The organism is Streptomyces marokkonensis (genome assembly GCF_008312835.1).
Taxonomy (GTDB): domain Bacteria; phylum Actinomycetota; class Actinomycetes; order Streptomycetales; family Streptomycetaceae; genus Streptomyces; species Streptomyces marokkonensis_A.
Genome location: NZ_VSKS01000023.1, coordinates 54,261 through 109,598, shown reverse-complemented (window position 1 = coordinate 109,598; position 55,338 = coordinate 54,261). Strand labels below are relative to the sequence as shown.

The 55,338-nt window shown below is 71.7% G+C and carries 57 protein-coding genes and 2 pseudogenes (1 of these 59 cut by a window edge); 36 read left to right on the top strand and 23 right to left on the bottom strand.

Annotated elements, in window-relative coordinates; all coding sequences use genetic code 11:
* The 4 genes from F1615_RS30460 to F1615_RS30445 all read left to right on the top strand — a co-directional run.
* Window positions 1-702, top strand: the 3' portion of a protein-coding gene (locus F1615_RS30460) for an NlpC/P60 family protein (RefSeq protein ID WP_388237537.1). The gene continues 246 nt to the left of window position 1, outside the view; the window shows 702 of its 948 coding nt (coding positions 247-948); its start codon lies off the left edge, out of view; the stop codon is at window positions 700-702.
* 211 nt (window positions 703-913) lie between these two features.
* Complete coding sequence (locus tag F1615_RS30455; protein WP_149552283.1) at window positions 914-1,627, top strand: phosphatase PAP2 family protein; 714 nt, start codon at window positions 914-916, stop codon at window positions 1,625-1,627.
* A 366-nt stretch (window positions 1,628-1,993) separates the two neighbouring features.
* Window positions 1,994-2,833, top strand: coding sequence for a hypothetical protein (locus tag F1615_RS30450; protein ID WP_149552282.1), 840 nt, complete (start codon window positions 1,994-1,996; stop codon window positions 2,831-2,833).
* Between the two features lie 93 nt (window positions 2,834-2,926).
* On the top strand, window positions 2,927-3,106 hold the full coding sequence (locus F1615_RS30445; protein ID WP_149552281.1) for a hypothetical protein: 180 nt from the start codon (window positions 2,927-2,929) through the stop codon (window positions 3,104-3,106).
* A 71-nt stretch (window positions 3,107-3,177) separates the two neighbouring features.
* Here F1615_RS30445 and F1615_RS30440 read toward each other — a convergent pair whose 3' ends face one another.
* On the bottom strand, window positions 3,178-3,528 hold the full coding sequence (locus F1615_RS30440; protein WP_149552280.1) for a metal-sensitive transcriptional regulator: 351 nt from the start codon (window positions 3,526-3,528) through the stop codon (window positions 3,178-3,180).
* A 236-nt stretch (window positions 3,529-3,764) separates the two neighbouring features.
* Between F1615_RS30440 and F1615_RS30435 the strand changes: the two genes are divergently transcribed.
* Both F1615_RS30435 and F1615_RS30430 read left to right on the top strand, forming a co-directional pair.
* A complete protein-coding gene (locus F1615_RS30435) occupies window positions 3,765-4,385 on the top strand; it encodes a DUF47 domain-containing protein (RefSeq protein ID WP_037930976.1) in 621 nt (206 codons plus the stop codon).
* Window positions 4,386-4,392: 7 nt separating this feature from the next.
* The gene (locus F1615_RS30430) at window positions 4,393-5,391 is read left to right on the top strand and encodes an inorganic phosphate transporter (protein ID WP_149552279.1); all 999 of its coding nucleotides are present in this window, start codon (window positions 4,393-4,395) and stop codon (window positions 5,389-5,391) included.
* A 256-nt stretch (window positions 5,392-5,647) separates the two neighbouring features.
* Here F1615_RS30430 and pstB read toward each other — a convergent pair whose 3' ends face one another.
* From pstB to F1615_RS35780, 10 genes and pseudogenes are all read right to left on the bottom strand, one after another.
* Window positions 5,648-6,424: a phosphate ABC transporter ATP-binding protein PstB gene (pstB, locus tag F1615_RS30425; protein WP_149552278.1), complete on the bottom strand. Its 777-nt coding sequence runs from the start codon at window positions 6,422-6,424 to the stop codon at window positions 5,648-5,650.
* A gap of 35 nt (window positions 6,425-6,459) precedes the next feature.
* On the bottom strand, window positions 6,460-7,521 hold the full coding sequence (gene pstA / locus F1615_RS30420; RefSeq protein ID WP_149552277.1) for a phosphate ABC transporter permease PstA: 1,062 nt from the start codon (window positions 7,519-7,521) through the stop codon (window positions 6,460-6,462).
* Window positions 7,518-8,522 (bottom strand): phosphate ABC transporter permease subunit PstC, encoded by a 1,005-nt coding sequence (pstC, locus tag F1615_RS30415; RefSeq protein ID WP_149552276.1) that lies wholly within the window; start codon window positions 8,520-8,522, stop codon window positions 7,518-7,520. The genes pstA and pstC overlap by 4 nt, the downstream gene beginning before the upstream one ends.
* A gap of 132 nt (window positions 8,523-8,654) precedes the next feature.
* Window positions 8,655-9,785, bottom strand: coding sequence for a phosphate ABC transporter substrate-binding protein PstS (pstS, locus tag F1615_RS30410; RefSeq protein WP_149552275.1), 1,131 nt, complete (start codon window positions 9,783-9,785; stop codon window positions 8,655-8,657).
* A gap of 245 nt (window positions 9,786-10,030) precedes the next feature.
* Window positions 10,031-10,471 carry an NUDIX hydrolase gene (locus F1615_RS30405; RefSeq protein ID WP_149552274.1) on the bottom strand — a complete coding sequence of 147 codons (441 nt, stop codon included), beginning with the start codon at window positions 10,469-10,471 and terminating at the stop codon, window positions 10,031-10,033.
* A gap of 11 nt (window positions 10,472-10,482) precedes the next feature.
* Window positions 10,483-11,289, bottom strand: a pseudogene (locus tag F1615_RS36000) (CHAD domain-containing protein); the annotation flags it as partial.
* A 414-nt stretch (window positions 11,290-11,703) separates the two neighbouring features.
* Window positions 11,704-12,189 (bottom strand): annotated as a pseudogene (locus F1615_RS35995) (CHAD domain-containing protein); the annotation flags it as partial.
* Window positions 12,170-14,536, bottom strand: a complete 2,367-nt coding sequence (locus F1615_RS30390; protein ID WP_149552273.1) for an RNA degradosome polyphosphate kinase — start codon at window positions 14,534-14,536, stop codon at window positions 12,170-12,172. The gene F1615_RS30390 and the pseudogene F1615_RS35995, both read right to left, overlap by 20 nt.
* 418 nt (window positions 14,537-14,954) lie before the next feature.
* On the bottom strand, window positions 14,955-15,113 hold the full coding sequence (locus F1615_RS35785) for a hypothetical protein (protein WP_167533903.1): 159 nt from the start codon (window positions 15,111-15,113) through the stop codon (window positions 14,955-14,957).
* Window positions 15,110-15,388, bottom strand: a complete 279-nt coding sequence (locus F1615_RS35780) for a hypothetical protein (protein WP_167533902.1) — start codon at window positions 15,386-15,388, stop codon at window positions 15,110-15,112. The genes F1615_RS35785 and F1615_RS35780 overlap by 4 nt, the downstream gene beginning before the upstream one ends.
* 85 nt (window positions 15,389-15,473) lie before the next feature.
* On the opposite strand from F1615_RS35780, the gene F1615_RS30385 reads away from it, so the two are divergent.
* Window positions 15,474-15,785, top strand: coding sequence for a hypothetical protein (locus F1615_RS30385; RefSeq protein WP_208818443.1), 312 nt, complete (start codon window positions 15,474-15,476; stop codon window positions 15,783-15,785).
* On the opposite strand, the gene mshD is transcribed toward F1615_RS30385, so the two are convergent.
* Complete coding sequence (gene mshD, locus F1615_RS30380) at window positions 15,725-16,651, bottom strand: mycothiol synthase (protein ID WP_149552271.1); 927 nt, start codon at window positions 16,649-16,651, stop codon at window positions 15,725-15,727. The genes F1615_RS30385 and mshD overlap by 61 nt on opposite strands.
* Window positions 16,652-16,819: 168 nt before the next feature.
* Here mshD and F1615_RS30375 point away from each other — a divergent pair, with 168 nt between their 5' ends.
* On the top strand, window positions 16,820-18,646 hold the full coding sequence (locus F1615_RS30375; RefSeq protein ID WP_149552270.1) for a bifunctional metallophosphatase/5'-nucleotidase: 1,827 nt from the start codon (window positions 16,820-16,822) through the stop codon (window positions 18,644-18,646).
* Window positions 18,647-18,713: 67 nt separating this feature from the next.
* Here the strand turns inward: F1615_RS30375 and F1615_RS30370 are convergent, their stop codons facing one another.
* Window positions 18,714-18,893 carry a DUF1737 domain-containing protein gene (locus F1615_RS30370; RefSeq protein ID WP_037930945.1) on the bottom strand — a complete coding sequence of 60 codons (180 nt, stop codon included), beginning with the start codon at window positions 18,891-18,893 and terminating at the stop codon, window positions 18,714-18,716.
* 48 nt (window positions 18,894-18,941) lie between these two features.
* Window positions 18,942-19,580 carry an NAD(P)H-binding protein gene (locus F1615_RS30365; RefSeq protein ID WP_244328910.1) on the bottom strand — a complete coding sequence of 213 codons (639 nt, stop codon included), beginning with the start codon at window positions 19,578-19,580 and terminating at the stop codon, window positions 18,942-18,944.
* A 140-nt stretch (window positions 19,581-19,720) separates the two neighbouring features.
* Here F1615_RS30365 and F1615_RS30360 point away from each other — a divergent pair, with 140 nt between their 5' ends.
* The 11 genes from F1615_RS30360 (at window position 19,721) to F1615_RS30310 (ending at window position 32,816) form a co-directional block, all read left to right on the top strand.
* Entirely contained in the window at window positions 19,721-20,455 is a 735-nt protein-coding gene (locus F1615_RS30360) for a TetR/AcrR family transcriptional regulator (RefSeq protein WP_149552268.1), read from the top strand.
* A gap of 129 nt (window positions 20,456-20,584) precedes the next feature.
* Window positions 20,585-20,917 carry a hypothetical protein gene (locus tag F1615_RS30355; protein WP_149552267.1) on the top strand — a complete coding sequence of 111 codons (333 nt, stop codon included), beginning with the start codon at window positions 20,585-20,587 and terminating at the stop codon, window positions 20,915-20,917.
* Window positions 20,918-20,975: 58 nt separating this feature from the next.
* Complete coding sequence (locus tag F1615_RS30350; protein ID WP_149552266.1) at window positions 20,976-21,287, top strand: pore-forming ESAT-6 family protein; 312 nt, start codon at window positions 20,976-20,978, stop codon at window positions 21,285-21,287.
* Window positions 21,288-21,300: 13 nt separating this feature from the next.
* On the top strand, window positions 21,301-21,687 hold the full coding sequence (locus F1615_RS30345) for a DUF6507 family protein (protein ID WP_149552265.1): 387 nt from the start codon (window positions 21,301-21,303) through the stop codon (window positions 21,685-21,687).
* A gap of 107 nt (window positions 21,688-21,794) precedes the next feature.
* Entirely contained in the window at window positions 21,795-24,041 is a 2,247-nt protein-coding gene (locus F1615_RS30340) for a hypothetical protein (protein WP_149552264.1), read from the top strand.
* A 24-nt stretch (window positions 24,042-24,065) separates the two neighbouring features.
* Window positions 24,066-24,521, top strand: a complete 456-nt coding sequence (locus F1615_RS30335; protein WP_149552263.1) for a hypothetical protein — start codon at window positions 24,066-24,068, stop codon at window positions 24,519-24,521.
* A gap of 139 nt (window positions 24,522-24,660) precedes the next feature.
* Window positions 24,661-24,933, top strand: a complete 273-nt coding sequence (locus F1615_RS30330) for a hypothetical protein (RefSeq protein WP_149552262.1) — start codon at window positions 24,661-24,663, stop codon at window positions 24,931-24,933.
* Between the two features lie 16 nt (window positions 24,934-24,949).
* A complete protein-coding gene (gene eccD / locus F1615_RS30325; RefSeq protein WP_149552261.1) occupies window positions 24,950-26,332 on the top strand; it encodes a type VII secretion integral membrane protein EccD in 1,383 nt (460 codons plus the stop codon).
* A gap of 21 nt (window positions 26,333-26,353) precedes the next feature.
* Window positions 26,354-27,469: a hypothetical protein gene (locus F1615_RS30320; RefSeq protein WP_149552260.1), complete on the top strand. Its 1,116-nt coding sequence runs from the start codon at window positions 26,354-26,356 to the stop codon at window positions 27,467-27,469.
* Window positions 27,466-31,449, top strand: a complete 3,984-nt coding sequence (gene eccCa / locus F1615_RS30315) for a type VII secretion protein EccCa (protein WP_149552259.1) — start codon at window positions 27,466-27,468, stop codon at window positions 31,447-31,449. Before F1615_RS30320 ends, eccCa begins: the two co-directional genes overlap by 4 nt.
* Window positions 31,446-32,816: a DUF6177 family protein gene (locus tag F1615_RS30310; RefSeq protein ID WP_149552258.1), complete on the top strand. Its 1,371-nt coding sequence runs from the start codon at window positions 31,446-31,448 to the stop codon at window positions 32,814-32,816. Before eccCa ends, F1615_RS30310 begins: the two co-directional genes overlap by 4 nt.
* A 36-nt stretch (window positions 32,817-32,852) precedes the next feature.
* Here the strand turns inward: F1615_RS30310 and F1615_RS30305 are convergent, their stop codons facing one another.
* From F1615_RS30305 to F1615_RS30280, 6 genes are all read right to left on the bottom strand, one after another.
* On the bottom strand, window positions 32,853-34,919 hold the full coding sequence (locus F1615_RS30305) for a pectinesterase family protein (RefSeq protein WP_149552257.1): 2,067 nt from the start codon (window positions 34,917-34,919) through the stop codon (window positions 32,853-32,855).
* A 75-nt stretch (window positions 34,920-34,994) separates the two neighbouring features.
* The gene (locus F1615_RS30300) at window positions 34,995-36,452 is read right to left on the bottom strand and encodes a sensor histidine kinase (protein WP_149552256.1); all 1,458 of its coding nucleotides are present in this window, start codon (window positions 36,450-36,452) and stop codon (window positions 34,995-34,997) included.
* The gene (locus F1615_RS30295) at window positions 36,449-37,183 is read right to left on the bottom strand and encodes a response regulator transcription factor (RefSeq protein ID WP_149552255.1); all 735 of its coding nucleotides are present in this window, start codon (window positions 37,181-37,183) and stop codon (window positions 36,449-36,451) included. The genes F1615_RS30300 and F1615_RS30295 overlap by 4 nt, the downstream gene beginning before the upstream one ends.
* A gap of 117 nt (window positions 37,184-37,300) precedes the next feature.
* On the bottom strand, window positions 37,301-38,317 hold the full coding sequence (locus F1615_RS30290; RefSeq protein ID WP_149552254.1) for a S1C family serine protease: 1,017 nt from the start codon (window positions 38,315-38,317) through the stop codon (window positions 37,301-37,303).
* Window positions 38,318-38,434: 117 nt separating this feature from the next.
* Window positions 38,435-39,457: a LacI family DNA-binding transcriptional regulator gene (locus F1615_RS30285; protein ID WP_149552253.1), complete on the bottom strand. Its 1,023-nt coding sequence runs from the start codon at window positions 39,455-39,457 to the stop codon at window positions 38,435-38,437.
* Between the two features lie 107 nt (window positions 39,458-39,564).
* A complete protein-coding gene (locus F1615_RS30280) occupies window positions 39,565-40,344 on the bottom strand; it encodes a response regulator transcription factor (protein ID WP_149552252.1) in 780 nt (259 codons plus the stop codon).
* 264 nt (window positions 40,345-40,608) lie between these two features.
* Between F1615_RS30280 and F1615_RS30275 the strand changes: the two genes are divergently transcribed.
* The 8 genes from F1615_RS30275 (at window position 40,609) to F1615_RS30245 (ending at window position 46,161) form a co-directional block, all read left to right on the top strand.
* Complete coding sequence (locus F1615_RS30275; protein ID WP_167533905.1) at window positions 40,609-41,466, top strand: alpha/beta hydrolase; 858 nt, start codon at window positions 40,609-40,611, stop codon at window positions 41,464-41,466.
* 47 nt (window positions 41,467-41,513) lie between these two features.
* Complete coding sequence (locus F1615_RS30270) at window positions 41,514-41,768, top strand: MoaD/ThiS family protein (RefSeq protein ID WP_149552251.1); 255 nt, start codon at window positions 41,514-41,516, stop codon at window positions 41,766-41,768.
* A 3-nt stretch (window positions 41,769-41,771) separates the two neighbouring features.
* A complete protein-coding gene (locus F1615_RS30265) occupies window positions 41,772-42,911 on the top strand; it encodes a hypothetical protein (RefSeq protein ID WP_149552250.1) in 1,140 nt (379 codons plus the stop codon).
* Between the two features lie 538 nt (window positions 42,912-43,449).
* Window positions 43,450-44,190 carry an LmeA family phospholipid-binding protein gene (locus tag F1615_RS30260; RefSeq protein ID WP_149552249.1) on the top strand — a complete coding sequence of 247 codons (741 nt, stop codon included), beginning with the start codon at window positions 43,450-43,452 and terminating at the stop codon, window positions 44,188-44,190.
* Window positions 44,191-44,372: 182 nt separating this feature from the next.
* Window positions 44,373-44,480, top strand: coding sequence for a putative leader peptide (locus F1615_RS37200; RefSeq protein WP_362265443.1), 108 nt, complete (start codon window positions 44,373-44,375; stop codon window positions 44,478-44,480).
* 120 nt (window positions 44,481-44,600) lie between these two features.
* Complete coding sequence (locus F1615_RS30255; RefSeq protein ID WP_149552248.1) at window positions 44,601-45,446, top strand: sulfurtransferase; 846 nt, start codon at window positions 44,601-44,603, stop codon at window positions 45,444-45,446.
* A gap of 41 nt (window positions 45,447-45,487) precedes the next feature.
* Window positions 45,488-45,775: a DUF1416 domain-containing protein gene (locus F1615_RS30250; RefSeq protein ID WP_004986406.1), complete on the top strand. Its 288-nt coding sequence runs from the start codon at window positions 45,488-45,490 to the stop codon at window positions 45,773-45,775.
* 86 nt (window positions 45,776-45,861) lie between these two features.
* Window positions 45,862-46,161: a DUF3099 domain-containing protein gene (locus F1615_RS30245; protein ID WP_149552247.1), complete on the top strand. Its 300-nt coding sequence runs from the start codon at window positions 45,862-45,864 to the stop codon at window positions 46,159-46,161.
* A gap of 13 nt (window positions 46,162-46,174) precedes the next feature.
* Here F1615_RS30245 and F1615_RS30240 read toward each other — a convergent pair whose 3' ends face one another.
* The gene (locus tag F1615_RS30240; RefSeq protein ID WP_149552246.1) at window positions 46,175-46,537 is read right to left on the bottom strand and encodes a DsrE family protein; all 363 of its coding nucleotides are present in this window, start codon (window positions 46,535-46,537) and stop codon (window positions 46,175-46,177) included.
* Window positions 46,538-46,552: 15 nt separating this feature from the next.
* On the opposite strand from F1615_RS30240, the gene F1615_RS30235 reads away from it, so the two are divergent.
* The 6 genes from F1615_RS30235 (at window position 46,553) to F1615_RS30205 (ending at window position 51,301) form a co-directional block, all read left to right on the top strand.
* Window positions 46,553-47,416 (top strand): hypothetical protein, encoded by an 864-nt coding sequence (locus F1615_RS30235; protein ID WP_149552245.1) that lies wholly within the window; start codon window positions 46,553-46,555, stop codon window positions 47,414-47,416.
* Window positions 47,413-48,219 carry a hypothetical protein gene (locus tag F1615_RS30230; RefSeq protein ID WP_244328909.1) on the top strand — a complete coding sequence of 269 codons (807 nt, stop codon included), beginning with the start codon at window positions 47,413-47,415 and terminating at the stop codon, window positions 48,217-48,219. Before F1615_RS30235 ends, F1615_RS30230 begins: the two co-directional genes overlap by 4 nt.
* Complete coding sequence (locus F1615_RS30225) at window positions 48,216-49,070, top strand: hypothetical protein (RefSeq protein ID WP_149552244.1); 855 nt, start codon at window positions 48,216-48,218, stop codon at window positions 49,068-49,070. Before F1615_RS30230 ends, F1615_RS30225 begins: the two co-directional genes overlap by 4 nt.
* 226 nt (window positions 49,071-49,296) lie before the next feature.
* Complete coding sequence (locus tag F1615_RS30215; RefSeq protein ID WP_149552243.1) at window positions 49,297-49,872, top strand: FABP family protein; 576 nt, start codon at window positions 49,297-49,299, stop codon at window positions 49,870-49,872.
* Between the two features lie 16 nt (window positions 49,873-49,888).
* Window positions 49,889-50,326 carry a Fur family transcriptional regulator gene (locus F1615_RS30210; RefSeq protein ID WP_149552242.1) on the top strand — a complete coding sequence of 146 codons (438 nt, stop codon included), beginning with the start codon at window positions 49,889-49,891 and terminating at the stop codon, window positions 50,324-50,326.
* 9 nt (window positions 50,327-50,335) lie between these two features.
* Complete coding sequence (locus F1615_RS30205) at window positions 50,336-51,301, top strand: YgfZ/GcvT domain-containing protein (protein ID WP_149552241.1); 966 nt, start codon at window positions 50,336-50,338, stop codon at window positions 51,299-51,301.
* A 10-nt stretch (window positions 51,302-51,311) separates the two neighbouring features.
* Here F1615_RS30205 and dtd read toward each other — a convergent pair whose 3' ends face one another.
* Window positions 51,312-51,737 (bottom strand): D-aminoacyl-tRNA deacylase, encoded by a 426-nt coding sequence (gene dtd, locus F1615_RS30200; protein ID WP_149552240.1) that lies wholly within the window; start codon window positions 51,735-51,737, stop codon window positions 51,312-51,314.
* Window positions 51,738-51,914: 177 nt separating this feature from the next.
* Here dtd and F1615_RS30195 point away from each other — a divergent pair, with 177 nt between their 5' ends.
* Both F1615_RS30195 and F1615_RS30190 read left to right on the top strand, forming a co-directional pair.
* Window positions 51,915-52,547 carry an aerial mycelium formation protein gene (locus F1615_RS30195; RefSeq protein ID WP_149552239.1) on the top strand — a complete coding sequence of 211 codons (633 nt, stop codon included), beginning with the start codon at window positions 51,915-51,917 and terminating at the stop codon, window positions 52,545-52,547.
* Window positions 52,548-52,616: 69 nt separating this feature from the next.
* Window positions 52,617-53,873: a GNAT family N-acetyltransferase gene (locus tag F1615_RS30190; RefSeq protein WP_149552238.1), complete on the top strand. Its 1,257-nt coding sequence runs from the start codon at window positions 52,617-52,619 to the stop codon at window positions 53,871-53,873.
* 169 nt (window positions 53,874-54,042) lie between these two features.
* Here F1615_RS30190 and F1615_RS30185 read toward each other — a convergent pair whose 3' ends face one another.
* A complete protein-coding gene (locus F1615_RS30185) occupies window positions 54,043-54,228 on the bottom strand; it encodes a hypothetical protein (protein WP_149552237.1) in 186 nt (61 codons plus the stop codon).
* 174 nt (window positions 54,229-54,402) lie between these two features.
* Between F1615_RS30185 and F1615_RS30180 the strand changes: the two genes are divergently transcribed.
* Window positions 54,403-55,317: a FadR/GntR family transcriptional regulator gene (locus F1615_RS30180; RefSeq protein ID WP_149552236.1), complete on the top strand. Its 915-nt coding sequence runs from the start codon at window positions 54,403-54,405 to the stop codon at window positions 55,315-55,317.
* Window positions 55,318-55,338 lie beyond the last annotated feature (21 nt).

Genomic DNA, 55,338 nt, shown 5'->3' with positions numbered 1-55,338 from the left:
GGCACCTGGGCCACGCACGGGATCGACGGCGACGGGGACGGCGACCGTGACGTGTGGGACCCGAAGGACGCGATCCCGTCGGCGGCGAAGTACGACTGCACGCTCGCGTCGTATGTGAAGGACGTCGGCGGGAATCCGACCGAAAACATGCTCGCCTCGTACAACGCCGGGGCGTACGCGGTGATCAAGTACGGGGGTGTCCCGCCGTACGAGGAGACGCAGAACTACGTCAAGCGCATCCGGGCGCTGGAGGAGAGCTTCGCGGCGCCGGTGGGGCGGGTGGATCCGTCGGAGCAGGCCGCCGGGGCCATCGCGTACGCGCAGAAGAAGCTCGGCACCCTGTATCTGTGGGGTGGCAACGGCACCGCTGAGCAGGGGGGACGTTTCGACTGCTCAGGGCTGACCAAGGCGGCGTACGAGAGTGTGGGGATCACGCTGCCGCGCGTGGCGAACGACCAGTACAACGCGGGCCCGCATCCGAAGCGGGAGGAACTGCTCCCCGGCGATCTGGTGTTCTTCTCGGACGACCTGACCAATTCACGTGCCATCCGGCATGTGGGCATTTATGTCGGAGGCGGGTACATGATCGACGCGCCCCGGCCGGGTGCCGTCATCCGATTCGACCCGATCGACACTCCTGACTACTTTGGTGCCACCCGTGTCACCGAAGATGGCGCGAAAGCGTTGCCCACGACGGTGTGAGCGCAGCGTTAACCCTCCCCCTGAGCTGCGGAGATGAATCTCTCTTCGATAACGTCTGCGTGATCATTCGGTGGAGTGTGGAACGTATCAACGGGGGCCGTGCGTTCCTGTTGTCGTAGCCGAGCGGACGAGCGGATCTACAAACCACGGGGGTGGCGGGAGCGGCGTGCACATCGTGCGCCGAGAGAGATGACGAAGGGGCCGCGGCACCATGGCTGGACTCGCAGATTCCGGGTCGAACCCCGACGTCGACCTGCTGTACGACATCAACGGCCTCGCCAAGGAAGCGCCGCCGTGGTTCGACCACGTCATGGAGTTCGTGGGCGAGTTCGGTCTGCTGTTCGCCCTGGTGGCGTTGCTGGCGTGGTGCTGGTGGGGCGTCAGGAAGCGAGGCGGGGAGGACGCGGCCCCGACCGTGGCGGCCCTGGTGTGGGCCCCGCTCGCGGCCGGAGTGGCGGTCCTGGTGAACGTGCCGATCCGGGGATTCGTGGAACGGCCACGGCCGTTCAACGATCACGAGGGACTGGAAGTCCTCGTCCAGGGCAAGACCGACTACTCGTTCGTCAGCGACCACGCGACGCTCTGCATGGCACTGGCGGTAGGGCTGTTCCTGGCCAACCGGCGGCTCGGGCTCGTCGCCCTGGTGTTCGGACTGCTGGGCGGGTTCATCCGGGTCTACATGGGCGTGCACTACCCGACGGACGTGGTGGGCGGGCTCGCGCTGGGCACGGCCGTCGCGCTGCTGCTGTCGCCGCCGGCCATGGCGCTGCTGACCCCGCTGATGCGGGCGGTCGAGCGGTCGCCGCGGGGTGCGTGGCTGATCACGGCCCGGCGGCAGGACACCGGGCAGAGGGTGGTCCAGGGGACCCGGAACGGGACTGCGGGCGTCGGCGCGGATGCGGACGAGCGGGATCTGGCCGCCTGAGCGGGCAGCTCGACGACGGACGGTCCGCCCGGTTTCTTCCGGGCGGACCGTCCGGCTTTCCGGGTGGGTCCGGGTGAGGGTGCCGCCCACGCCGGTTTCGTCACCCGCCCGTGTGGTTCTGGGCGTCCCTGCGGGCCTGGCTTCTGGCTCTTCTGGCCGGGCCCCGCCAGCCACAGGTGCAGCGGGCCGTGCAGAAGGGGCCCTGCTCGGTGGTGGTCGTGGTGTGTCGGGCGGGAGGCTGCTCGTCGTCCTGATGCGGCACGCCGACCACGGTAGCGCCCGGAGTGACGGCGTGACGGGGCCACTTACCGGTCGTTAACCCCGACGACAAGCGGCCCGTGTCGGACGGAGCGGGGGTAGGCAGGCATGGCTCGACGGCGGCAGCACTGGCGGATGCGCGGCGTGGTGGCCGGGGTCGGGGTCGTGTGCTGTCTGGGGTTCGGCGCCGCCGGGTGTGCGCGGAGTGATGCCGTGCCCCAGGCACCGGCCGGGGACCCGGTGCGGGTGCTGCGGGAGGCCGCCGGGGCGCTGGTGGACGCCGGCAGTTCCAAGGCGCGCACGTCCCTGGAGATGGCCACCGGAGGGACCCGGGTCACCATCCGGGGCGAGGGGGTCTACGACTACCGCAGGCGGCTCGGCCGGCTGAAGGTGCTGCTGCCGCAGGATCCCGCGGGGGACACCGTCCGGCGGCCGATCACCGAGCTGCTCGCGCCCGGGGCGCTGTTCATGAAGAACCGGGGGGCCGGGGTGCCCGCCGACAAGTGGGTGCGGGTGGACACCGGGACGCTGTCCGACGGGAACCTCGTCACCGGCGGGGCCACCGATCCGTTCGCCGCCGCGGAGGTGCTGCGCGGGACGCGTTCGGCGACGTTCGTCGGGCGGACCGAGGTCGCGGGGGCGAAGGTGCGCCACTACCGGGGGACCGCCGACCTGAAGCAGGCCTCGCTGGCCGCCTCGGACGCGAACCGGGGGCCGCTGGGCGCGGCGGCGAAGGGGTTCGCCACCGCGCGGGTGCCCTTCGACGTCTACCTCGACGACCAGGGGCGGATCCGCAAGGTCCGGCACCGGTTCAGCTTCGTCAACGGCCGGCAGGACGAGCCCGTCGCGGTCGCCTCGACGACGCTGCTGTACGACTTCGGGGTCCCGGCCGAGGTACGGCTTCCCGAGGACGCGGACATCTACGCCGGCCGGATCGCCGCGGAATGAGCCCTGAGTGACCGGCGCGAACTAGCCCGTCCGTGCCATGCGCGGTGCGTAGGGCGCTCCCTACTCTAGGAAGTCGGTGACGACGGAGACGAGGTGAGGCGCGTGGCTCCGCTCAGGGGTGGGACGGTTCAGGACCACGTGGCGCTCGCCGAGATCGAGCTGTGCGGGGAGTTGATCATCGCCGCCTCCGCCGCCGAGGACCGGCTCAGTCTCGAGAGCATCGACGAAGTGCTGCGGGTGGCCGAGGCGCGGGCGGAGTCCGGCGGGGACTGACGGCGCCGGTCCGCCCGACGACGGCGCCGGTCCGCCGGCCACCGGTCAGGTGCGCGGCACCCGGCCACCGGTCAGGTGCGCAGCATGCGGGCGATGGCCTGCGTCGCCTCCTTGACCTTCGCGTCGATCTCGTCGCCGCCCTTGACGGCCGCGTCCGCGACGCAGTGGCGCAGGTGCTCCTCCAGCAGTTGCAGCGCGAACGACTGCAGGGCCTTGGTGGAGGCGGACACCTGGGTGAGTATGTCGATGCAGTAGACGTCCTCGTCGACCATGCGCTGCAGCCCGCGGATCTGGCCCTCGATGCGGCGCAGGCGCTTGAGGTGTTCCTGCTTCTGGTGGTGATAGCCGTGGATCCCCCGGTCGTGATCGGTCACGATCTCCGCGGAGGAGGGCGTGTTCGCGCCGGTCTCGGTGGTCGTCATCGCGTCCTCCTGGTGATGATGGCCGACATATACCCCTGGTGGGTATATGGTACCGAACTTTGCTGGGTATACGCCTGGTGGCCAATGCCATGCGCCACGGCCGGAAACGGGCGTCGGACCGGCCCCGTGCCCATCACTGTGCCTGATGGGCGACACTGGGGACGGCCCGTTACACGTGGCCGGATGATGCGCTTAGCATCAGCCTGACCGACACCGATGCATACCGAGGACCCCACGTGCGCTTTCGTCTGACCCCCAGGGAGACGAGCTTCTACGACATGTTCGCCGCGTCCGCGGACAACATCGTCACGGGCTCCAAGCTCCTGATGGAACTGCTCGGGGCGGACACCTCCGCCCGGGCCGAGATCGCAGAGCGTATGCGGGCCGCGGAACACGCAGGTGACGATGCCACGCATGCGATCTTCCACCAGTTGAACTCCTCGTTCATCACGCCGTTCGACCGTGAGGACATCTACGCACTGGCGTCCTCCCTCGACGACATCATGGACTTCATGGAGGAGGCAGTCGACCTGGTCGTCCTCTACAACGTCGAGGAGCTGCCCAAGGGTGTCGAGCAGCAGATCGAGGTTCTGGCGCGGGCCGCGGAGCTGACCGCGGAGGCCATGCCGCATCTGCGCACCATGGAGAACCTCACCGAGTACTGGATCGAGGTCAACCGTCTGGAGAACCAGGCCGACCAGATCCACCGCAAGCTGCTGGCCCACCTGTTCAACGGCAAGTACGACGCCATCGAAGTGCTGAAGCTCAAGCAGATCGTGGACGTTCTGGAGGAGGCGGCCGACGCCTTCGAGCACGTGGCGAACACGGTGGAGACCATCGCCGTCAAGGAGTCCTGAGCACTTCATGGACACCTTTGCTCTGGTCGTGACCATCGGGGTCGCGCTCTTCTTCACGTACACCAACGGCTTCCACGACTCGGCGAACGCGATCGCCACGTCCGTGTCCACGCGCGCGCTGACGCCCCGGGTGGCGCTCGCGATGGCGGCCGTGATGAACCTGGCCGGCGCGTTCATGGGCTCCGGGGTCGCCAAGACCGTCAGTGAGGGTGTGATCCAGACACCCGAGGGCTCCAAGGGGATGGGGATCCTTTTCGCCGCGCTGGTGGGGGCGATCGTCTGGAACCTGATCACCTGGTACTTCGGGCTGCCGTCGTCGTCGTCCCACGCGCTGTTCGGGGGCATGGTGGGGGCCGCGCTGGCCGGTGGGACGACGGTGTACTGGAACGGGGTCCTCGACAAGATCGTCATTCCGATGTTCGTGTCGCCGGTCGTCGGTCTGATCGCCGGTTACCTGGTGATGACCGCCATCATGTGGATCTTCCGGCGGGCCAACCCGCACAAGGCGAAGCGGGGGTTCCGTATCGCGCAGACGGTCTCCGCCGCGGGTATGGCGCTGGGACACGGTCTGCAGGACGCGCAGAAGACGATGGGCATCGTGGTGATGGCGCTGGTCATCGCCGATGTCGAGGACTACGGCGATCCGATTCCGGTGTGGGTGAAGATCGCCTGTGCGGTGATGCTGTCCGCGGGGACGTACGCGGGTGGCTGGCGCATCATGCGGACGCTGGGGCGGAAGATCATCGAGTTGGATCCGCCGCAGGGGTTCGCGGCGGAGACGACTGGGGCGTCGATCATGTTCGGGTCGGCGTTCCTGTTCCACGCGCCGATCTCCACGACGCACGTGATCACTTCGGCGATCATGGGTGTGGGGGCGACGAAGCGGGTCAACGCCGTGCGGTGGGGGGTCGCCAAGAACATCGTTCTCGGGTGGTTCATCACCATGCCTGCGGCGGGGGCGGTGGCTGCGTTGTCCTACGGGGTTGTGCACCTGGCGTTCTTGTAGCGTCTTGGCGCTGCTTGTGCTGGGCGGGGGGTGCTCACGCAGCCCGGCGTGTGCGGGGTGCCTCGCCCGGAGGGGACACCCCCAGCGCCCACCCTTGCCGCCCCAGCGGCACGATTGCATCCGGCTGCGGCTGCGGCTGCGGCGGTGCGACTGCCCGCGGCCGCGGCGGTATGTGGAAGGGCCCGCCCCCGGGAGACCGGGGGCGGGCCCTTTGGCCTCGCGGTGGCACCGCCATGCAGCACCGCGAGGGGATCGGTCAGCCGAAGCGGCCGGAGATGTAGTCCTCCGTGGCCTGGACGGACGGGTTGGAGAAGATGCGCTCCGTGTCGTCGAGCTCGATCAGCTTGCCGGGCTGGCCGACCGCCGCGAGGTTGAAGAACGCGGTGCGGTCGGAGACGCGGGCCGCCTGCTGCATGTTGTGCGTCACGATGACGATCGTGAAGCGCTCCTTCAGCTCGCCGATCAGGTCCTCGATGGCGAGGGTGGAGATCGGGTCCAGGGCGGAGCAGGGCTCGTCCATCAGCAGGACGTTCGGCTCGACCGCGATGGCGCGGGCGATGCACAGGCGCTGCTGCTGGCCACCCGACAGGCCCGAGCCGGGCTTGTTCAGGCGGTCCTTGACCTCGTTCCAGAGGTTGGCGCCCCTGAGGGACTTCTCGACGACGTCGTCCAGCTCGGACTTCTTGTACTTGCCGTTCAGGCGCAGGCCCGCCGCCACGTTGTCGTACACCGACATCGTCGGGAACGGGTTCGGGCGCTGGAAGACCATGCCGACCTCGCGCCGCACGGCCACCGGGTCGATGCCGGGGCCGTACAGGTTCTCCTCGTCGAGCATGACCTTGCCGTCGACGCGGCCGCCGGGCGTGACCTCGTGCATGCGGTTGAGGGTGCGCAGGAAGGTGGACTTGCCGCAGCCGGAGGGGCCGATGAAGGCCGTCACGGAGCGGGGTTCGACGGTCATCGAGATGTCCTCGATGGCCAGGAAGGAGCCGTAGTAGGCGTTGAGGCCGCTGACGTCGATGCGCTTGGCCATGGGTATCACTTCTTCTTTCGAGTCCGGGGAGGGCCTTAGCGACCGGTCTTCGGGGCCTTCCAGCGGGCGATGCCGCGGGCCACCAGGTTGAGGATCATGATGAACGCGATGAGCGTCAGGGCCGCCGCCCAGGCGCGGTCGTACGCCGCACCCGAGCCGCCGCTGTTGGCGTACTGGAGGTAGATGTACATCGGCAGCGACGCCTGCGGGTCCTGGAACGGGTTGGTGTTGATGAAGTTCGTGACCCAGACCAGCAGCAGGACGGGGGCGGTCTCACCGGTGATGCGGGCGATCGCGAGCATCACGCCGGTGGTGATGCCGCCGAGGGAGGTGGGCAGGACCACCTTCAGGATCGTGCGCCACTTCGGCACGCCCAGGGCGAGGGACGCCTCGCGCAGCTCGTTCGGGACGAGCTTGAGCATCTCCTCGGTGGAGCGGACGACCACCGGGATCATCAGGATCGACAGGGCCATGGAGCCGGCGAAGCCGGAGGGGCCCATCTTCAGGATCAGGACCCACAGACTCAGGATGAACAGACCGGCGACGATCGACGGGATGCCCGTCATGACGTCGACGAAGAAGGTGACGGCCTTGGCGAGCTTGCCGCGTCCGTACTCCACCAGGTAGATCGCGGTGAGCACACCGATCGGCACCGAGATCAGGGTGGCGAGGCCGACCTGCTCCAGGGTGCCGAGGATGGCGTGGTAGATGCCGCCGCCTGGCTCGGAGTCGGCGACCACGCCCATCGAGTGGGTGAGGAAGTAGCCGTCGAGGACCTTCACGCCGCGCTTGACCGTCTCCCAGATGAGGGAGGCCAGCGGGATCACGGCCAGGATGAAGGCGACCCACACCAGGCTGGTCGCGGTGCGGTCCTTGGCCTGGCGTGCGCCCTCGACCTTCGCCGAGACGGCGTAGGAGCCGACGACGAAGAGGATCGCGGCGATCAGGGCCCACTGGATGTCGCTGTGCAGGCCGGCCGCGGCGCTGATGCCGTAGCCCAGGACGAGGGAGCCGGCGGCGACCGCCCAGGCGAACCACTTGGGCAGGGTCGCGCCGCGCAGGGAGCTGCGCTTGGGGGAAAGGGTTGCGTGGCTCATGCGTTGGCCCCCGAGTACTCCTTGCGGCGGGCGATGATCAGGCGGGCCGCGCCGTTGACCAGCAGGGTGATGACGAAGAGCACCATGCCGGAGGCGATCAGCGCGTCCTGGCCCATCACGGTGGCCTCGTTGAACTTGCTGGCGATGTTCTGGGCGAAGGTGCCGCCGCCCGGGTCGAGCAGGCTGGCGCTGATGTCGAAGGACGGCGAGAGCACCATGGCGACGGCCATCGTCTCGCCGAGCGCGCGGCCGAGGCCCAGCATCGAGGCGGAGATGACGCCGGAGCGGCCGAAGGGCAGCACCGACATGCGGATGACCTCCCAGCGCGTGGCGCCGAGGGCCAGGGCCGCCTCCTCGTGCATCCGCGGGACCTGCCGGAAGACCTCACGGCTGACGTTGGTGATGATCGGGAGGATCATCAGCGCGAGGAGGATGCCGATGGTGAACAGCGAGCGCGGGGCGCCGCCGTTCCACTCGAGGATGCCGGTCCAGCCGAAGTACTCGTCGAGCCAGCTGAAGAGGCCGTCCATGTTCGGCACCAGGACGAGGGCGCCCCACAGGCCGTAGACGATGGACGGGACGGCGGCGAGCAGGTCGATCACGTAACCGATGGCGCCGCCCAGGCGGCGGGGCGCGTAGTGCGTGATGAACAGGGCGATGCCCACCGAGATCGGGACCGCGATGACCATGGCGATGACCGACGAGACGACGGTGCCGAAGGCCAGGACAGCGATACCGAACTCCGGCGGGCTGCCGGCCGGGTTCCATTCGAAGGACGTGAAGAAGTTCGCCTCGTCCTTGCTGATGGCTATGGACGCCCGGTAGGTGAGGAAGGCCGCGATGGCGGCCATGAGGACCAGGACGAAGATGCCGGATCCGCGGGAGAGCCCGAGGAAGATCCGGTCACCGGGGCGGGTGGCACCTCGCGCGGCGCGCTTGTCCTGGGGCGCGGCCGGTCCGGGTGCGGGGGGAGCGGCGGGTTTCTGTGTGGTGATGTCCATCGGGTTCTCCGGTCTGCGGAGCCGCCGGGACGGACGGCTCGGTCGGAGCCTTCCGGGGCCGGGGGCTCCTGATGGCGGTGCACCGGACGGTGCGGACCGGCACCGTGGTCGGGGCCGGTCCGCACACTCGGGTCAGGCGAGGCTCGAGAGGGTCTCCCGGACCTTGGTGATGATCTCCTCGGGCATCGGGGCGTAGCCCGCGTCGGCCAGGAGGGCCTGGCCGTCCTCGGAGGCCATGTAGTTCAGGAAGGACTTGGTGGCGGGGAGGGTCTCCGCCTTGTTGCCCTTGTCGCACACGATCTCGTAGGTGACCAGGACGATCGGGTAGGCGCCGTCGGCGGACGGGGTGTAGTCCAGCTCCAGTGCGAGGTCCTTGCCGGTGCCGACGACCTTGGCCGCGCCGATGGCGGCGGTGGCGTTCTCGATGGTGGCCTTGACCGGCTCGGCGGCCTCGGTCTTGATGTCGACGGTCTTGAGGCCGTCCTTGGCGTAGGAGAGCTCGAAGTACGAGATGGCGCCCGAGGTCTGCTTCACCTGCTGGGCCACGCCGGAGGAGCCCTGCGCGGACTGGCCGCCCTTGGCCTCCCACGCCTTGCCGGGCTCGTACGACCAGTCCTTGGGCGCGGCCTCCTTCAGGTACGTGGTGAAGTTGTCCGTGGTGCCGGACTCGTCCGAGCGGTGGAAGGCCTGGATCTTCAGGTCGGGAAGCTTGGCGTCGGGGTTGAGCTTGGCGATCGCCTCGTCGTTCCAGTTGGTGATCTTGCTGTCGAAGATCTTGGCGAGGGTCGGCGCGTCCAGGACGAGGGTGTCGACGCCCGGAACGTTGAAGCCGACGGCGATCGGACCGCCGACCATCGGCAGGTCGATGCCCTGGCCGCCGGAGCAGATCTTCTTGGACTGCTCGATCTCCTCGGCCTCCAGCGCGGAGTCCGAGCCGGCGAACGCGGTCTGGCCCTGGAGGAACGCGGTGATGCCGGCGCCCGAACCGGTCGGGTTGTAGTTGACCTGCACGCCCTTGCACGCCGCGGAGTACTGCTTGACCCAGGCGTCGATGGCGTTCTTCTGGGCGGAAGAGCCGGAGGCCTGGAGCTGGCCCTTGGCGTCGCCGCAGTCGATGTTGCCGGCCTGCGCGGTCGCGGAGGAGTCGCCGCCGTTGCTGTTGCCACCGGTGTCGTCGGAGCCGCACGCCGTGAGGGCCAGGGCGCCGGAGACGGCGAGAGCACCGAGAGCGAGGGCCCGCCGGTTCTTGCGCTGAAGCTTCACTTGAGTTCCTTCCAGTGGCCGCCGTCCTGAATTCGGCGGCGTGCGAAGTGTGGGTGACGCGGTTGCCCCCTCTTTCGTCGGGCGAGCCGCATCGCGTAAGGCCGAAATTAGGCAGAACAGGTGAAGCGGCCGATTGGCGTAAATGAACGCGGGGTGAACCCCTGTGGACGGTGCGGTGAGGTCACGGAACGCTTACGTCGAGGACACGGGCGGATACCGGGCGGATACCGGGCGGGAACGGCCACCTACTCCGCGGGGCGGAGGGTGGCGAGGAGGGCGTCCACCAGCTCTGCGTCCCTGTCCTCGGTGAGGAGGGAGCGGGCGGCGTCCGGGGGGAGCCAGAGGATGCGGTCCACCTCGTCGTTCGGGGTGAAGGCGCCGGAGACCGCTTCGGCCGCCCAGTAGCGGACGCGTTTGGGGCGGCCGTGCGCCACGTAGTGCGCGCTGGGGAGCTCGGCGGCCGGCACGGCGGTGTGGCCCGTCTCCTCGGCGACCTCGCGCAGGGCGCCGGACAGCGCGTCCTCGCCGCGCTTGAGCTTGCCCTTGGGCCAGGACCAGTCGTCGTACTTGGGCCGGTGGACCAGGCACAGCTCGAGCTTGCCGGTCACCGGGGATCCGCGCCACAGGACGCATCCGGCGGCCTGGACGGTGAGGGTGCCGTTCTTGGCGGAGTCCGGGGTGCTCACCGTGTGCCTCCCTACGACGTGCCGATGGCTTCCTTCTGCCAGGCGCGCTGGAACGCGTACCGCGCTGCCTCCACCTCATGCCGCTGGTCGGCGTGGAGCACGCCCAGCGCGTACGCCGTGGCCGGGGCGATGCGCGGTGTGCGGGCCGCCTGCGCGGCGGCGGCCGCCGCCTCGGAGGCGTCGCGGTGCCGGTCGAGCGCCTCGCCGGCGGAGAGGAGACGCGGATCGGCGGGCGGGGCCGCGCCCGCGCCGGTGTGGAGGACCTCGCGGGCGTAGCGGTGCAGGCGCAGCAGGAGGCGGACCTGGTGCCAGGGGGCGTCCTGCGGGTGCGGGGCGGGGTCCGGGGAGAGCCCGTGGATCAGCGCCTCCGCGTTGTAGGGGCTGCCGGCGGTGAGCAGGGGCAGCGCGGTGACGGCGTCGGCGAGCCGGTCGCGCGCGGCGTCGGCGAGCGGACGCAGGTCGGCGCCGGCCGCGGCCGGGGACAGCGGCACCTCGCTGGCCAGTAAGGCCACTTTGTCGGCGATCCCGTGGAACCGGGAGGAGCCGAGGGCCTGGAGCGCGGTGGAGTGCGCCCGGGTCCGGGCCAGCGTGAGCTGCCGGTCCAGCAGGGCACCGGCCTTGGCGGCACCGACCGTGAGGTTTCCCCGCTCGGGCGCGGGTACGGTCCTCGCGGCCCGGGTGCCTTCGGCGGCGAGGACGGTGCGGGCTCCTGCGGGGGCGGCCGCGGTCGTGACACGCCGGGCCGCGCCCGTCGTCCCGTCGGCCGCGGCGACGGTACGGGCCGGGCGCCCGCGGGCGGCGGCCGTGCGGGCCGGGGTGCGCGGGACGGTGCCGGACGCGCCGTTCGGCGCGGAGGGGCCGGCCGCGGGGTGCCGTGCGGTACCCGCGTCCGGGGCGGGGCCGGTCGGCCCGGGGGTTCCGTCGCCGTGGGTGCCCGGGACCGTGTCGTCGCCGGGGCGGGTGTCCGTCGTGCCGAGGGCTTCGTCGGGCACGGGGGCCGTGCGGACCGGGGAGCCGTCGGACGTGCCGGCGTGGGGCGCGACCGTGGCGCTGGTCGTCGCGGCGGCGGGCCGGGGTGCGGTCGTGGGACCGCTGTCCGCGCCGTGCGCGAGGCCGGTCGCGTCCGCGCCGGTGGGGAGGACGGCGGAGGTGCCCGTCGCGCGGGCCGCCGCGGTGGGGGACGGGAGCGTGTCCGCATGGGCGCCGGTCGGGTCCGTGGTGCCCGGGGCCGTGTCGGCCGGGGCTGTTCCGCTCGTGCGGGGTGCCGTGCCGGCGGCACGGGGCGGGGCCGGGTTCATCGGGCCGGTGGCCGGGAGTTTGGTGCGGGCCGTCGTTCCCGGGCCGGTCGCTGCCTGGGGTGGGAACGAGGCCGCCCCCGACAGGCGGTGCAGGGCCAGGAGAAGCTGGTCCAGGCGGGAGGCGTAGGCGTGTTCCTGGGCCAGCGTGCCGGAGACCCAGGCCAGTTCGGGGCGCAGGGCCTCCGACCAGTCGGGGTCGAGGACCGGCTGGAAGGTGTGGAGGCTGGCGCTGATGCGGCGCGCCGCGCGGCGCAGCGCCCGGGCCGCCTCGACGGAACCCTCCGGCCCTGCCGCGCCCGCACCGGTCTCCCGGTGGAGGCGCAGCGCGCGGAGGAACTCGGTCGCCTGGGCCCGCAGATAGCCGGCCAGGGCGTCCGCCGGAACGGGTCCGGCCGTCGGGTCAAGGTGTCGCTGTGCCACGCCGGCGCCTCCGGGCGTCTATGAGCATCTCCTGGACGTTGCGCAGGGGCTGGCCGTCCGCGTCCGTCGAGTGCCGGGTCCACTCGCCGTCCGGGCCGAGGTGCCAGGACGCCGTGGTGTCGGACATGCCGGTCTCCAGCAGCCGGTTCAGAGCCGCCCGGTGAGCCGGGTCGGTGACCCGCACCAGCGCCTCGATACGGCGGTCGAGGTTGCGGTGCATCATGTCCGCGCTGCCCAGCCACACCTCGGGCTCACCGCCGTTGCCGAAGGCGAAGACGCGGGAGTGCTCGAGGAAGCGGCCGAGGACGGACCGTACCCGGACGTTCTCCGACAGGCCCTCCACGCCGGGACGGATCGCGCAGATGCCGCGCACCCAGATGTCGACCGGGACGCCCGCCTGCGACGCCCGGTAGCAGGCGTCGATGACGGCCTCGTCGACCATCGAGTTGACCTTGATGCGGACGTAGGCGGGCCGCCCCGCGCGGTGGTGCTGGGCCTCCTTGTCGATCCGGGAGACCAGGCCGTCCCGCAGGGACTTGGGGGCGACCAGCAGACGGCGGTAGGTCTCGCGGCGCGAGTAGCCCGACAGCCGGTTGAACAGGTCGGACAGGTCCGCGCCGACCTGCGGGTCGGCGGTGAGCACGCCGAGGTCCTCGTAGAGGCGGGCCGTCTTCGGGTGGTAGTTGCCGGTGCCGACGTGGCTGTAACGCCGGAGCGTCTCGCCCTCCTGACGGACCACCAGGGACAGCTTGCAGTGGGTCTTCAGACCGACCAGGCCGTAGACGACGTGGCAGCCCGCCTCCTCCAGCTTGCGCGCCCACTTGATGTTGGCGTGCTCGTCGAAGCGTGCCTTGATCTCGACCAGGACGAGGACCTGCTTGCCGGACTCGGCGGCGTCGATGAGCGCGTCGACTATGGGGGAGTCGCCGGACGTCCGGTACAGGGTCTGCTTGATGGCCAGCACGTCCGGGTCGGCCGCCGCCTGCTCCAGGAACGCCTGCACCGACGTCGAGAAGGAGTCGTACGGGTGGTGCAGCAGCACGTCCCGGCTGCGCAGCGCGGCGAAGATGTCCGGCGGGGACGCCGACTCGACCTCCGCCAGGTCGCGGTGGGTGCCCGCGATGAACTTCGGGTACTTCAGCTCGGGCCGGTCCAGGCTGTGGATGCGGAAGAGACCGGTGAGGTCGAGCGGGCCGGGCAGCGGGTACACCTCGGCCTCGCCGACCTTCAGCTCGCGCACCAGCAGGTCCAGCACCTCCCGGTCGATGGACTCCTCGACCTCCAGGCGCACCGGCGGCCCGAAGCGGCGCCGCATGAGCTCCTTCTCCAGTGCCTGGAGCAGGTTCTCCGCGTCGTCCTCCTCGACCTCCAGGTCCTCGTTGCGGGTGAGCCGGAAGGCGTGGTGCTCCAGCACCTCCATGCCCGGGAACAGCTCCTCCAGGTGCGCGGCGATGACGTCCTCGATGGGGACGTAGCGGCCGGGGGAGCTCTCCAGGAAGCGGGACAGCAGCGGCGGCACCTTCACCCGGGCGAAGTGCTTGTGGCCGGTGACGGGGTTGCGTACGACGACGGCCAGGTTCAGCGACAGGCCGGAGATGTACGGGAAGGGGTGCGCCGGGTCGACCGCGAGGGGGGTGAGGACCGGGAAGATCTGGTGCCGGAAGAGGGTGAAAAGGCGGGCCTGCTCCTTCTCGGACAGCTCGTTCCAGCGGACCAGGTGGATGCCCTCCTCCGCGAGTGCGGGAGCGACGTCCTCGTGGTAGCAGGCGGCGTGCCGGGCCATCAGCTCGCGGGAGCGGGCCCAGATCATCTCCAGCACCTCGCGCGGCTGGAGCCCGGACGCGGAGCGGGTGGCGACGCCGGTCGCGATGCGGCGCTTCAGACCGGCCACGCGGACCATGAAGAACTCGTCCAGGTTGCTGGCGAAGATCGCGAGGAAGTTCGCGCGCTCCAGCAGGGGGGTGGTGGGATCCTCGGCGAGTTCGAGGACGCGCTCGTTGAAGGCGAGCCAGCTGCGTTCCCGGTCGAGGAAGCGGCCCTGCGGCAGGGGGGCGCCGTCGTTGTGCGCCTCCTCGTACCCGTCGAGGTCGGCGTCGATGTCGGGTTCCAGGTCGGAGACCACTCCGGCCAGGGTGTGCGGGCGGTGGGCGGCGATGGAGCCCACGGAGGGCTGCGGGTGCTGTACCTGTGCCTGGGCGTTGGGCTGGCTCATGACCCCATTCTTCCGCGCCTGCGGCGTCACGGGCGCGTCGGAAAGCGCGGGTGGGAGCGGTGGTGGCCCTGAGGCGTCCCCGTTCCCCCCGTTCACCCGTCGGGGCGGTGCGGGCTCTGGCGCGGCGGGAGTCATTGGCCGAGCGTCGCAAGCCTGTCTGAATCGACGGTTACGGAGACATGACGTGCGGGATAGCGGGGGGCGGCCCACGGGGGGCGGCCACCCGTCCCGGGCACCGGGAAAGGGGGCGCCGTACGTCCTTCCCCCGCGGGCAGGGACGTACGGGCGGGCCGGTCGGGCCGTGCGGCGGCGCGGTACCGCGAACGCGGCGGCCGTGAGGAGGACGGCGACGGCAGGCACGATGCCGGTCTCCACCAGGTGCGGCGGCCAGAAAGGGGACTCCGGGTGGTACGTCGTGTAGGACCCGCCGGTGCCGGTGCGGCCCCCTTCGAGCCGCCAGGCGTGGCGGAGGCCTCGATGACGTCCACGCGGGTCCACGGGCCGCCCGAGCGGCCGGCCGCCGCCGCGCGCACCGCGTCCAGGGTGATCTCGTTCAGCCGCACCAGCCGCACCAGCCGCACCAGCCGCACCAGCCGCACCAGCCGGGCGACGAGGGCCGCGACGCACGCGCCCGGACGAGCAGGGCCGTGCGGCGCACCCGCAGCACCGTGCGGGGCAGCCGCGCCCGTGCCGCCGTACCCGTACCGCTCACCCGGCGCTCCGCCGTGCTGTGCCGGTGCGGTTGCGCAGCAGCCGGAAGGCCCCGTGGGCCGGCAGCGCGGTGACGGCGAGCAGGATGCCGGAGGCGACCAGCTGGAGCGGCCAGTAGTGGGCGGCGGGGTGGAAGTCGCGGTAGAAGCTGACGGCGCCTAGGTCCGCCAGTGCCGCCTCGCACTCGGGCATCATGCCGCTGTGGCAGGGAGCGGCCAGCCGGTCGCCGTCGGCGGTCAGGATGCCCTCGTCGATCCAGAGGCCCGACCCGGTCACGCCGTCCCGCGGGCCGCTGACCGTGGTGACCGAGGGTCACAGATACGGCAGGGCGGTGTGTACGCCCGCCCACAGCGCTCCGAGCGTGACGGCGGCCGTGGCGAGCGTCCGCCGGGGTGACGGCGCCCGGCCGGGTCAGGCGGTCGCCGGGTTCCTGCTCGCCCTGGCGGTGCTGGGCCCGCTGCTGACCCCCGGGAGCTGGGCCCTGTTCGTCACCCCGGACGACGCGAGGTGGGCGGCGGCCGACGACCGGTGGGCGGTCCTGCTGTGCGCGGTGCCGGCAGTGGGTGCGGTGTGCACGGTGGAACCGGTACGGCGTATCCGCTCCGGCCTGGCTCAGGTCTCCGTCCGGTACATGAGATCCGTCTCGTGCGTGACGAAGCCCAGCCGCTCGTAGACGGACACCGCGGCCTTGTTGTCGGCGTCGACGTAGAGCATGGCGGTCGGCAGTCCCCTGCCCGCCAGGTGGCGCAGCCCGATCGTGGTGAGGGACTTGCCGAGGCCGCCGCCCTGGGCGTCGGGGCTCACGCCGAGGACGTACACCTCTCCCAGTCCTTCGGCCTCGTGCACCTTGGTCCAGTGGAAGCCGACGAGCCGGCCGTCCCGCTCGGCCAGGAAGAACCCCTCGGGGTCGAACCACGGCTCGGCCTTGCGGTCGTCGAGGTCGCGCCGGGTGAGTGAGCCCTGCTCGGGGTGGTGCGCGAAGGCGGCGGCGTTCACCGCGAGCCAGGCCGCGTCGTCCTGCCCGGGGACGAACGTCCGTACGGCCACGCCCTCAGGCAGCACCGGGTCGGGCAGATCGAGCCCGGCCAACGGCCGCCGCATCTGCCGCAGTTCCCGGAAGAGCGTCAGCCCGAGCACCTGCGCCAGGTGCCGGGCGGCGGAGTGACCGCCGTGCGCCCACACGCGCAGCCGCTTCCCGGAGGCGGCGAGCAGCGCGGAACCGAGTGCCCGCCCGTGCCCGTTGCCCCGGTGCGAGGGGTGCACCACCAGTTCGGCGGCCGGCGGCTCCACCGGATCGGTGTCCTCCAACTGGGCGTATCCGACGAGTTCGTCGCCGACGGACAGCAGCAGGTGCGAGACGCCTTCCCGCTCCCGGCCGCGCAGTTGCAGGCGGCCCTGCTCGGACACCGCCTGCTGACCGTCGGTCCGGGCGGCCTCCGCGAGCAGGGCGAGCACCGCGTCGATCTGATCCGGGTCGAGCGCGGCATGGGTCCGGAGCGAACGGGGTCGGCCGGGCCGTGCGAAGTCGTCGCTGGTCATGCCTACGAGGGTAAGGGGACGGCGCGGAGGGGAGCGGAAGGCCGCCGCAAACCGGACGGCAACGGTGTCGGCGAAAGATAAACCAGGTCGTAACCCGGAAGCCCCTGTCGCGCTACGCGCGTTGACCCTAGGCTGCGCCGGTACCCACTCGGACCCACAGGGGGGCGCATGCCAGCCACATCCCCGGCGCACCACCAGCGCCGCAGACGCCGTACGAACCGTCTTCTCGCGACCGCCGCCGGTGTGCTCACCGCCGGTGCGCTGGCCGCCGCGGCCCTGCCCGGGTCGGCGAGCGCGGACGACAGCCGCGGGAGCAAGGACACCTCGCGCGGATACCACGGCCGCTACCAGGACGTGCAGCTGCTGTCGTTCAACGACCTGCACGGCAACCTGCAGCCGCCGTCCGGTTCTTCCGGCCGGGTCACCGAACTCCAGCCGGACGGCACGACGAAGACCGTCGACGCGGGCGGCGTGGAGTACCTCGCCACGCACCTGCGCGAGGCCCGCAAGGGCAACCGCTACTCCATCACCGCCGCCGGCGGCGACATGGTCGGCGCATCCCCGCTGATCTCGGGCCTCTTCCACGACGAGCCCACCATCGAGGCGCTGAACAAGCTCGACCTGGACGTCACCTCCGTCGGCAACCACGAGTTCGACGAGGGCGCCGCCGAACTGGGCCGCCTGCAGAACGGCGGCTGCCACCCGGTCGACGGCTGCTACACGGACGAGGAGTTCGAGGGCGCCGACTTCCCGTACCTGGCGGCGAACGTCCTCGACGAGAAGACCGAGAAGCCCCTCCTCAAGCCGTACTGGGTGTGGAAGCAGAAGGGCGTCAAGGTCGGCTTCATCGGCGTGACCCTCGAGGGCACCCCGGACATCGTCTCCGCCGAGGGCGTGAAGGGCCTGTCCTTCAAGGACGAGGTCGAGACGATCAACAAGTACGCCAAGGTGCTCCAGCGCCAGGGCGTGAAGTCGATCGTCGCGCTCATCCACGAGGGCGGCTTCCCGGCCTCGTCCTCCTACAACTACGACTGCGACTCCCCGGGCGCCGGCGACGGCATCTCCGGCCCGATCGCGGACATCGCCGAGAACGTCACGCCCCAGGTGGACGCGCTGGTCACCGGCCACACCCACGCGGCGTACGCCTGCACCATCCCGGACCCGTCGGGCAAGCCGCGCACGGTCACCTCGGCCGCGTCCTTCGGCCGCCTGTACACGGACACCACGCTGACGTACGACCGCTGGACGGGTGACATCGCCCGTACGGCGGTGAAGTCCGCGAACCACGTCGTCACCCGGGACGTCCCCAAGGCGCCCGACATGACCCGCCTGATCGACCGGTGGAACACCCTCGCCGCGCCCATCGGCAACCGCCCGATCGGCTACATCGCCGGCGACATCGTGAAGGACGGCACGGAGTCCCCCCTGGGTGACCTCATCGCCGACGCCCAACTCGCGTACGGCAGGACGCTGGACGCGGAGACCGACCTGGCGCTGATGAACCCCGGCGGTATCCGCGCGTCGCTCACCCACGCGGCCGGCGGCAGCGAGGGCGACGGCGTGGTGACGTTCGCCGAGGGCTTCACCGTCCAGCCGTTCGCCAACACGGTCAACCTCCAGGACTTCACCGGCGCGCAGCTGATCCAGGTCCTGAAGGAGCAGGTCAGTGGCGGGAACGAGGCGGCTCCGAAGATCCTGCAGATCTCCTCGGGCCTGACCTACACCCTGGACCTGACGAAGACGGGCGCGGACCGCGTGGTCACGGACTCCATCAAGCTGAACGGATCCGCGATCGACCAGGCCGCCACCTACCGCGTCGCGACGAACAGCTTCCTCGCGGGCGGCGGCGACGGCTTCCCGACCCTCGGCCAGGGCACCAACGACCTGGTCGGCGAGGACGACCTGACGGCCCTGGAGCGGTACCTGACGGCCAACTCCTCGGCCACGTCCCCGCTCGCGCCTCCGGCGGCGGACCGCATCACCATCGTGCGGTAACCACTGCCGGCGGGGCCGGTACGGGACGACGACACGTCCCGTACCGGCCCCGCCGCGTGTCCGGCTCCTACCCGCCCCACACGACGGCCTGCGCGACGATCACCCGCTCCCCGTCGAAGGTGACGGCAGGCCCCGCGTGGAGCCTGTACCCCATCTCCAGCGCCTCGCTGACCCGCCGGCAGAACGCGGCGTCATCGGGCCCGGTCAGTACGCGGTACACGGGCAACCCGTCCGGTGGTGTCGACATGCCCCCACGGTGCCACACGGCTCACGCGTGCCCGCTCGGGCAGTGGGGTCACCCGGAGCCGTGGGCGAGGGCGCTGGGTGTCATGCGGCCGACGATCGCGGGGGCCTCCCGGACGAGTGTGTCGTCGGTGAGCGCCTCCACCATGAACAGCGCGAAGTCCACGCGGCGGGTGAGGTCGCCGGCCAGGACCGGATCGCCCACGTGCCGGCTCCACACGGGCAGGCCCTGACTCTCACCCTCCTCCAGGCTGCTGCCGCGCACCACGGTCCACCGGGTGTCGCTGGCGAAGACCCGGCGGCACGCCTCCACCTGGTCGTCGATCTCGACGGCGCGGAAGAGTTTCCCCAGAACGGACGCCGCGCGGACGCCCAGCAGGAACATCCGTGAGTACCTGTCCTTGCCGTCGCGCGTGATGTGCCAGCCGCAGGAGAAGACCAGACGGGCGCCCGGCCGTGCGTGGTCGAGCACCGCCTGTGCCGTGCCCGACGCGTACTGCCGCACACCCCAGGGCACCAGCACCGTCAGTACCCCGTCGCACCCGGCGACCGCCCGCCGGATCACCTCCGGGTCGTTCGTGGGCCCGGGGACGACGGTCATCCGGCCCTCGAAGGCCGCCAGCTTCGGCACGCTGCGTTCCCGGCACACGCCGACCACCTCGTAGCCGCGGTCGAGCGCGTGCCGGACCATGTACTGCCCGAGCTTCCCGGAAGCCCCGATGACGCAGACCTTCTTCACGACAGCCCCTCCGCCGAACGTCGACCTTATGGTGTAAGGAACGCTAGCCTTACGCTATAAGGTGGTCAAGGCGCAGGGAAAGGAGAGGGCGGATGCCCGAGGGAGCCAGGGGCCGGCGCGGGACGTCGGGGCGCACCCCGCTCAGTCGCGAGCGCGTGATCCGTACGGCGGTCGCGCTGGCGGACGAGAAGGGGTCGGCCGCGCTCACCATGCGGGCCATCGCGGAGCCCTTGGGTGTCGAGGCGATGTCGCTCTACCACCACGTGGCGGGCAGGGAGGACATCCTCGACGGCATGGTGGACGCGGTGTTCGGCGAGATCGACCTGCCCCCGCGCGACACGGACTGGAAGAGCGCCATGCGTCATCGCGCACTGTCCGCCCGTGCCGTCCTGCGGCGCCATCCGTGGGCCGTCGGCCTGATGGACTCCCGCTCCCGGCCGGGCCCCGCGACGCTGCGCCACCACGACGCCGTCATCGGGGCGCTGCGTGCCGGGGGCTTCTCCGTCGCCATGGCCGCGCACGCGATCTCACTGATCGACAGCTACCTCTACGGCTTCGCGCTCCAGGAGGCGAGCCTGCCGTTCAAGGACACGGAGGAACTGGACGAGGTCGCGGGCGCCATCGTGCGCGAGATGCCCGCCGGCACCTACCCCCACCTCACCGAACTGGCCACCGAGCACGTCCTCAGGCCCGGCTACGACTACGCCGACGAGTTCCCCTTCGGACTCTCCCTGATCCTCGACGCCCTCCACCCGGACGAGCACCCGACAGGTCGAACGGTCGCCTCGGACTCCTCTTCAGCCTCAGTTGATGAACCACCGCGGTGAGCGCGGGTGAGTCGGTGTGACGGTGGGCACCCTTCGCGCCAACTCCCCTTATCCGCATTGCGTTTGCAATAGTGGTGCGACAGGATGTTCGAGTGCGCGTGAGGCGCGAGTGACCACGGGGGTGGGTTGATGAAGTTCGACATGGGGTCGACGACGCTGTCGGAGCTGGGGAAGAGCACGATCGGGTCGGTCGACGACCTGGGGACTCTCATCCGGTTGCTGATCCAGGCGGCGGAGCCGCTGGAGGGCAAGTTCAACGGGGCGGGCAAGGCGGCCTTCGACACGTTCAAGCTGCACGCGGACGAGATCACGAACGATCTGAACGGTTCGCTCAACGCGATCCTGGGCGGTCAGGCCGGCATGGACACGGCCTTCGGGACCGGTGACCAGGAGCTGGAGACCAACGCCCACCAGAACATGGGGTCGGCGAACTTCGACGCGGCGCGGTTCGGGGCGCGGTAGGACGCGGTCGTCGGCGGTTCAATGGTCAACTTTGCTGTTCTCTAGGGGGAAGTGAGTCATGGGGCAGAACCTGGACCGGCGCTCGTACGACACGGGTGCCTCGGGTGAGGTGCAGATCAGTCTGCACGGGGTCATCGGGCAGCTGGAGCGGGTGCTGGCGGACCGGGACCGGGCCGTGAAGGCCGCGATGGCCGACTTTACGGCCGACGGGGTGGCCGACGAGTACCACGGCAAGGAGAACCGCTGGCACCGTGCGGCCGGCGAGGTCCGCGAGATCATCCGCCTGGTGCGCACGACGATGGAGCAGAACGACGGCACCGCGCAGTCGACGCTGGCCAGGGCGCGGGCGGCCGTCGACAACATCGGCTGAGGCGGACTGACGCATGACGGGGTGGGACATATCGCCGTCCGGTGTCGAGTTCGTGACCTCGCTGGTCCAGGACGCGATGGACGACGTGGCCAAGGACGTCAAGGCGTACGGCACGGACGTGGAGAGCGCGGCCACGTCCGCGGGGACCATCAGCGGTCCGTACTGCGGTGCCGCACCGACCGGTGCGATCGGGGCGGCGCTGGCGCTGTTCGTGGAGCGGACCGCCGGTGACGTGCTGTTCCTGGGAGCGCGAGCGGCCAAGTCGGTGAACGGTGCCCACGCGGCGACGGCTCACTACGTGCTCGGCGACGAGGAGATGGCTGCGCGTGCCCAGCGCAGGGCCCTGGCGGCGCCCAGGATCGACCTGCCGGGCAAGGGCGAGGGGGACGGCGAGAAGTGATCAGTCCGGGGGGGATACCGCAGTTCACGGGCGACTTCGACGAGTTGGACAGGGACGTGTCCGCTCTGCGGAGTGACGCCATCGGCATCCGCAACGGGGGCGCGGACGTGCACGCGCGCTTCCAGATGCTGGAGGCGTTCTACACCGCGCCCGAGGCCGAGGCACTGTTCGCCACCACCCAGCCGGTGATGGACACAGCCGATGAGTTCGCCGCGAAGCTCGAGACCGTGGCCGACGCCCTGGACACGTTCTCCGTCGAGGCCCGTCCGCTCGCCGAGCGCCTGAAGCAGCTCAAGGCGGACGCCGTCGCCTTCACGGACAGTGTCGAGGGCGACGACGACTGGACCGAGGACGAGAAGAAGGTCGACCGGAACAAGCAGCTCGTCGATGACGTGTCCGCCACGCAGTTCGCCTTCCAGGACGCGGAGCGCCGCGCCGCGAGCAGGATCTCCGCGGTCGTGGGCGGGCCGGCGTTCGTGGCGGACGACGGCAGCGGGCTCGTCAAACGGGGCACGGTGACGTACGGCTACGACGCCGATCTGTTCGAGGGCGCGAAGGAACTGCCCTGGGGCAGTGTGGACGACAAGACGTACGACCCGTGGAGCCTGGACTGGTTCGGCCACGGGGCCAAGAGCGTCTTCTGGGACGGCATCTACAAGGACGGCATCGAGGCCGGTGCCAAGGGGCTGTGGGCGCTGGCCACCGGGGACGGCGAGGCCTGGAGCGGGCTGAAGGACGTCGTCACCGGCATCGGTCTCTACACCATGACGCCGTACGACGCCTTCATGGACTGGGCGGTGGGCCCGGACGAGGAGAGCGAGGACGAGGTCAGGGCGAAGAAGGCGGCCAAGGAGTTCGCCAAGGGGATCGTCGCCTGGGACCAGTGGGAGGAGAACCCGGCGCGGGCCACGGGGACGGTCATCTTCAACGTCCTGACGCTGGGCGCCGGGCCTCTCGCGGCGGCGTCCAGGGCCGGCAAGGGGGGCCTGGCCTCGAATGCTGCCGGCGCCGCCTCCAAGGCCGGGCTGTACATGGACCCCCTGTACGTGGGCCTGAAGGCGACGGGCGCGGCGGCGGGCAAACTGCCGAAGCTGTCCGACCTGACGTCGAGGATCACCGCGGGCGCGGGCGCCGCGGCGGACGCCCAGCGCGTCCACAGCGTCATCGAACTGGAGGACGGCTCCCGAGTCGTCATCGAGAACGGCGAGTTCGTTCCCTACGACAGGCACGGCATCGTCGTGGCCGACGCACCTGTGCGGCAGCGTTCTGCTACGCCGGAGACGGCCGTGGTGCGAGAACGAGAGCTCGCGGGAGTCGGTGCAATGGCGCCCACGTCAGCTGCCACCGCCCGAGTGGGTGACGAGCTGCTGACTCCTGTGGAGCGTGGCGGGCCCAGGGCCACCGGCAGCGCGCGTGAAGCCCGTGTCGGGGCGGGAGCGGGACATGGTGCCGATCCCAGACCTGGTCCGGATTCCGGAGTGCCGGGTGGCGGGGCAGGCCCACGCGACTTGGCCGGGGTCGGCGCCCGAGCTGAACACGGCACCAGCTCCGCGCCGCTTGGCGGTGAGCAGACACCGGGGCAGACCGGCACGGAGGGTGGCGGCCATGCGGCTGCGCGCGACAGCGGCGCGGGGAGGCCCGCCGGTGCGGGGGCCGTCGAGCGGCCCGGATCCATTGGCGGGACGGGAGAGCGTGGGCACGCCGGGGCGGGCGGCGGGGATGGCGCTCGCGGTCCTGAGTCCGACCATCGCCCGGCCGATCACGAATCTCCGAATACGCGGAATGCTGATGAATCATCTGCGGAACCAGGAGACGGCCCGGATCGCGAGCACCAGCCTGACAGACCTGACGGCAGACCTGACTTCACACGCCCCGAACTCATGCCGGGCAGAACCAGACGAACTCTGCGTCAGATGCAGGCCATGCGCCACGGCCGGGCACGGTTCAAGGGTATAGAGGACTTCTTCCGCGAGATGACGGCCGGTGCGCCCGAGCGCCACTACCCCGTACCGACCCATGACCACCCCTACTACCCGGTGGGGGCACCCAAGGGTCGCAATGTCGACGTGCCTGTCGATCTGCCGGACGGCCGCACTTTGGCCATCGAGGTCAAGCACTACCAGGGGTGGCGTACGGTCACGCTCACAGATGGAAGTACCAAACCCGTGAAAGGTGAGGTCGAACTTAACAAGGGCCTCATCGAACAGATCAACAAGGATCTGACGCTACGCCGTCTGGATCCCAAGTTCGATCCGCGCTGGGTCTTCTCCCACGCGCCCCCGTCACAGGCGCTGCGGAACTATCTCATCCAGGCGCGCATTATCTTCGTCGAATACGGGCCACCGCCCAAGTAGGCAAACCCACAGAAGGTGCACCACGTGAGCAAGAGGAGCGAACCGGACCTGCAGCGCTGGACCGAGGAGGGCCGCCGCAACATCATCGACGTCGCGGACATGCTCGAGGTCCCCCCGGAGGTCTACACCCGTGACCCCACGAGCCTCATTCCGGCTCTTCAGGACTACGTCTCGCGCGCCCCGCTCGACGAGTTCGAGCAGTCCGACTGGATCACCCTGCACGCCGACCTGACGTCCTACGTGGCCGACTTCCTCATCCAGAAGTACGGCGCGCGCTGGGCTGTGACGGACGACCCCACCGTGCCCCGTGGACACCGCTACGTCATCGAGGCGACCGGTCGCGACGGGCAGACCCACCAGATCGACCCCACCGAAGTCGTGAAGATGGAATTCGCCAGTCCTCCCATCGAAATCGTCCGGATGCTGGCCACCGCGGAACTCACCTTGCACCTCGCCTCCCAGGCTGGCGAGGGCGAATGACGCGTCCCACAGCTCAGAGCGGGAGGTTCCATGGCCCCCGGGCTCTCGCCATCACCTGCGTTGCCCATGACGGGGAAACGCCCATCGACGTCGAGTCGGAGCACCTCCTCCAGCACGACTGGCTCGGTGAGTTCCCCACGTGACCGCGCAGGACTACGACAACCAGCTGCTCGAGTCCGTGGCCGTTCGGCGGCGGCGGCTTCGGGATGCGTTGCTCTTCGGGGTGCAGCGGCAGCGGCGGACGGTGGACGAGCGGATGGGGAAGGTGTTCGCCGGGGTGGTGATCGCCGCTGTGGTGTGTGCCGGGTGTGTGGGGTGGTCGTTCCTTTCGCATCGGGTGATCGGAGAGGGTCCCTACGCGACGCCCGGCGTGCCCTCCTCTGCGCCCTCCGACGCCCCGTCCGCCCGGTGATAGGTTCGAACGCGTGATGGCCACGGGGACTTTGAGTGGTTCTGTGACGGGTGGCCGTACGGCTCTCAGCCGGGTCACGCTCGTCGGTGAGCGGCGGCGGGTCGATCTCGTACTGCCGGCCCGGGAGCCCGTCGGGATCCTGTTGCCCGAGATCATGCGCCTGCTGGACGACCGGGTCGGGGAACGGCCCGAGTTGCGGCACCTCGTCACCCCGGACGGCTCCGCTCTCGCCCACGACAGCACCCTCGAGTCGGCCGGTGTGCCCGACGGGGCCGTGCTGCGGCTGGTGCGCGTCGAGGACGCGCCGTCGGCCCCCGTCGTGCACGACGTGAGCGACGAGGTCGCCGACGACCTGGCCGCACGGGCCTGGCGCTGGCGCCCCGAGGTGCGGCGGGTCGTCGCCGGGGGCGCGAGCGCGGGGTGGGCCCTGATCGCCGGGGTGCTGGCGCGGGACCACTTCGAGCCGGCGGGCGTGGGAGCCGTGCTCCTCGTCGAGGCCGCCGTCTGCGCACTCGCCGGCGCGCTCTTCGGACGGGCTCGGCGGTACGGGCCGGCCGGGAGCCTCCTCGTCACCGCCGCCGCGCTGGGCGCCCTCGGGGTGTGGACCGTGGCCGCCGCCCAGGGCTGGGACGGTGCCGTTCGGCTCGCGGGTGTGGTCGCGGTGGTGGCCGGGGTGCTGGCGCTCGCCGGGTGGTTCACGCCGTTCGGGCGTGGGGCGCTGGTCGGTGCGGGCAGCGCCCTCGGCTGTCTGGTGCTGTGGGAGGCGGCCGTCGTGACGCAGGGCGGGGCCGGTGGTGCCGCCCAGCAGACGCGCGTCGGTGCGCTGCTCGCCCTTGTCTCCGTGGTGCTGCTCGGAGTGCTGCCGCGGCTCGCCTTGATGGCCTCGGGGCTGACCCGGCTCGACGACCGGCGTACCGGTGGCGCGTCCGTGAGCCGCTACCAGGTGGGGACCGCGCTCGCCGCGACCCATCGGGGGCTGGTGCTCGCCACCGTCGTCCTCGCCGCGTCCGCCGCCGCCGGCGGGGTGCTCGTCCTGCGGACCGTGTCCGTGTGGTCGGTGCCGCTCGCCGTCGTCCTGCTGGTCGCGCTGGCCCTGCGGGCCCGTGCCTTTCCGCTGGCCGTCGAGGTCGTGGTGCTGTTCGGCGCGGCCGCCGTCGTCGCGGTGCGGCTCGTCGTGGTGTGGCTCGGGAGCGGTTCGGCCGGCGCCGGACCCCTCGCCGTGCCGGTGCTGCTCGCCGGCGTCTGTCTGGCCGTCCTGGGTGCCGAGCCCGCCGAGCACGTACGCGTCCGGCTGCGGCGGCTGGGGGATGCCGTGGAGTCCGTGGCCGTGATCGCGCTGGTGCCGCTGGTCATCGGCGTGTTCGGGGTGTACGGGCGGCTGCTCGGCACCTTCGCCTAGAAGGGCTGGGGGACGACCGACATGACCGGGGCGGGGGACTGGCAGCGCGATCTGCTGCGGGAGCTGACCGGGGAGGGCGAGAGGGAGCCGACCGAGGAGCGGGCGGCGGAAAGGCCCGCGTCGCCGGCTCCGGCCCCCGTGCGGCCCGCCGCGGACACCTCCGCCGCCGCGCCCCGGTCGTCGGGCGACCCGCGCCTTCCCGCACCCGCCGACGTCCCCGCCCCCGACTCCCTCCCCACCATCGATCCCCGCCTCGCCATCGCCCTGGGCCGGCCCCGGCACGGCGACTCCGTCACCCGCCGGGCCGGGGCCGGACTGCGCCGGCTGACCTCCTCCGCCGCCCGGGACGTGACACAGCTGACGGAGCTGGCGCGAGCGCTGCAACAACCCGTCACCACCGGCCGGGTCGTCGCCGTCACGTCCATCCGCGGCGGGGTCGGCAAGTCCACCGTGTCCGCGCTGCTCGGGCGCACCCTCAACCACTACCGGCACGACCCCGTCCTCACCCTCGAGGCCGACGCGGCGCTCGGCACCCTGCCGACGCGGATGGGCGCCGAGACCGTCCGCTGGTCGTGCGCCGACCTCGCCCGCATCCTGACCCCGGCCATGCAGCTCACCGACGTCACCGGCTACCTCGTCCCCGTCGCCGACGGCGGCTGGCTGCTGCCCGCGAGCCAGGGACGGGTGGGCGCACCGCTCGACGTGCCCACCTACCGCAGAGTGACCCTGGCGCTGCGCCGCTACTTCGCCGTCACCGTCGTCGACTGCGAGACCCTGCCCGGCGAGGTGGCCCGGACCGCGATGGACACCGCGCACGCCCGGGTGATCGTCGCGCCCATGACCGCCGAGGGGATCCACGGAACCCGGCAAGTGCTCGACTGGCTGGCGCAGTTGCCGCACTCCGCGCTCGCCACCACCGTTGTCGCGCTCAGCGCGGGCACCCCGGACGCCACCATCGACGCGAAGACCGCCGCCGCCCACCTGCGGGAGCCCGGCGTGCCCGTCGTCACCCTGCCCTACGACCGTCATCTCGCCCAGGGAGGGCCCATCCACACCGCCATGCTGGCCCACGGCACCCGTGACGCGGCCGTCCACCTGGCCGCCGAGGCGATGCGGCGGGCGGTGAAGGTGCGATGACCCGGCGGGTGATCCACCGGCCGGCGCGTTCGACCCGGCCGCTCGCCCCCGTCGGGGCCCGGACCATCGAGCCGCCGCCCAACCTTCCCGAGGGCAAGGTCGGCAGCGCGGCCACCGCTCTGCTGCCGATGGCGGGAGTCATCAGCTCGGTCGTCCTCATGACGGTCATCCGCAACAGCCGGTTCGCCGTGCTCGGGGCGGTCGTGCTGGTGGCGGCGCTGTTCGGGGCCGTGGTGCTGTTCCTGTCGCAGCGGGGCAAGGCGCAGCGCACCCGGCGCGTCCAGCGGGAGCGGTACCTGGAGTACCTGGAGGAGCTGCGGGCGGAACTGGCCGCCGAGGAGCGGGAACGGCGCCGCGCGGCCCGCCGCCTCGACCCACCGCCGGAGGCCCTGTACGACCTGATCAGGGACCCGGCGCGGTTGTGGGAGCGGCGCCGCCGGGACGCCGACTTCCTGCGGGTGCGGGCGGGCACCGGTTCCGTACCCGCCCATGACCTCGCCGTCGGGCAGAACCCCGCGGGCGGTGTCCTCACCCCGCCCGACCCGTTCATGCTGAACGAGGCCCGCGCGCTGCAGAGCCGGTTCGCCACCGTCACCGACGCCCCGCTCACCGTCCCGCTGGACCGGGCCGGGAACGTCAGCGTCGTCGGCGACCGCGAGGGTGTGCTCCGCGTCGCCCGCGCCCTGCTGGTGCAGACCGCCGTGACCCACGCGCCGGACGACGTGGCCCTCGCGCTCGCCACCGCCGACGAGGCCGAGTGGGCCTGGGCCAAGTGGCTGCCGCACGTGCTGGATCCGCACACGTACGACGGGGCGGTCCCGGGCCGTCGGATCGCCCCCGACCTCCCCCGGCTGGCCGTGCTGTGCGCACAGGACCTGCGGCAGCGCGCCGCCTACGCCGCCGAAGTGCGCCGGGGACTGTCCGGCGGGGACGCGCTGCGGCTCACCGGCCGGCTCCTCGTCGTCAGCGACACCCACGGCGCCACCGCCTCCGACCTTCCGCTGCCGGACACGGCGATCGGACCGGAGAGCATGGGCGTCACCGTGCTGCACCTGCTCGAGCGGCAGGTGCACGAGCCCGGCGAGGTCGGCGTGCGCATCACCGTGGACGGCGACCGGATCACCGTCGACGACCTGCGCGGAGGCGTCGCCCACGGCACCGTGGACGCCGTCACCGCCCCCACGGCCGAGGGCGTCGCCCGCATGCTGGCCCCGCTGCGGCTGTCCCCGGAGTCCGCCGCCGAGGGCACCCCGGTGGCCGGTCCCGTCGACTTCCCCGCGCTGCTCGGCATCGACGACCCCGCCGCACTCGACCTCCGGACGCTGTGGGCGCCGCGCGGCGAAAGGGACTTCCTGCGCGTGCCCGTCGGGCTCACCGACCGGCACGAGCCCGTACTGCTCGACCTCAAGGAGTCGGCGCGGCTCGGCATGGGCCCGCACGGGCTGTGCGTGGGCGCAACCGGCTCCGGCAAGAGCGAACTGCTGCGCACCCTCGTCCTCGCCCTGGCCGCCACCCACTCCCCGGAGGACCTGGCCCTCGTCCTGGTCGACTACAAGGGCGGCGCCACGTTCGCCCCGTTCGCCGAACTCCCGCACGTGGCCGGTGTGATCACCAACCTGGAGAACCAGGCCGGGCTCGTCGAGCGGGTCCATGCCAGCCTCGCCGGTGAGGTCAAGCGCCGTCAGCAGGTGCTGAAGGACGCCGGGAACGTCGCCGACATCGGGCACTACGCCACGCTGCGGGCGACGGAGCGGCCCGAACTGGAGGCCCTCCCGCATCTGTTCGTCGTGATCGACGAGTTCGGTGAGCTGATCACCGCCAAGCCGGACTTCATCGACCTGTTCCTGTCCATCGGGCGCATCGGCCGCTCCATCGGCGTCCACCTGCTTCTGTCCAGCCAGCGGATCGAGGGCGGCAAGCTCAAGGGGCTCGACACCTACCTGTCGTACCGGCTGGGCCTGCGCACCTTCTCCGCCGACGAGTCCCGTACGGTCCTGGACACCACGGACGCCTTCCACCTGCCGCCGCTGCCGGGCTTCGGTTACCTGAAGGTGGACACCTCGACGTACGAGCGGTTCAAGGCCGGATACGTCTCCGGGGCCCACCGCGGACCCACCCGCGACGAGGACGACACCGACGCGCCGCTCGTCCTGCCCTACCCGGCGTACGGCACCCGCCAGGACAGCGGCAGCACCCCGCAGGCGGAGGAACCGACCGCCGCCCCGCGGGAGACCGGGCCGTCCGTCCTGTCCGTCATGGTGGGACAACTCGCGACCGCCGCCCCGCCGGCGCGGCGCATCTGGCTGCCCCCGCTGCCCGGGTCCACCACGCTGGACGCCGCCGCCGGGCCGCTGACCGCGCACACCGACGGGCTGCGCCTCGCCCACCGCGGCGATCCGCTGCGCGTCCCGATGGGCACGCTCGACGACCCGGCCCGGCAGTGGCAGCAGCCCTGGCTGCTCGACCTCACCGTGGCCGGCGGGCACGTCGCCGTCATCGGCGGCCCCCAGTCCGGCAAGACCACCCTGCTGCGCACCCTGACCCTCTCCCTCGCGCTCACCCACACCCCGCACGACGTCGCCGTGTACGGCCTCGACCTGGCCGGCGGCGGCCTGTCCGCGCTGGCCGGACTGCCGCACGTCGGCGGTGTGGCGGGACGGGCGGACCACGAGCGGGCCGCCCGTACGGTCGCCGAGGTGCGCGCCATGCTGGCCCGGCGCGAGGAGGTGTTCCGCGAGCACGGCATCGACTCCGTCGAGCAGCTCCGCCGGCTGCGCGGCCAGGGACGGCTGCCGGAGCTGGGCGCCACCGACGTCGTCCTGCTCGTCGACGGGTTCGGTGCCCTGCGCGACGAGTTCGCCGACCTCGACGACGCCGTCGCGGACCTGCTCAAGCGCGGCGGCGGCTACGGCATCCACGTGGTGGCCGGCATGCTGCGCTGGAACGACGTACGCATCGCCCAGCAGTCGATGTTCGGCTCACGCGTCGAGTTGCGCCTGAACGACCCGGCCGACTCGGCCGTCGACCGCAAGCTGTCCGGGACCCTCGACGCGGACACCCCGGGACGGGCGCTGACCGACGGGAAGCTCTTCGCCCAGGTGGCCCTGCCCCGTATCGACGCCCGGCCCACGGCGGACGGCCTCGGCCCGGCCCTGGAGCGTGCCGTCCGCACGGTCCGCGCCTCCTGGCACGGCGAGGTCGCCGAACCGGTGCGGGTCCTGCCCACCCGGCTGCCCGCCGCCCGGCTCCCCTCCGCGGCCGCGGAGCCCGGCACGGTCCCGCTCGGCGTCGACCAGGACACCCTCGCTCCCGTCCTGCTCGACCTGTTCGGCGGCGACCAGCACCTGCTGGTCCTCGGCGACAACGAGTGCGGTAAGACCAACCTGCTCAAACTGATCGCCGGCCGGCTCGTCGAGCGGTACTCCGACGAGGAGGTCGTCTTCGGCGTCTTCGACCCGCGCCGCAGCCTGCGCGGTGTCGTCCCCGAGCCCTACCGCGGCGGCTACGCCCACAACGCCCGGCTCGCCGCCGCGCTGGCCACCGGTATCGCAGGTGAACTGCACAAGCGCCTGCCGGAGACGGCCGACCCCGACGCCCCTCCGACCGACGAGCCGGCCTTCGACGGGCCCCGGATCGTCATCCTCGTCGACGACTACGACGTCCTCACCACCGCGGGACAGCAACCGCTCGCCCCCTTCCTGCCGTACATCTCCTCGGCCCAGGACATCGGCCTGCACTTCGTCGTCGCCCGCCGCGTCGCCGGCTCCTCCCGCGCCCTGTACGAGCCCTTCCTCACCACGCTGCGGGAGACCGGCACGGCCGCGCTCGTCATGACCGGCGACCGCACCGAGGGCCAGCTCTTCCCCGGGCTGTACGCCTCGCCGCGGCCGCCGGGACGGGGCACGCTCGTCCGCCGGGGCCGTCCCCACCGGATCGTGCAGACCGCCCTCACCGACGACGCCGTGGAAGAGAAGCCGTGACCAAGGACGTCATCGCCCTCACCCCGAAGATGCCCGACCTGCCCACGCTGCTCGCGGGCCTGTACGCGGGCGGGCCCGACTTGGGGGTGAACACCCTGGCCGACGGCGCGGTCGTACAGCTGTGCGCGCCCGACGGGCGGCCGCTGGTGTCCGTGGAGACGCCCGTCCTGGTCCAGGTGCCGGGCGAGACCGCCCGGCTGCTCGGCAGCGAGGGCGCCGCGCACCAAGGGCCGGTGTGGTGGACGGAGGCGCGGGCCTCCACGGCCGTCGCCGAGGCCGGGCGGCTCGCGGGCTCCTTCGCCGGCCGTCTGGTCACCGTGCTCGGCGGTACCGTCTGGCCGCCCGGGGCCGCCACCACCGACGTCGTGCCGCTGACCACGGACGTCTCCGCCGTTCCGGTCCCCGCCACCACGGCACCCGCCGTCGACGTCCTCACCCCGAGCACCGCCGTGGTGATCCAGGACCGCCCGCTGGTCGCCATGACCAGCTGGCTGTCCGACGCCCTGCGCGCGGCCGCCGAGGACGAGCGTGCCGTGCAGATCGTCACCCCACCCGGCTCCCGCCTCACCCTGGCCACCCGCACCGCCCTGCGCGGACTGCCCAACCGCTGGGTCGTCCAGGATCCCGAGGACGGGTACTACGACGGCCTGTCCGGTGCCGTGCTGCACTGGAAGGGGGGCACCTTCGCCCCCGTGCGTGACGCGCACGGAGCCGCCCGGCTCGCCGGGGCCTTCCGCGCCCGGGCCGACGCCCCCGGCCGCCAGCTGCTGCTCACCCTGCGCACCCGGCATCCGGCGGACGCGGACCTGGAGCTCGGGCGTGCCCTGGAGACCGTCTGCACGCGGCTGGCCGGCGGGCCCCCGGCCGGGTGGAGCACCGCCGAACCGGTCAACCTTCCCTGGTCCACACGTCAGGTGACGGACCTGGCCCGCTCCCGTGCGCCCAGGCCCACCTGGCTGATCGCGGTCGGCCGTCCCGACCGGCCCCTGATCGCCACCGTGCGGGTGCTGCGCACCCCGGCCGGAGTCGAGGAGGACATCGCCCTCGCCCTCGGATACGGCGACGACGAGTCCCCGCCGCTGGACGCCGTCGAGGACCTCGCCGCCGAGCTCGACGCCGGGCACGGGCTCGTCACGCTGCTCACCGCGGTCCGCGCCGGCCGCCGCGACCTGACCGTGCCCGCCCACGCCGAGCCCGTGCCGACGCCCGTGACCTTCACCGTCGGCCACGCGGAGGCCGGCCGGACGGGCCGTCCCCGGGCCACGGAGACGGCGCGGGGCCCCGCACCCGTGCGGCTCGGCCCCGGTCACCGGCCGGCTCTGCACTACCGGCTGGGGGAGGGCGGCGCACGGGTGCCGGGCCGTTGATCCCTGGTGTGACCCCGCGGGCCGGGGGAGACGGGGTCAGGACGCCGTGGGGGTCCAGCCCGCCAGCCAGTCCGCGATCTCCTGGTCGGCGGCCTGCGCGTCCGTCAGGTGGGGGCGGTCGGCGCCGGCCGGGCCGGAACCCGGGCCCGTGTTCCGGTACTCGGCGAAGCGGTCGTCCTTCCAGGAGAAGCCGCTCATGTCGGTCCAGGGCGTGGTGCGGACCGCGGCGCCGAGGGTGGTGTTGCGGACCGTGGTCTGCGGGTCGAGGGAGGCGTCACCGCCGGCGTGCCAGGGGCGGCCGAGGTGGAAGGTGCGGGCGGAGACGTCGCCGTTCACCGTCGAGTTGGCGATGAGGATGCCCTTGCGGTTCGCCGCCGTGCTCGGGGCCGTGACGTACCCGGCGGACGTGCCGTCCCAGCGCTTCTTCAGGGTGATGACCGAGCGGTCGATCACCGCGGTGGCCCGGCCGAAGATGAAGTCGACGTTGCCGACGACGTAGGAGTTGGTCACGTAGACCCGGCCCAGTCTGTCCTTCGCTGCCGTGTCGAGGAGAAGGGTGTCCTGGTCGCCCTCGACGATGACGCCGTCCAGGAGGATCTTGTCGGCCGCCGTGCGCAGGGCGACCGCCTGGTGGCCGGGGAGGGACTGGTTGGCGCCCTCGTCGAAGTCGTTGGAGATCGTCAGGTTGCGGGCCTGGAAGTCGTCGGCCTCCACGGCGACCGTGGCACTGCCGGAGGTGCCGTACGTGCCCGAGCCGTCCGGCTTCTTCGTGCCCGCCGCGTTGTCGAAGACGATCACCGTGTCCTTGCGGCTGCCGCCGGTGCCCTGGAAGGTGACGCGCGGCTTGCTGGACGGGACCCTGACCGTCTCGCGGTACGTGCCCGGCTTGATGGAGATCACCACACGGGAGGCGTTGTTCGCGGCTACGGCGTTCACGGCCGCCTGGACCGTCCTGTACTGGCCGGTGCCGTCCTTGGCGACGGTGAGCGTCGTCGCGGCCGCGGCCTTCGTCGGGGCCTCCGCCGACGCCGTCGTGCCGATGGCCGTACGCGGGCCCGTGCCCGACTTCAGCAGCGACGGCACGTCCGCCGCCCGGTCGAGCGTGTACGCGTAGTACGTCCTCGGGTCGAACGCCGTACCGCCGCTCTCGTTGCGGCCCGATGTGCCCGAGAAGACGTTGCCGCGCTGGACGACCGTCGCCGTCGCGTCCTTGATGACCGGGTTCCTCATGCCCTGGAAGTAGCTGTTCTCCAGGACCATCCGGGTGCCGCCGCGCGAGTAGTTGCCGTACGAGGAGGTGATGCCCGTGTTCGCGACGTCCTCGAGGAAGTTGTTGTAGAGGTGCGCGTGGGCGGCGTTGTCCGTGGACGGGTTGCGCTGCTCCGTCTCGCGGAACCAGTTGTGGTGGATCGTGATGTCCGTGGTGACGTTCCCGGTCCAGCCGATGCCGAAGGTCTTGTTGTTCTGGCTCAGCTTGTTCCAGGACACGGTCACGTAGGTGCTGTCCTTGCGGACGTCGATCAGGCCGTCCGCCATGTTCCGCAGGTCGTTGTGGTCGATCCAGACGTGGTGCGCGCCGTCCATCTGGACGGCGTCGAAGTCGTGCTCCTTGTCGTTCCAGACGCCCTGGTGGGCGTCCCGGATCGTCAGATTGCGGATGATCACGTTGTGGACGCCCTGGCCGAGGAAGAAGCCCCCGCCGACGATGTGCCCGGACGTGCCGGAGCCCACGATCGTCTTGTCGGAGGCGACCTTGATCTCCTTGCCGACCGGGTTCATGGTGATGGTTCCGGCCACGACGATGACGTACGGCTCGGGGGCCGTGGCGTACTTCTCCAGGTCCGCCTGGGTCCGCACGGTGACGGTCCGGCCGTCCCGCCCGCCGTACGTGCCGTTCTGCCCGAGTGCGCTGACGGAGGCGAAGCCGTCGGCGGTGGCGGTGGCCCAGGCGGGGGCGGCGGCCGCTGACGCGGCGGACGCCCGCTGGGGGACGAAGTCGGTGCCGTACACCAGGACTCCGGCGGTGGTCAGGGCCAGCGGGAGGCCGACGGCCAGGAGCTTGTGGGGCCTGCGGTGACGGGCCCTGTCGCGGTGCTCGCTCATGCGGCGATCCGTTCCGTGTGGGGGAGGGGACACCGATCGGTCGCCGCCGGGCACGGAAAGGTTGCCGCCCGGCCGCTAAGGCACCTCGGGCGGCGGTGTCGGGGCGCCCGGGAGGCGGATGGTGGCCGTCGTGCCGGTGCCGTCGGCCGGGGCCAGGACGACCTCGCCGCCCGCCTGCTGGACCGTGCGGGCCACGATGGACAGACCGAGGCCGGAGCCGGGGAGGGCGCGGGCGGTGGGTGAGCGCCAGAAGCGGTCGAAGACGTGGGGGAGTTCGTCGGCGGGGATGCCGGGGCCGTGGTCGCGGACGGTGAGGACGCCGTCGGTGAGGCGGACGTCGATCGTGCCGCCCGGCGGACTGAACTTCACCGCGTTGTCGAGGACGTTGACCACCGCCCGTTCCAGGGCGGCGGGTTCGGCCCGTACGTACCAGGGGTGCACGTCCGCGGTGATGGTCAGGTCCGGGCCGCGCAGGCGGGCGCGGCGCAGCGCCGATTCGACGGTGTCCTGCCACGCGACGATCCGGGTCCGGCCGGCGTGCTGGCCGGTGTCCGGGCGGGACAGCTCCTGCAGGTCGCCGATGAGGGACGCGAGTTCGGTCATCTGCGCCTTCACGGAGGTGAGCAGGGCCTTGCGGTCATCGGCGGGCAGCGGGCGGCCCGTGTCCTCGCTGCGGGTGAGGAGTTCGATGTTGGTGCGCAGCGAGGTGAGCGGGGTGCGCAGTTCATGGCCGGCGTCCGCGATGAGCTGCTGCTGGAGGTCGCGGGAGCCGGCCAGCGCGGACGTCATGGAGTTGAAGGAGCGGGAGAGCCGGGCGACCTCGTCGTCGGAGTCGTCCTCCACCGGGATGCGGATGCCCAGGTCCTCGGTGCGGGCCACGTGTTCCACGGCCTCGGTGAGCCGGTCGACGGGGCGCAGGCCCGCGCGGGCGACGGCGAGTCCCGCGGCGGCGGAGCCGAGGACGCCGATGCCGGAGACCAGGAGCAGGAGCAGGGCCAGCTCGTTCAGCGTGGACTGGGTGTTGCTGAGCGGCAGGGCCACGACGAAGGCGTGGTCCTGCGCCACGGCCCGGCTCAGCGGCCCGGTCTTGACGGTGACGGCCGTCGTCAGCACGCGCACCCGCGTGCCGTTGCTGTCCGTGCCGTTGCGGAAGAACCCCTCGTTCGGGTCGGGGTTCGCGGCCACCTCCTTGTCGCCGCCCGTGACGTCGACCGCGGCCGCGGAGTAGGGCAGCACGCACACCCTGCCGTCCGAGCGGACCAGCTGGGCGTACTGCTTGCTGCGCGGGGTGATGGTGCCCGTGTCGGACGGCTCCTGGACGCAGGCGTTGGTGAGCTGCTCGAACTCCTCCCGCTGGAGCGTGAGGACCGACGACCGCAGATCGTCGTCGATCTCGTCGTACAACTTGCCCCGCACGATGAACCAGCAGGTCACCGACACCGCCGCCACCGCGAACGCCACCGCCGCCGCCACCAGCAGGGACAGCCGCGCCCGGATCGGGAGCGAGCGGAAGCGGCGTACCGGCCTCGTCACTCCGCGCCGCCCTGCCGCAGCGCGTACCCCACCCCCCGCACCGTGTGCACCAGGCGCGGCTCGCCGCCCGCCTCGGTCTTGCGGCGCAGGTACATGACGTACACGTCGAGCGAGTTGGAGGACGGCTCGAAGTCGAAGCCCCAGACCGCCTTCAGGATCTGCTCACGCGTGAGCACCTGGCGCGGGTGGGCCATGAACATCTCCAGCAGGGTGAACTCCGTGCGGGTCAGCTCCACCGGGCGCCCGCCGCGCGTCACCTCCCGCGTGGCCAGGTTCATGCTCAGGTCGGCGAAGGTGAGGACGTCGTCCGACTCGGCGGAGGCGGCCACCGCCGCCGCGTACGAGCTGCGGCGCAGCAGCGCGCGGATGCGGGCGAACAGCTCGTCCAGCTCGAACGGCTTGACCAGGTAGTCGTCGGCCCCGGCGTCCAGCCCGGTCACCCGGTCGCCGACGGTGTCGCGGGCCGTCAGCATCAGGATGGGTGTGGTGTCGCCGGAGGCGCGGATGCGGCGGGCGGCGGTGAGGCCGTCCATGCGCGGCATCTGGATGTCCAGGACGACGAGGTCGGGACGGTACGCCGTCGCCTTCTCCAGGGCGTCCGTGCCGTCGACGGCGACCTCGGTGTCGTACCCCTCGAAGGCCAGGCTGCGCTGCAGCGCTTCGCGCACCGCCGGCTCGTCGTCGACGATCAGGATGCGCTGGGGGGCACGGTCACCTTCTGCGGGCGTCATGGTGTGTCGGGTTCCTCTGTCTGCCACGGGAGCGTGGTCACGGGAGCATGGTCACGGGAGCTTGGTCACGGGAGCTCTCTTCGGGTCCTCAGCGTCGCACGTTTCCCGGTGTGCGCGTCAGTTCGTCGCACCGGAGCGCAGGGCCGGCAGGTCCGCCTCGACCGTGTCGACCGGGATGGCGAAGCCCAGGCCCACGCTGCCCGCGGCGGACGAGTCCGCACCACTGGGCGCGTACATCGCGGAGTTGATGCCGATGACGGCGCCGTTCATGTCGATCAGCGCGCCGCCGGAGTTGCCGGGGTTCAGGGACGCGTCGGTCTGGATCGCCTTGTACGTGGTCGTGGAGCCGCCCGTGTCGCCGTTGAACTCCCGGCCGCCGTACTCGAACGGCCAGCCGCCGCCCTGCTGCCCCTGCTGCCGGCCCTGGCTCTCGTCCGTCGACACGGTCACATCGCGGTCGAGGGCGGAGACGATGCCGCTGGTCACCGTGCCGGTCAGACCCTCGGGCGAGCCGATGGCCACGACCTGGTCGCCGACCTGCACCCCGTCGGAGTCGCCGAGGGTGGCCGCCTTCAGGCCGGAGGCGTCCTCCAGCTTGATCAGCGCCAGGTCCTTCTTGCTGTCGGTGCCGACGAGCTTCGCCGTGTACGTCGTGCCGTCGTCCGTCCGCACCTTGATCGAGGACGCGCCGGCGACGACGTGGTTGTTGGTGATGATCTCGCCGTCCTCGGTGATGATCACGCCGGAGCCGGTCGAGGAGCCGGAGTTCGAGGTCGCGCTGATCTCGACGATGCTCGGGCCGACCGCCCGGGCGACGCCGGACACCGTGCCCTTCTGGCTCGACGGTACGACGGTGGTGCCGGTGGAGCCGGCCGAGGCGACGGTGTCGTTGCCGGTCAGCTCCTGCACGCCGTAGGCGGTGCCGCCGCCCACGGCCGCCGCGACGATCGCCACGGCGGCGAGCAGGGCGGCGGGGCCACGGGTGCGCTTGCGTCGAGCCGGCCGGGGGGCCGGGTCCGAGGGCTGCGTGGGGGTCGGCGCGTACGCCGGCGGGGGCGGCCACTCGGGGTTCACCTGGTGGGGGCTGCTGCTCTCGTACGCGCCGCTGGGGCGGGGGCTCTCGGTCATGTTCATGAGCGTCGCGCCCGACGATGAGAGCATCCTGAGTGCTCGCTGAGAAGCCCGACAGAACCTCGTATGCCCGATATAAGGGTCCGGGTGACGTTCGTAAGGGTTCGGCCCGTGGGGCGACTACGTGCAGCCGCAGGAGTGGCGTACCACCAGGCGGGACGGGAACACCTTCAGGCGTTCGCGGCGCGAGCCCGCCACCCGCAGGCCGTCGTCAAGGACGAGGTCGACCGCCGCGCGGGCCATCGCCGGACGGTCGGAGGCGACCGTGGTCATCGGCGGGTCGGCGAGCGCCGCCTCCTTGATGTCGTCGAACCCGGCGACCGCGAGCTCACCCGGCACGTCGATGCGCAGCTCACGCGCGGCACGCAGGATGCCGATCGCCTGGTCGTCGGTGGAGCAGAAGATCGCCGGCGGGCGGTCCGGGCCGGAGAGGATGTCCAGACCCACGCGGTAGGCGTCGTAGCGGTTGTACGGGGCCTCGAAGAGCCGGCCCTCGGTCGGTATGCCGGCCTCCTCCATCGCGCGCCGCCAGCCCTCGACGTGGTCCGAGACCGGGTCACCGACGGCGGGGGTCTCCGCGGTGCCGCCGACACAGGCGACGTACGCGTTCCCGTGCTCCAGCAGGTGGCGCACGGCGAGCTGGGCGCCGCCGAGGTCGTCCGTGACGACCGCCACGTCGTCGATCGCCTCCGGACGCTCGTGCAGCAGGACGATCCGGGCGTCCCACGCCTCGATCTCCGCCGCGGCCAGGTCGTTCAGCGCGTGGCTGACCAGGATCAGGCCGGAGACGCGCATGCCCAGGAAGGCGCGCAGATAGTGGACCTCGCGCTCCGCGATGTAGTCGGTGTTGCCGACCAGCACCATCTTCCCGCGCTCGGAGGCGGCCTGTTCGACCGCGTGCGCCATCTCGCCGAAGAAGGGCTGGCGGGCGTCCGGGATGATCAGGCCTATGAGGTCCGTCCGCCGTGACGCCATCGCCTGGGCGACGCGGTCGGGCCGGTACCCCAGCTCCTTGATCGCGGCGAGAACGCGCTCGCGCGTGGCCGGGGCGACCGGCCGGGGTCCGTTGTTGATGACATAGCTGACGACGGCGGTGGACGTACCCGCCAGCCGCGCCACATCATCCCTGGTTACCTTGGCCACGCGCGGAGTCTACGCGGATATATTCCGTCCGGGCAGGGTGTGAAGAGTGTTCCGAACAGCACGGAAACGGCTCGTCTGTGCGAACGCAACGCTCATGCGTGCGGTTCTCACGCCGGCGAGCGGGCGCCGGCGGCGTTCCTCGTGGCCGTCTCGTCCGTATCCGACGCTTTTTGCCGGTCGGCCTTGGCCTTCGCCTCCTCGGCCGCGCGCTCCACCTTTTCGGGCGTAACGAATCGATAACCGACGTTCCGGACCGTGCCGATCAACGACTCGTGCTCGGGGCCGAGCTTGGCGCGCAGGCGCCGTACGTGCACGTCGACGGTGCGGGTGCCGCCGAAGTAGTCGTACCCCCACACCTCCTGGAGCAGCTGGGCGCGGGTGAAGACCCGGCCGGGGTGCTGCGCGAGGTATTTGAGCAGCTCGAATTCCTTGAAGGTCAGGTCGAGGACCCGGCCCTTGAGTTTCGCCGAATAGGTCGCCTCGTCGACCGACAGGTCGCCGTTGCGGATCTCCATCGGGGAGTCGTCGTTGACGATCTGCTGGCGGCCCATCGCCAGGCGCAGACGGGCCTCGACCTCGGCCGGGCCCGCGGTGTCCAGCAGGACGTCGTCGATGCCCCAGTCCGCGGTGACGGCCGCCAGGCCGCCTTCCGTCACCACCAGGACGAGCGGGCAGCCGGGGCCCGTGGAGCGCAGCAGCTGGCACAGGCTGCGCACCTGCGGGAGGTCGCGGCGGCCGTCGACCAGGATCACGTCGGCGCCGGGGGTGTCGACGAGGGCCGGACCCTCGGCGGGGGCCACGCGCACGTTGTGCAGGAGCAGGCCGAGGGCGGGGAGCACCTCCGTCGACGGCTGGAGCGCGTTGGTCAGGAGCAGCAGCGAGCTCATCGTGTCTCCTCACCTGCCCGGATACCTGCCGGGATGCCTGCCCGGATACCTGCCCGGATCGGGGCTGTCCTGCGGTCGTGCACGGTTCGCTCGCCCATAACGTCTGGTTCCTCCTCGGTCCCTGCGAGGACGTTTTGGCATTGCCGCGTGCGTTCGACGGCCCGTACACCGGCGGTTTCCCGCGTTCGTATACAACGCTTCCGAAAGCACAAAAGGACCCGGGGGCTTCGCTGCCCGAGTCCTCTTCGCAGCAGAATAGCCGACATGAGCACCGGTCCGGCAGGTCATGTGGCGCGATCCACCATTCGCTCCGCCATTCGTCCATATTCCGAGACGCGCGTGGTAACGCACGGCGCAACGCGCGGCGGCGGGCCTTTGCGGACGTTCCTGCGCACGGAGGACGGGGTGGCGATCGATTCCGTATACGAACCGGGGGCGTCCCCTTCCGGCGATCTTGTGTTCGTCGTCGCGCACGGATTCACCGGGGACGCGGACCGGCCGCACGTGCGGCGGGTGGCGCGCGTCCTCGCGCGGTACGGCGGTGTTGTGACGTTCTCCTTCCGCGGGCACGGGGCGTCGGGCGGGCGGTCCACCGTGGGGGACCGGGAGGTCCTGGATCTCGCGGCGGTGGTGGGGTGGGCGCGCGAGCTGGGGTACGCGCGGGTGGCCACCGTCGGGTTCTCCATGGGCGGCTCCGTGGTGCTGCGGCATGCCGCGGTCGACCGGGACATCGGCGTCGGCGCCGTGGTCTCCGTGAGTGCGCCCGCGCGGTGGTTCTACCGGGGGACCGCGCCCATGCGGCGGCTGCACTGGCTCGTGACCCGGCCGTCCGGGCGGCTGGTGGGGCGGTACGGGCTGCGTACGCGGATCCATCACCGGCAGTGGGATCCGGTGCCGCTGTCGCCGGTCGAGGCGGTGCCGCGGATCGCGCCGACGCCGCTGCTGATCGTGCACGGGGACCAGGACGGGTACTTCCCGCTCGACCACCCCCGGATGCTGGCGGCCGCCGCCGGGGAGCACGGGGAGTTGTGGGTCGAGGCCGGTATGGGGCACGCGGAGAACGCGGCGCCGGAGCCGTTGCTGGGGCGGATCGGGGACTGGGTGGTCGCCCGGGCGGGCTAGCCTGACGGTGTTCACCGTCAACCTATTTCCGATTGAGGAACCAGCAGATGGCAAAGGTCACGGTGCGGTACTGGGCCGCCGCCAAGGCCGCGGCCGGGGTGGCCGAGGAGGCGCACGAGGCGGACACGCTCGCCGAGGCGCTCGACGCCGTGCGGGGGCGGCACTCCGGCGAACTGGCGCGGGTGCTGCTGCGGTGCTCGTTCCTCGTCGACGGTGATCCCGTGGGCAAGCGCGCGCATGAGACGGTACGGCTGGCCGACGGCGGCACGGTCGAGGTGCTTCCGCCGTTCGCAGGAGGGTGAGCGATGACGAACCAGCCGTACGGGCAGGGGCACGGGCAGGGGTACGGGCAGGGGTACGGGCAGGGGTCTGGGAACGGGTTCGGGTCCGGGGACGGGTACGGGTACGGGGACGGGTACGGGCAGGGGTACGGGGCGTACGAGCCGTATCAGCAGCCTGAGCCGCAGGCTTGGCCCGGGCAGCAGGCGTACGACGATCCGTACGCCGATCAGCAGTACACGCAGCAGTGGCAGGGGCAGACGTGGGAGACGCAGATGCAGCCGCCTGTGGCTGCCGCGGCTGTCGAGGAGACGTCGTATCTGCCTCCGCAGCAGGCGCCTCCGCCGGACGTCCCTCCGCAGGACGTGCCCTCGCAGGAGGGCGGGCCCGAGTACGGGCCGGCCACGCTGGGCGGGAACTCGCGCGTCACCGATGCGCAGCGGGCGCGGGCGGAGGGGCGGTCGCCGATCATCGAGCCCGGGATGCAGCCCGCGGTGCTCACGGCGCTGCTGGGGGTGCTGCTCGCGGGCGGGGCGGCGCTGGGGACGTATGCGCTGCTCGTGCCGTTGGTGGTGTTGCAGGGGGTCACGGCGGCGGGCTGGTTCCGGCTGAACGGCATGTGGCCGGCTCGGCAGGGGATCGCGCTCGGGTTCCTGGGCGCGCTGGCCGCGGACGCGGCGCTGCTGGCGTCGGACCGGTCGCCCGCGGCGATCCTGGGGACGCTGGGGGTGTGGGTGCTGCTGTCGCTGATGCTGCAGCTGCGGTCCCACGCGGATCCTGACGAGCGGATGTACGGCCTGATGGCGACGGTCGCCGCGGCGGCGCTGGCCATCGCGGCGGGCGGGTATCTGGCGGCGGACGCGGACGCGGTGACCGTGGGAGCGGTCGCTGTGGCGGCGGCGATGGTGGCGCGGGCGCTGCCCCTGCCGACCGCGGCATCCGTGGTGGTCGCGCTGCTGGTGGCGGCGGGGGCGGGGTTCGCGGTCGGGGGGATGGAGGCCTCGGGCGCGGGGCTGGGCGCGGGGGCGGCGGTCTGTGCGCTGATCGGTCACCGGGTCGCGAGCTACGACTATCCGTCGCGGTTCGTGCACTTCACGGCGGGCATCGCGCTGCCGCTGGCGGCGGCGGGGCCCGCGGTGTACGTGCTGGGTCGCGTGTTCGCCTGACGCCTGCGGGGTGCGCGTAGCGCCTTCTGCCGGTGGGTGGGTCGGGGCCGGGTCGGGGGTGTACGTCCTCGGACTGGCGCGACCGGGTTGCCTGGTGGAGGTGCGGGGCGCTGACTCGCACCAGCCGCTGCGGGCGCACACCCCCGCCCCGTCCCCTCCGCGCCGTACGCGCCTGCGCGCCGCCCACCGCCACACGCGGCACGCGCGCCATACGCGCCATACGCGGCTGCAGGCCGCCACCGCCGCCCCGTACCGCTCTCCGCGCCGCCGCTTCCGCGGGCAGTCGTGCCGCTGGGGCGATGGGGGAGGGTGGGCGCGACGGCACCCCGTTGGCGCCGGGCTGCGCGAACACCCCCCCACGCCGGGGCGCTTCGCGTGTGCCGGGCACGCCCTCGCCCCGAACCGCGCCCACGAGGGCGCCTGTCACAGCTGATCCACAATCTCCCGGCCCCCACACCCGTGCGAGTTACCCTCGCGCAGGACGGCCGCCGGTCGTCGGGGACCGCCGTCGTCACAAGCCACGTGGGGGAAACACCGCATGCGCGCACTGCGAATACTGCTCATCGTCGTCGTGATACTGGGCGGGATCTTCGTGATCGTGGACCGCGTCGCGGTCAACCTCGCCGAGAGCGAGGCGGCGGACCGCCTGAAGGCGACCGAGAACCTCGCGTCCACCCCCGACGTGTCCATCAAGGGCTTCCCCTTCCTCACCCAGGTCGTCGGCGGCACCCTCGACGAGGTGCAGGTCGGCATCGAGGGCTACGAGGCCGGCACCGGCGACGGCGCCGAGAAGATCCGCATCGGCGATCTGCGCGCCGACATGAGGGGCGTCGACTTCTCCAGCGACTTCAGCTCCGCCGTCGCCGACAGCGCCACCGGGACCGCGACCGTCGCCTACGACGAACTGCTGAAGACCGCCAAGGCCGAGCCCACCCAGGTGGCCCCCGGCGTCACCGCCGAGGTCGTCGGTCTCTCCGACGGCGGCAACGGGAAGATCAAGGTCGCGGTCGAGGCCACCGTGCTCGGCAACAAGCTGCCCGAGCCGGTCTCCGTGCTCAGCTCGGTGACGGTCGTGGACGGTGACACCGTGCGGGTGCAGGCCGACGCGCTGCCCGCGTTCGGCGGGGTCGAGCTCGCCGAGTCGCGGGTGCGGCGGATCACCGACTTCCAGCAGAAGATCGACGGACTGCCCGGCGGTATCCGCCTGGACAAGGTCGAGGCGGCCGAGAACGGTGTGGACATCAAGGTGAAGGGTTCCGACGTCCGTCTGGTCGGGTAGCCAGGAGTGTCCGTCAGGCGAGACGGCGGTGTCCGCAGGGTAGATGGGGTGGCGGACGCGCGGGGCGGAGGGGCTCCGGGGGAGAGGATTGCGGGGGTGTGAGTCCCGCATCGCGGACGATCTCGTCTCAGTATGCGACACGTCGGTGACACGCCCGCCCTGTCCTCCCTACGATCGACCCCATGCAGTGTCGGACGAGCGTCCCCGTGCCGCGGGGACAGGCGGATCTCACGAAGCGGCGGGCAGTGGACCTGTGCCGTGTCGCCGCCATGCTCTGTCGCACCTTCTGAGCGGACGCGTCGACGTCCGCATTCCCGCCCGATGAAGGGCACCCGTGCGCCCGCCCGTCCTGGGTGCGCGCCCCCTCTCACTCGCACGCCCCGCCGCACCTGCCCCGGAGGAGAAACAGCATGAGCCGCAGCGACGTCCTGGTCGACGCCGATTGGCTCCAGGAGCACCTGGACGACCCGACCATCGCCATCGTCGAGGTGGACGAGGACACGACCGCCTACGAGAAGAACCACATCCGGAACGCCATCCGGATCGACTGGACCCAGGACCTCCAGGACCCGGTCCGCCGTGACTTCGTCGACCAGGAGGGCTTCGAGAAGCTCCTGTCGGACAAGGGCATCGGCAACGACCACACGGTCGTCCTCTACGGCGGCAACAACAACTGGTTCGCCTCGTACGCCTACTGGTACTTCAAGCTGTACGGCCACGAGAACGTCAAGCTCCTCGACGGCGGCCGCAAGAAGTGGGAGCTGGACGCCCGCGAGCTGGTCCCCGGCGACGAGGTGCCCGAGCGCCCGAAGACCGACTACAAGGCCAAGGCGCAGGACAGCTCGATCCGTGCCTTCCGTGACGACGTCGTGGCCGCCATCGGCAGCCAGAACCTGGTCGACGTGCGCTCGCCCGACGAGTTCTCCGGCAAGCTGCTCGCCCCGGCCCACCTGCCGCAGGAGCAGTCGCAGCGCCCGGGCCACGTCCCGACGGCCGCCAACATCCCGTGGTCGAAGAACGCCAACGACGACGGCACCTTCAAGTCGGACGAGGAGCTCAAGGAGCTCTACGCCGGCGAGAACGTGGACCTGGCCAAGGACACCATCGCCTACTGCCGCATCGGTGAGCGCTCCGCGCTGACCTGGTTCGTGCTGCACGAGCTGCTCGGCGTGGAGAACGTCAAGAACTACGACGGCTCCTGGACCGAGTACGGCTCCCTCGTCGGCGTGCCGATCGAGCTCGGCTCCGGCAAGTAGTCCCTCCCGACCGACCTTTCCAGACCCTTCAGGAGTAAGACATGTGCGGTGCGAAGGCCGGCGGCCCGGACGCCTCGACGATCAAGCCCGGTGAGACCACCATCCAGGGCCAGGTGACCCGCGACGGCGAGCCGGTGACGGGCTACGTCCGTCTGCTGGACTCGACCGGTGAGTTCACCGCGGAGGTTCCGACCTCCGCCACCGGACAGTTCCGCTTCTACGCGGCGGAAGGCACCTGGACCGTCCGCGCCCTGGTGCCCGGCGGCACCGCCGACCGTACGGTCGTCGCCCAGCAGGGCGGTCTGGCCGAGGTCGCGATCGCGGTCTGAGGACGCGAGGACGGCTCAGGGCCGCATCCCACGGGTTGGACGCCCGGGATGCGGCCCTTCCGTGTGCCCCGGCCTACGCTGGACGTATGTACGCGCACAGGCGGCATGTCTACTTCGTCATGATGGGCACCTGTATCGGGCTGTTCGTCCTGGCGTGGGGTGTGGTGCGGCTCTGGTCGGTGCCGGCTGCCGTGGGGATGTGCCTGGTCGCGATGGTCATTCCGCCGCTCGCCGCGGTGGTCGCCAACCGGCGGGGGCCGGACGACCGCTGGTGGGACGATCCTCCCCCAAGCTCTCGGCTCCGCTCGAGCAGGGGGGACCCCCATGGCGATCCGCAGTCCGATGAGTGGTGGGACGAACTGGACGGCAGGAATCGGCCCCGGTAGGTGCCGCGGGCCCTCAGTAGACGAGCGCCTGGGTCTCGTCCGCCATCGCCTCCTGGACGAAGACCTGCGCCCCGGCGATGCGTACGCCCTCGATGACGTCTTTCTCCGAGATGTCGCGGCGGGCCGCGCACTGCGTGCACAGGGTGACCCGGCCGGCCGCCAGGACCGAGTCCAGCAGGTCGGGCAGCGGCGCGGCGTGCGGCAGTTCGAACTCGGCGGCACGGTCCGGCAGGGCGAACCACGCGGACTCCCCGGTGAGCCACAGGGAGACCTCGACACCGCTGGCCGCCGCCACCGCCGCCACCGTGAACGCCTGTGAGCAGCGTTCGGGGGCGTCGGATCCTGCGGTCACCTTGATCACGAGCTTTTTCGCCATGACCGAATCGTAATCATGATCGCTACAACTCCGGTCGGCGGCCGTCGGTCTCCTGTGCGCGCGTGCACGGAATACGCGCTTCACCTTCTGTGGGGGGACGTCTTGGAACAACCCGAAGAAGCAGCCGATGCGCCGGGGGCCGCGGACGGTGCGGTGCCGGAGGCGACCGGGAAGCGCCGGCGGCGGGGGCGGACGACCGCGCTGATCGGTACCGCCCTGGTGCTGGGGCTGATCGCCGGAGCGTGCACCGGCTACCTCGTCCAGGCCGACCGCGAGCCCACCAGGCTGCCGTCGCTGTCGCAGCCGGTGCTCGCGCAGGCGAAGGGCAAGGGGCCCGAGCCCCTGTCCGCGGCGCAGGACCGCCGCGTGAAGACCGACGGCGACCTGCGCAAGCTGCTGATCAAGAGGCCCCGCTCGGCCAGGCCCGCCGACTGGCTGATGGGCGAGGACGGCTGGATGGAGCTCAGCGAGTACGCCGGTTACTACGAGGAGTCCGGCGAGGTGTTCGGGCAGCTGGCCATGGACGGGTTCCGCCGCGTGGCCGTCACGGGCTGGTTCGGCAACGACTACAGCGTGGAGGTCCGGCTGGTCCAGTTCCGCCAGGAGGAGACCCTGGGAGCCGCCGGCAGCGCCGAGAACAGCCAGTACTGGGCGGACGAGAAGGAGGACACGGACAGCTGGCTCGTGCCCGGTACCGGGGACGGCCGGGTGTACGTCCACAACCGACCCGAGGCCGAGCCCGGTTACGAACCCTTGTACGGCGCGGAGGCGCACGCCTGGCGCGGGGACATCGCGATGGAGATCTGGGTGTACGGGGACAAGCCCGTCGGAAAAAAGATGATCATGGATCTGGCCGAGCGGCAGATGGAGCGGCTGTGAGTGGAGCGGAGAACCAGCCGGTGGTGCCGTCCGAGCCGGCCGCTCCCGCCGGGAAGCGGTCCGTGCGGTGGGGGCGGGTCGCAGCCGTCGCCGGCTCCGTGCTGATCGCCGGGGCCGTCGTCGCCGGGACGGGCTACACCGTCGTGACCGTGAAGGACGCGGACCGCGACGCCGGTGCGCCCGAGTGGAAGATGCCCGAGGCCGCTGCCGTCGAGGGCGCGTCGCCGAAGGAGCAGGGGCTCGCGGGGATGCTCGTGCCGCACGGGTACGACAACTGGCTCCAGGGGCCCGACCTCGCCGAGTTCGGCTCGGACGCGCGGCTCGACGGCGCCGGCGCCACGGAGCTGCACAAGAAGTCGCTGCGCGACCTGCCGCGCTCCCAGCGCAAGCGGCTGGAGAAGGAGATCGACAGCTGGCGCGTCGAGGGGATGGCGATGCGCAGCTACACCAGCGGGTCGACCAGCGTCTACAGCGAGGAAGAGGTCTTCTCCGTGGGCATCGTGCTCACCCGGATGAAGGACCGGGAGGCCGTGCGGGACCTCGTGAGGTTCCAGACCGGGCTGCTCGACGCCCTCGACGTCTTCCGCGAGGGACCGAAGATCAAGGGCCACAAGAACGCCAAGTGCTTCCTGCCGCCCAAGGACACGGAGTCCGGCCTCGAGTCGATGCGCTGCTCGGCCTACGTCGGGGACGTCCTGGTCGGCCTCACCGCGGACGGTGGGAAGCCGCTCGACACCAAGAGTGTCGCCGCGCTGCTCGGTCAGCAGCTGGACCGTATCGACGAACCCGGGAAGGCCGTATGAGCGAGCAGCAGGCCCTCGCGCCCACCCCGCCCGAGGAGCCCCGTGAGCAGCCGGAAGCGCCGGTCGGGCCACGGCCCGTGCGCAAGGACCGCCGGGTCCTGCGTGCCGCGCTGCGCTGGACGGCCGCCGTGGCGGTGTTCGCGGTGGCCGGCGCGGGAACCGCCTACGGCATCACGAGGATGGAGCGCACGGACGTCCCCGGGCTGGCCACGGAGTCCGACGGGCGGTGGGAGTACCCGCGGCTGACGAAGCCGCCCCTGCCGTCGGGCAGCCCCGGGCCGCGGGCGGATGCCAACCCGGCGGGAACCCACCACGCCGACCTGCGCGCCCTCCTGCTGCCCGCCCCGAAGGGGGCCGAGGAGATCGAGGCCCTGCGCGGCACGGACGGCTGGCTGGCGACCGAGGACTTCCTGGAGGAGTACGCGGACAAGGACGACCGGGAGACGTTCGGGCAGCAGCTCGTCGACGGCGGCCTGCGGCACATCGCGGCCCGCGGCTGGACGACCGGGGACGGCACCCGTACCCGGATCTACCTGCTGCGGTTCGACACCGCGGCCATGGTGGAGGACACCTTCTTCCGGCCCCACTTCTCGTACACCGACCCGGGCTACGCGCTGCGGGGCGCCGAGAGCGCCGGCCGGGACGAGTCGTTCCCCGACGAGACGGCCCCCGTTCCCGGGGTGCAGCGCTCCGTCTACACCGAGTCCAAGCCCTACGGCGCCGCGCAGGACCGGCAGGCCTACCTCGCCGCCGGTGACGTCCTCGCGGTGGTGCTGCAGTCCCGCAAGGGGGCCGCGCACGCCGTGCCGTTCCGGCAGACGGTGGTGCTGCAGAGCCAGCTGCTGGGCTGAAGGGCGTGCGGCGGCACCTCGGCCGCCAGGGGCCGGCCCCGGCCGCGTAAGCTGGGGACCGGCCCGTGCACACCACCGCACCCCCCGCTCAAGGAGCACCCCGTGGTTATCTTCTTCGAAGCCCTGCTGGTCCTGGTCGCCGTCGGCGTTCTCGCCTTCGCCGGACTGACCGTGAAGAAGCTGTACCAGGGCCAGCGCTGATCACCGACGCCAGGAAGTTCCGCTCATGATCGAGATCCCGTCCGACCTGCACAAGGACCTCGTCCCCCTCGCCTTCCTGCTCGGCGACTGGGCGGGCGCCGGCGTGCACGACTTCCCCGGCGCCGAGAAGTGCAACTTCGGCCAGGAGGTCACCTTCAGCCACGACGGCCGGGACTTCCTGGAGTACAGCTCCCGCACCTGGGTGCTGGACGGCGACGGCAACAAGACGCGGCCGCTGGAGTCCGAGCACGGCTTCTGGCGGATCGACACCGGCCGCAAGGTCGAGGTGACGATGACCCGCGACGACGGTGTCATCGAGATCTGGTACGGCGAGATGGCCGAGGGCAAGCCGCAGATCGACCTGGTGACCGACGCCGTGGCCCGGACCGCCGCCGCGCAGCCCTACAGCGGCGGCAAGCGGCTGTACGGCTACGTCAAGAGCGACCTGATGTGGGTCGGCGAGAAGCAGACCCCCGAGGTCGAGCTGCGCCCCTACATGTCGGCGCACCTGAAGAAGGTCGTCACGCCGGAGGAGGTCGAGCGCTGGGCCAAGGCCCTGCCCGACGACATGCCGGACGACGGGATCGCGTTCTTCAAGTAGGTCCTAGACTCGAGGTGTGGTGAGCACCGACTGGAAGAGCGACCTCAGGCAGCGCGGCTACCGGCTGACGCCGCAGCGCCAACTCGTGCTCGAAGCAGTCGACACCCTGGAGCACGCGACCCCCGACGACATCCTCGTGGAAGTGAGGAAGACGGCGTCGGGGGTCAACATTTCCACCGTGTACCGCACCCTGGAGCTGCTGGAGGAGCTGGGCCTGGTCAGCCACGCCCACCTCGGGCACGGCGCCCCGACCTACCACCTCGCCGACCGGCACCACCATCTGCACCTGGTCTGCCGCGACTGCACCGACGTCATCGAGGCGGACGTGGAGGTGGCCGCCGAGTTCACGGCCAAGCTGCGGGACACCTTCGGCTTCGACACCGACATGAAGCACTTCGCGATCTTCGGCCGGTGCGGGGACTGCGCCCGGAAGGCCCGACCCGCCGAGTCGTAGGCTTGGCATATGAAGAGCCCCCTGCTGACCCTGCCCGGCGCCGTCCCCGCCGAGGGCGTGGACGAAGGCGTGGCCGCCCACTACGGCGACCTGTTCCGCGAGCAGCGCGCCCTCGCCGACGGCACCGGTTTCGTCGACCTGTCCCACCGCGGGGTCGTCACCGTCACCGGACCGGAACGGCTCGGCTGGCTGCACCTGCTGCTCACCCAGCACGTCAGCGACCTGCCGCCGCACCAGGCCACCGAGGCCCTGATCCTCTCCGCGAACGGCCACATCGAGCACGCGCTCTACCTGGTCGACGACGGGGAGACGGTGTGGGCGCACGTCGAGCCCGGCACCCAGGACGCGCTGATCGCGTACCTGGAGTCGATGAAGTTCTTCTACCGGGTGGAGGTCGCCGACCGCACCGCCGACATCGCGGTGGTGCATCTGCCGGCCGGGTCCATCGCCGAGGTGCCCGAGGGCGTCGTGGTGCGCGAGACGCCGTACGGGCGGGACCTGTTCCTGCCCCGCGAGGATCTGGAGCCGTACGCGGAGAAGGCGGGGCCGCCCGCCGGGATCCTCGCGCTCGAGGCGCTGCGGGTCGAGCAGCGGCGGCCGCGGCTCGGCTTCGAGACCGACCACCGCACCATCCCGCACGAGCTGGGCTGGATCGGCGGCGCGGTGCACCTGCAGAAGGGCTGCTACCGGGGGCAGGAGACGGTCGCCCGGGTGCAGAACCTGGGGAAGCCGCCGCGGCGGCTGGTCTTCCTGCACCTGGACGGCAGCGAGGTGCACCTGCCCGTCGCGGGGACCGGGATCCGGCTGGCCGACGACGGACCGGACGGACGGAAGGTCGGGTTCATCACGACGTCCGTACGCCACCACGAGCTGGGTCCGGTCGCGCTGGCGCTGGTGAAGCGCAACGTCCCGGTGGACGCGCGGCTGCTCGCCGGGGAGACCGCGGCGGCGCAGGAGACCGTCGTCGAGCCCTGAGCCGCGGGGCTCAGATCTCCAGCAGGACGGTGAACGGGCCGTCGTTGGTCAGCGACACCCTCATCCTCGCGCCGAAGCGGCCCGTCGCCACCGTCGCCCCCAGGGCGCGCAGCTGGGCGACCACCTCGTCGACCAGCGGTTCGGCGAGGTCGCCCGGGGCGGCGGCGTTCCAGGTGGGCCGGCGGCCCTTGCGGGCGTCGCCGTACAGGGTGAACTGGCTGATCACCAGGAGCGGGGCGCCGGTGTCGCTGCACGACTTCTCGTCCTGGAGCATCCGGACCGACCAGAGCTTGCGGGCGAGCTGTGCCGCCTTCTCCTTGGTGTCCTCGTGGGTGACGCCGACGAGGACGCACAGTCCCTCGCCCTCGATCGCGCCCACCGTCTCGCCGTCCACGACGACGCTCGCCCCGTCGACCCTCTGCACCACTGCACGCATACGACCATCATGCCGGTCGGCGAACAGACGGCCGACGGCGGCCCGCGCGGGACCCCGGTCGGGCTATTTTTACTCCTTAGCGCCCATCTGGGGCGGATCGGGACCACTCGCTCACATAGTGGCCGCTTGGGGTGGCACGATGCTGGCACATGCCGGTCGAGGGGACGGTTGAGGCACATGAGCACACCGGGAATCGGACAGCCGGCGACGGCTGTTCCGTTGGCCCACGCGGGAACCGTGGAACGGGAGTTCCACCGGCCGCCCGCACAGCGCACCGACAGCCCGGTGCTGCCCGAGGAGAAGCGAGCGGCCGACTTGACCGTGCTCAGTCTGTCCGAGCTGCGCGCGGTGCGCCGTGACGCGCAGCGGGACGAGGCCGATCTCAGCTATGTGCGGCGGCTGCTCCAGGGGCGCATCGACATCCTGCGGGCCGAGCTGGCGCGGCGGGTCCCGCAGGGCGGGGCCCCGGTCGTCGCGCCGGGGGACGCGTCGGTGGTGGAGCGGCTGCCGGAGATCCTGCGGGACGGTCCGGCCCGGCACCGTTCCTCCGCCCGCCATGTGACGCTGGGCACCCCGCAGAGCGAGGAGTACCGGCGGCTGGCGGCGGAGACGCTCGGCGAGGTGGAGCTGTCGGACCTGGGCGCCCGCACGGACGGGGAGCTGAGCACCGCGATGGGGCGGCTGGTGCGGTACGAGCAGCAGGTGTCCCGGCGGCGGCAGCGGTTGCAGCGCACGGCCGACGAGTGCAGCGCGGAGATCGCGCGCCGGTACCGGGAGGGGGAGGCCCAGGTCGACGACCTGCTCGCGTGAGCGGGACGGCCGCCGGCGGCGGGGAAAACCGCGTCGACACCCGCCGGGCGGCCCACCTACCGTGAGCCCATGACCTCCCGCGCCCCCATCGACGTACGCCCCATCACCGAGCCCGAGTTCGCCGACTGGAACCGGGTCATGAACATCGGGTTCCTGCGGGAGCCCACCTCGGCCGCGGACATCCTCGAAGCGCGCCGGGCGCAGTTCAGGTCCGGCCGGTCGGTCGGGGCGTTCGACGGCGGGCGCTGCGTCGCCACGTTCCGTTCCTTCGCGCAGGAGCTCACCGTGGTCGGCGGGGCGGCCGTGCCGGCCGACGCCGTCACCAACGTCACCGTCGCCCCCACCCACCGCCGGCGGGGCCTGCTCACCCGCATGATGGAGCGGGACCTCGCCGCCGCGAAGGAGCGCGGGGACGTCGTCGCGACGCTGATCGCGGCCGAGTACCCGATCTACGGGCGGTACGGCTTCGGCCCGGCCACCTCGACGACCGAGTGGACGGTCGACGTGCCGCGGACCGGTCTCGACCCGCGCCGGTCCGGCCCGGAGGACGGCGGCAGGATCGACCTCGTGGACGCCGAGGACGTCTGCAAGCTCGGTCCCGAGCTGCACGAGCGGCTGCGCCGGGCACAGCCGGGTGCCGTCAGCCGCGACGAGCTGTGGTGGAGGATCACCACCGGGGCCGTGCGTTTCCACCCGACGTTCCACGAGCCGTACTACGCGGTGTACCGCTCGGCCGGCGGCGAGGTCGAGGGCATGGTCGCCTACACGGCCGACGACACCTGGGGCGACGCCAAGCAGCCGTTGAACACGGCCCAGGTGAAGTGGCTGACGGGGGTGACCCCGGCCGCCGAGCGCGCGCTGTGGCACTACCTGTGTTCGGTGGACTGGGTGGTGAAGGTGAAGAGCGGCTGGCGGGCCCCCGACGATCTGCTCCCGCACATGCTGCCGGACCCGCGCGCCGCCGCCGTGACGACGCAGGCGGACTGGCTGTGGGTGCGGATCCTGGACGTCGAACGGGCCCTTCGGGCGCGGACGTACGGGGCGGCGGGGTCGCTGGTCCTCGAGGTGACCGACAGCGGCGGGCTGAGCGGCGGGCGCTACCGGCTCGAGGCGTCGGCGGACGGGGCCGGGGCCTGCGCGCGGACCACCGAGAGCGCGGATCTGACGCTGGACGTCGCCGAGTTGGCCGTGCTGTGGCTGGGGGACGAGTCGGCGGTGCGGCTGGCGGCGCTGGACCGGGTGCGGGAAGAACGAGCGGGCGCCGCCCGTCAGGCCGACGCCCTGCTGCGTACGTCCAGGCGACCGTGGTGCCCGGACATCTTCTGAGCGCCGTCCCGGTACGCGCCCCTGCTGCCGCCTCCTTCCGCCGACGACGGGTGAGCACTCATCCGTAGCGAGCTGTTCAGTTGTGGTTGTTGTGCGGGTGGTGCCTGCCGACGGGGCTCCCGGCTCCCCTCCGGAAGGGAGCCCGGCCGGCGGTCCGTGCGGTGTGCTGTCAGCCGGACTGGGCGAGCAGCATCACGAGGATGACCGCGCCGATGCCGCTGATCATGGTGTTCCGTGCCTTGATGCCCACGGTGAGGGCGACGAAGGCGATGATTCCCATCGGCCCGTACTTCCACTGGACGAGCTGCTCGAATCCGATGGCCAGGGCGGCGAGGGCGATGGCGATGAGCGGCATGACGGTCCCCCTTTGTCCGTGGCCTCCCAACCGTCATCCTGGTGGGCCAACCCCTGAGTGGGTCGACCAGGTTGCTCGAGTTGGTGACCAACTTGTTGTTGGTTATCTCCACTTGGAAGAGGCTTATAACCACCCTCGGCTGAACTGCCCAAAGATGGCGAGAAGTTGTAGTGTTTGGTTGTGGACCCGGAACACGTCTCCGCCAGTGGGCGGAAGAAGCCACAGCGGCCACAGAGGACACATCGCGAGGTGGCCGACGAGCTGCGCGCACGGATCCGGTCCGGTGCGCTGCGGCCGGGTCAGCGCATGCCCACCCAGGCCCAGCTCGCCGCCGAGTTCGGCGTGGAGCGCCCCGCGGTACGCCAGGCGCTGCGCATCCTGCAGTCCGAGCAGCTGCTCACCAACGTCTCCAAGGGCGCCCCGGCGACCGTCGCACGCCGCACCGGCGGGGTGCCGACCGGTCCCGCGGCTCCGCCGCTGCCCACCACGGTCGCCCTCGCGCCCAGGATCGCCGCGGCCTTCGAGGCCGAGCACGTCGAGATCGACGCCGTCTGCCTGACCTCCATCTCCCTCACCCTGGCCATCGGGGAGCCGCTGCGGCAGATCCACGCGGGGCGACTGAAACCGGCCAAGGTCGACGTCCGCGTGCTGCTGCCCAGCCGGGACATCGACCTCGCCTTCCCGGTTCCGGTCGGGGGGCGGGAGGGCGGCGAGGACCCGGTGCACGAGCGGTGGCTGTCGATGCGCAACGCCCAGGGCCAGGTGCTCCGCCACAATCTCCTCGCGCTGCGCGCCACGCACGGCATCGACGTGCACGTGTCGTTCCGCGCGCTGCCCTTCACCCCGCCGGTGAAGCTGTATCTGCTCAACGGCGTGGAGGCGTTGTTCGCCTACTACACGGTGGCCCGCAGCGAGGCCCAGATCGACCACGGGAGCCTGGAGACGTACGACGCGCAGGGCATACGGTCCATGCTGTTCGCCTTCGACCAGGGTGCGGGCCTGCGGGACACCACGTTCGTGGAACAGTCGGCGCTGTGGTTCAACGCGCTGTGGGAGACCATCAGTTCGGAACTGGTGCTCACGAGCTGACGTCTCCCACGGGAACGGCTG

What these genes read in the sequence shown, in the direction of transcription:
- F1615_RS30355 (WP_149552267.1), top strand. Translation starts at nt 20,585, where the DNA reads ATGAAGTTCGACATGGGGTCGACGACGCTGTCGGAGCTGGGGAAGAGC.
- F1615_RS30255 (WP_149552248.1), top strand. Translation starts at nt 44,601, where the DNA reads ATGAGCCGCAGCGACGTCCTGGTCGACGCCGATTGGCTCCAGGAGCAC.
- F1615_RS37200 (WP_362265443.1), top strand. Translation starts at nt 44,373, where the DNA reads ATGCAGTGTCGGACGAGCGTCCCCGTGCCGCGGGGACAGGCGGATCTC.
- F1615_RS30290 (WP_149552254.1), bottom strand. Translation starts at nt 38,317, where the DNA reads ATGAACATGACCGAGAGCCCCCGCCCCAGCGGCGCGTACGAGAGCAGC.
- F1615_RS30350 (WP_149552266.1), top strand. Translation starts at nt 20,976, where the DNA reads ATGGGGCAGAACCTGGACCGGCGCTCGTACGACACGGGTGCCTCGGGT.
- F1615_RS30270 (WP_149552251.1), top strand. Translation starts at nt 41,514, where the DNA reads ATGGCAAAGGTCACGGTGCGGTACTGGGCCGCCGCCAAGGCCGCGGCC.
- pstC (WP_149552276.1), bottom strand. Translation starts at nt 8,522, where the DNA reads ATGGACATCACCACACAGAAACCCGCCGCTCCCCCCGCACCCGGACCG.
- F1615_RS30250 (WP_004986406.1), top strand. Translation starts at nt 45,488, where the DNA reads ATGTGCGGTGCGAAGGCCGGCGGCCCGGACGCCTCGACGATCAAGCCC.
- F1615_RS30365 (WP_244328910.1), bottom strand. Translation starts at nt 19,580, where the DNA reads ATGGTCCGGCACGCGCTCGACCGCGGCTACGAGGTGGTCGGCGTGTGC.
- F1615_RS30305 (WP_149552257.1), bottom strand. Translation starts at nt 34,919, where the DNA reads ATGAGCGAGCACCGCGACAGGGCCCGTCACCGCAGGCCCCACAAGCTC.
- F1615_RS30260 (WP_149552249.1), top strand. Translation starts at nt 43,450, where the DNA reads ATGCGCGCACTGCGAATACTGCTCATCGTCGTCGTGATACTGGGCGGG.
- F1615_RS30320 (WP_149552260.1), top strand. Translation starts at nt 26,354, where the DNA reads ATGACCGGGGCGGGGGACTGGCAGCGCGATCTGCTGCGGGAGCTGACC.
- F1615_RS30275 (WP_167533905.1), top strand. Translation starts at nt 40,609, where the DNA reads ATGAGCACCGGTCCGGCAGGTCATGTGGCGCGATCCACCATTCGCTCC.
- dtd (WP_149552240.1), bottom strand. Translation starts at nt 51,737, where the DNA reads ATGCGTGCAGTGGTGCAGAGGGTCGACGGGGCGAGCGTCGTCGTGGAC.
- pstB (WP_149552278.1), bottom strand. Translation starts at nt 6,424, where the DNA reads ATGGCCAAGCGCATCGACGTCAGCGGCCTCAACGCCTACTACGGCTCC.
- F1615_RS30455 (WP_149552283.1), top strand. Translation starts at nt 914, where the DNA reads ATGGCTGGACTCGCAGATTCCGGGTCGAACCCCGACGTCGACCTGCTG.
- F1615_RS30430 (WP_149552279.1), top strand. Translation starts at nt 4,393, where the DNA reads ATGGACACCTTTGCTCTGGTCGTGACCATCGGGGTCGCGCTCTTCTTC.
- F1615_RS30450 (WP_149552282.1), top strand. Translation starts at nt 1,994, where the DNA reads ATGGCTCGACGGCGGCAGCACTGGCGGATGCGCGGCGTGGTGGCCGGG.
- mshD (WP_149552271.1), bottom strand. Translation starts at nt 16,651, where the DNA reads ATGACCAGCGACGACTTCGCACGGCCCGGCCGACCCCGTTCGCTCCGG.
- F1615_RS30360 (WP_149552268.1), top strand. Translation starts at nt 19,721, where the DNA reads ATGCCCGAGGGAGCCAGGGGCCGGCGCGGGACGTCGGGGCGCACCCCG.
- F1615_RS30295 (WP_149552255.1), bottom strand. Translation starts at nt 37,183, where the DNA reads ATGACGCCCGCAGAAGGTGACCGTGCCCCCCAGCGCATCCTGATCGTC.
- F1615_RS30225 (WP_149552244.1), top strand. Translation starts at nt 48,216, where the DNA reads ATGAGCGAGCAGCAGGCCCTCGCGCCCACCCCGCCCGAGGAGCCCCGT.
- F1615_RS30215 (WP_149552243.1), top strand. Translation starts at nt 49,297, where the DNA reads ATGATCGAGATCCCGTCCGACCTGCACAAGGACCTCGTCCCCCTCGCC.
- F1615_RS30190 (WP_149552238.1), top strand. Translation starts at nt 52,617, where the DNA reads ATGACCTCCCGCGCCCCCATCGACGTACGCCCCATCACCGAGCCCGAG.
- F1615_RS30345 (WP_149552265.1), top strand. Translation starts at nt 21,301, where the DNA reads ATGACGGGGTGGGACATATCGCCGTCCGGTGTCGAGTTCGTGACCTCG.
- F1615_RS30235 (WP_149552245.1), top strand. Translation starts at nt 46,553, where the DNA reads ATGATCGCTACAACTCCGGTCGGCGGCCGTCGGTCTCCTGTGCGCGCG.
- F1615_RS30205 (WP_149552241.1), top strand. Translation starts at nt 50,336, where the DNA reads ATGAAGAGCCCCCTGCTGACCCTGCCCGGCGCCGTCCCCGCCGAGGGC.
- F1615_RS30245 (WP_149552247.1), top strand. Translation starts at nt 45,862, where the DNA reads ATGTACGCGCACAGGCGGCATGTCTACTTCGTCATGATGGGCACCTGT.
- pstA (WP_149552277.1), bottom strand. Translation starts at nt 7,521, where the DNA reads ATGAGCCACGCAACCCTTTCCCCCAAGCGCAGCTCCCTGCGCGGCGCG.
- eccCa (WP_149552259.1), top strand. Translation starts at nt 27,466, where the DNA reads ATGACCCGGCGGGTGATCCACCGGCCGGCGCGTTCGACCCGGCCGCTC.
- F1615_RS30240 (WP_149552246.1), bottom strand. Translation starts at nt 46,537, where the DNA reads ATGGCGAAAAAGCTCGTGATCAAGGTGACCGCAGGATCCGACGCCCCC.
- F1615_RS30370 (WP_037930945.1), bottom strand. Translation starts at nt 18,893, where the DNA reads ATGTCGACACCACCGGACGGGTTGCCCGTGTACCGCGTACTGACCGGG.
- F1615_RS30195 (WP_149552239.1), top strand. Translation starts at nt 51,915, where the DNA reads ATGAGCACACCGGGAATCGGACAGCCGGCGACGGCTGTTCCGTTGGCC.
- eccD (WP_149552261.1), top strand. Translation starts at nt 24,950, where the DNA reads ATGGCCACGGGGACTTTGAGTGGTTCTGTGACGGGTGGCCGTACGGCT.
- F1615_RS30280 (WP_149552252.1), bottom strand. Translation starts at nt 40,344, where the DNA reads ATGAGCTCGCTGCTGCTCCTGACCAACGCGCTCCAGCCGTCGACGGAG.
- F1615_RS30265 (WP_149552250.1), top strand. Translation starts at nt 41,772, where the DNA reads ATGACGAACCAGCCGTACGGGCAGGGGCACGGGCAGGGGTACGGGCAG.
- F1615_RS30185 (WP_149552237.1), bottom strand. Translation starts at nt 54,228, where the DNA reads ATGCCGCTCATCGCCATCGCCCTCGCCGCCCTGGCCATCGGATTCGAG.
- F1615_RS30440 (WP_149552280.1), bottom strand. Translation starts at nt 3,528, where the DNA reads ATGACGACCACCGAGACCGGCGCGAACACGCCCTCCTCCGCGGAGATC.
- F1615_RS30375 (WP_149552270.1), top strand. Translation starts at nt 16,820, where the DNA reads ATGCCAGCCACATCCCCGGCGCACCACCAGCGCCGCAGACGCCGTACG.
- F1615_RS30390 (WP_149552273.1), bottom strand. Translation starts at nt 14,536, where the DNA reads ATGACTCCCGCCGCGCCAGAGCCCGCACCGCCCCGACGGGTGAACGGG.